We start from the raw sequence: 57,671 nt of genomic DNA, 5'->3' as shown, positions 1-57,671 counted from the left end.
AACATCTGACAGCGTCGTCATGTCTTCCTCAGATATATAAGGTGGATTCGAAACGATGACATCAGCTTTCTTCTGCCGCGTGATAAGCGGTTCAAGCAAATCGCCGCTGATGAAATCCACTTTCGCCCCAAGCCGGTCAGCGTTGTGTCTTGCCGTACTTAAAGCTTGTTCCGAAATATCCGTCGCCGTGACGGAAAAACGCGGGCTCTCAAGCGCAAGAGTCACCGCAATCGCCCCGCTTCCTGTACCGACATCGACGGCTTTAAGACGATCTGGTCCGGGAAAAACTCTTTCCGCTTCAGAAAGAACAGCTTCAACGACTTCCTCTGTTTCAGGACGCGGAATCAGAACGTGTTCATTTACCGAAAATTCCCTTCCGTAAAAAGATTCTTTTCCGGTGATATATTGAACAGGCACTCCTTGATGATGAAGCTCGACAGATTTTTTAAACCTCGAAAAATCAGACTCTGATATGACATCATGGAAGCTTGCCAACAGTTTGCTGCGGTCGATGTTCAGCTGATCTGCCAGCAAAATTTCTGCGGCATTCCGGTCTCTTCCCGCTTCCGTCAAATAAGAAGAAGCCCAACTGAGGGCTTCGAAAACTGTTTTCATGTTTAGCTCTCCGCCTGCTGAAGCTTGCTTGCCTGGTCTTCGACGATCAGCGCGTCGATGACTTCGTCAAGCTTGCCTTCAAGGATCTGGTCGAGCTTTTGGATCGTCAAGCCGATCCGGTGATCAGTGACGCGGTTTTGCGGAAAGTTATACGTGCGGATGCGCTCAGAGCGGTCTCCTGTTCCGACGGCGGATTTCCGGTTTTGATCATATTCAGCCTGAGCTTCCTGCTGAAATTTATCGTAAATTCGCGCGCGCAGAACTTTCATCGCTTTTTCTTTGTTTTTGATCTGAGATTTCTCGTCCTGGCAAGACACGACAACACCTGTCGGAAGGTGGGTCAGACGGACGGCTGACATCGTCGTATTGACGCTTTGCCCTCCCGGACCGCTCGACGCGAAGGTGTCGACGCGGATGTCTTTTTCATGAATATCCACTTCTACCTCTTCAGCCTCAGGAAGGCAGGCTACCGTTGCCGTGGATGTATGGATGCGCCCGCCGGATTCGGTCTCTGGAACGCGCTGTACACGGTGTGCGCCGTTCTCATACTTCAGCCTTGAGTATGCGCCGTTCCCATTGATCATAAAAATGATCTCTTTATATCCGCCTGTGCCTGTCATATTCGCTTCCATCACTTCTGTTTTCCAGCCTTGGAGCTCTGCGTAGCGGCTGTACATGCGGTAAAGGTTGCCGGCAAACAAAGCAGCCTCTTCTCCGCCCGCTGCGCCGCGGATTTCCATGATAACGTTTTTGTCATCGTTCGGATCTTTCGGGATCAGCAATACCTTCAGCTGGTCTGTGAGCGACTCGATTTCTTCCTGCAGTTCGGAAATTTCCTCTTTAACCATCTCACGCATGTCGGAGTCCAGCTTTTCTTCAAGCATCGCTTTGGCATCGCTCAGCTGTTCCGACGCGCTCCGATAACGTCTGTATACTTCAACTGTTTCCTGTAAATCAGATTGTTCTTTCGAATATTCTCTAAGCTTCTTCGGATCGTTGACAACTTCCGGATCGCTTAATAGTTCATTTAATTTTTCGTACCGGTCCTCTATCGATTTTAAACGGTCTAACACGCTATTCACCTCTGTTTGCTGTGCGTAACATTCTAATTATAGTACAGGGACTCCTCCCCGTCAAAACAACTTCGCCGTTATCAGCAGCTGCCGCGTCTTTTTGCTATACTTTTAAGAAAAAAGGAGCTTAACTCAATGCTGGAATCGATTCATCACATCGCCATCATATGCTCGGATTATGAAGCATCCAAAACATTCTATGTCGACAAGCTCGGACTTGAGATTCTGAGCGAAACGTACAGAAAGGACCGGGATTCATATAAACTGGATCTCTCATTAAACGGCCGCTATGTCATCGAGCTGTTTTCTTTTCCAGATCCGCCTGAGCGCCTTACCAGACCAGAAGCTGCCGGACTCCGCCATTTGGCTTTCACAGTGCCCGATCTTGATCAGACCGTCAAGGAGCTCAAGCAAAAAGGCATCACTGCTGAACCGATCCGCACCGATCCCGGAACAGGCAAGCGCTATACGTTCTTCTCCGACCCGGACAGCCTGCCTTTAGAGCTTTACGAGGCATAGCAACGCCTTCGCCATCTGTGGAAAAAACGCTTTCTTTGCCGAATCCCTTCTTCTTTTGTCTAACAGGAAGGAAGCTTTTCATTCAGGTCGAATACCCTTTTTAATGAACAGTTACAGGTTAAAAGGAGGTATCATATGAATACTGCTGATGCGGCAAATGAACTCGGGGTATCAACCAAAACGGTGCAGCGCTGGGTCAAGCAGCTGCAACTGCCCGCTTCCCGAAATGAGCTTGGCCACTACTTTTTCACGAAAGACGATATCGCCATTTTAAAAGAAGTAAAAGAACAGTTAAAAAACGGTACGCCTATGCAGGATGTCACGGTCACTCGCCCGAAAAAAACCTTCTTCATCAAGAAAAACGAAATGATTCAAACGGAAGAGCCTGCACCGCAATTGAATGAGCGGCTCGAAGAAAGGCTGCAGCGTTTTTTAGAGCATGAACAGCTTGAACGCGAGCTCCTCCAAAAGAAAATCGCCGAGCTGGAAAGAAAGCTTGAACAAAAAGCGGACGATGTCGTCTCCTATCAGCTTCTGCAGCAAAGGCGCGAACTGGAAGAAGAACGGCAGCAGATCAAACATCTTGAACAGAAAATCAGTGAATTGGAAAGCATGAACCGCCAGGAAAAAGATACAGCCGGCAGAAGAGAAGAAAAAAAACCGAAAAGCAAATTGAAATCGATCTTCTCTTTTTAAAGCGCAAAAAAGCTTGCAAGGCCATAAAACGGCTTCTTGCAAGCTTTTTCCTTATGCTGTAATGGCAATCAATATCGGCAGTGAAATAATCGACAGCACCGCACTGATCACAAACGCGGATGCCGTTTCTGCTTCCTGGCTTTCAAAGTTTGTAGCAATCATAGCCGCCACGGCAGAACCAGGGAATGCCACAAGCAGAACCGCTTTTGTCATGTCAGCGGAAGAAAGGCCGACGACCATCGCGATCACAAACATTAAAGCAGGCTGAGCAGCGACTTTTAATAAAGCGATGCTCAAAGCAGGCATGCTGAATTTGATTTTACGGATTCCGACAGTCACCCCGACTGCGAAAAGGGCGATACCTGAAGTCGTATTTCCGAGCATATCAAGCATTTTCTGCGGCAATTCAGGAATTTGCAGACCGAATAATACAAGAATGATACTTGCAAGCGGTGCAAAAGCGAGCGGTTCAGACAAACCGTGTAAAATTGATTTTCCTGTTACCTTCCAAATGTTGTCTGTCGTTTCCGTTTGTTTTTTAGAAGAACGGCCGACAGTTCCGACGATGATCGCAAGAGGATCAAGCATCGCATTCACGACAATTCCCGTAATCGCGATCGGAATCGCAACTTCCTGCATACCGAACAGGCTGCCCAATACCGGAATTCCCATAAAAGCAAATGTCGGCTGAGCTGAGTTCAATGAGAACATTGAAGCATCTGTTAAATCGTATTTAAACAAAAATCGTAAAAGAAGCAAAATAATAACGTAAAATCCAACGATACCGACTACCAATGAAATCATCAGCGGAATCTGGCTGTAAAACTTATCTTTTGGCGTTGACAAAATGCTTGATACAAAGTGGGCCGGAAGCGCGTATTTCGTAACGAGCGTGCTTACCCCTTTTGCAGATTTAGCATCATAGCTTCCAAAGTGACCCGCGAACCATCCCAGCGCAATAACAAAAAATATTGGCGCAAGGAGGATTAAAATATTTAAAAAGTCCAAGACTGGTTCCTCCTCTATGTTGTCCCTTTCAGGGGACGAATTAACGGCGGCTGATAAACGCGGGAAGCCCTGTTACCAGCCGCCGATCCCGTTTTTTCATCTATGATTGGTGCAGCCCGGTGACAAAACATCCGAACCCGGGCTGCCGTTTCTTTTTATCGTTTCCTCAGTATTGAATATTAGTCGCGTTTTGCAACAATTGTTTGATATTCCGGACGCCACATGGCTTCGCGAACCGCCTTTTCGACATCTTCAGGCTGAACTTGGGCCACGCCGTCTTTAATGGCAGCTTTCACAACATCGATTGCCACTTGAACAGATACGTCTTGCAGGTCGTCAATTTTCGGCAGAAGGCCTGCACCCGGTTTTTCATGGTCAACCATGTTCGCGACCGCGTTTGCAGATGCGGCAAACATGCCGTTTGTGATGACTTTCGCTTTCGAAACGATTGTTCCCAGGCCTAATCCAGGGAAGACGAAAGCATTATTGGATTGTCCGATTTCGTGTTTCACGCCATTGTACTCAACAGCTTCAAACGGGCTTCCCGTCGCCACAAGCGCTTTTCCGTCCGTCCATTTGAACAAGTCTTCAGGAACAGCTTCAGCCAGATGTGTCGGATTGGACATCGGCAGAATCACCGGACGCTCGGTATGAGCCGCCATCTCTTTGATAATTTCTTCAGTGAAGGCGCCGGCGACACCTGATGTACCAATCAGAATGGTAGGCTTCACTTGACGGATGACTTCCTCAAAGGAAATCTCTCCCTTTTCATTGCGTTTCCATTCTTTCACTTCTTCCGTATCGCGCAAATACGGTTCTTGGAAATCCAAAATTTGATCCATGCCTGTCATTAATAATCCTCTGTAGTCGACTGTCCAGAATGCGCGGCTGGCTTCTTCTTCTGAAAGCCCTTCAAGCACCATGGTGTCGCGGATTTGGTCAGCAATTCCGATACCCGCAGAACCAGGTCCGAAGATGACGACGCGGTGGTCTTTCAAAGACGTGCCGGTCTTTTTGACAGCTGCTAAAATGGCTGCCAGCGTGATGGCACCTGTTCCTTGGATATCATCATTAAATGTAGAAATTTTATGGTTATATTTACTCATAATGTTGCGGGCGTTTTTATTTCCGAAATCTTCCCAGTGAAGAAGCGCATTAGGGAAAAACTTCAATGCTGTTTCGACATAAGCGTCGATAAATTGTTCGTAACGCTCGCCTTCTACACGCGGATGACGGTTTCCGATATAAAGCGGATCGTTTAGCAGTTTTTCATTATTCGTTCCGACATCCAGTACGACCGGGATGACGCGGCTCGGATCGATTCCCGCTGCCGCCGTATATACTGCAAGCTTACCAATTGCAATGTTGATGCCTCCGACGCCCCAGTCGCCGATGCCCAAGATGCTTTCGGAATCGGTCGCAACGATCAAATCGATGTCATCGGCAGACGCCTGCAGGTTTTTAAATGCCGTTTCGATTCCGTCTATATCATCGATTGACAAGTAAACACCGTGCGGTCTGCGGTATTCGTGGCTGTATTCCTGAATCGCTTCACCGACAGTTGGCGTATAGACAACCGGAAGCATTTCACGCAGATGGTTTTGCAATAATTTATAGAAAAGCACTTCGTTTCTGTTTTGCAGATCGTTCAAATATACGTTTTGACGAAGTTTGTCAGGTTGACGGGAAAATTGTTCATAAGCCCGTTCCGCCTGCTGATCAAGACTGAGAACAGTCGGCGGCAGAAGCCCTTCAAGACCAAGGTTCTTTCTTTCTTCAAGCGAAAATGCAACACCTTTATTAAGCGTCGGAATGGAAAGAACGTCTTTTCCCCGCAAAGAAGTCTCCAAATATCCTTCCTTCGTTCTTCTCATGTTGTTCACACTAATTACCTTCTTTCTTAAAATATTAATGAAGTGAAATAAATACGGTAAACAATATAGAACATTTGCCTTTTTACACATGTAGATTGTCAAATATGTAACGCGCGTTTTTGACAAAAAACTGAACATTTCCTAAAACCTATTTACTTTTTACTGACTACAGTAAGTCATTTTATGCCTGCTTTTGTCAAAATTCAAGCGATGAAAATTAGTTAATTTTTTCGTATTCTTAATTAAGTTTTTTAATTACATTAATTCCTATAAAAAGAATTGAATAAAAAAAACACTTGTTTTTCCCAAGTGTTTTTGTGTCAAAATCTATGTGTTTTTCCGGTTTTATTTCGGCTTTCCGGGCACTTCATGATGGTGTCGGCAGCGCGCTTCATATGCTTCGGAGGCCCCCACCAAAATGACTGGATCATCATAAGAAGCAGGTTTTCCATTGATCAGCCTCTGCGTACGGCTGGCCGGAGAACCGCAGACAGAGCACACCGCTTGCAGCTTTGTCACCGTTTCCGCTAATGCCATAAGATCAGGCACAACACCGAAAGGCTCGCCCCGGAAGTCTAAATCAAGGCCTGCTGCGATCACACGGTAGCCCTGATCAGCCAGAGAAGTTAACGTGCCGACAATCGTTTCATCAAAAAACTGCACTTCGTCGACGCCGATGACATCCGTTTCTTTGCTTATGTATTGAAAAATTTCTTCCGGAGATGCGATGGCATGGCACACAATGGATGTCCCATTATGCGACACAACCGATTCGCTGCTGTAGCGATTATCAATGGCCGGTTTAAACACTTTGACTTCCTGCTTCGCAAACGTTGCCCTTTTGATCCGGCGGATGAGTTCCTCTGACTTGCCCGAAAACATGCTTCCGCATATGAGTTCAAGCCAGCCGCTTTGCTTCATGATGTACATCCAACTAACTCCTCTCCAGCGATTATTGCAAGTAAAAAAACAGGCAAGAAAAATCCTGCCTGTTTATCATATCTATTATTACTTAAGACCGTATTTTTTGTTAAAGCGATCAACACGACCATCAGCAGAAGCGAATTTTTGGCGGCCAGTGTAGAACGGATGGCATTCAGAACAAATCTCAACGCGTACCTCTTCTTTTACTGAACCTGTTTCAAATTCGTTTCCACAAGCGCATTTGACTGTTGCTTTTTTGAACTCAGGATGAATTCCTGCTTTCATGTCTGTCATCTCCTTCCGCCCTGAATCCAATTCGGAAACAGAGTTATTATTCCGGGACAAAACCTCCGGAACGCACATGATAGAATTATAACAGCGATTCGGACGTTTTGCAAACTAAAGTTTTAAATCAGCGTCTTGCAGCCGACATATTCGCTTGCTTCCATTCCTGGATCAGAATATCGAAAAACTCCTGATTCGTTTTCGTCTTTTTCATTTTTCTCATGAATTTTTCGACGAAATCAGGCGTGTCAGACATCGTTTTCCGGATAGACCACAGACGGTCAAGGTGCTCTTTCGGAACGAGAAGCTCTTCTTTACGCGTACCCGAACGGCGAATATCAATGGCAGGAAAGATTCTTCTTTCCGCAAGAGAACGGTCAAGATGAAGCTCCATGTTCCCTGTCCCTTTAAATTCTTCATAGATGACGTCATCCATCCGCGAGCCCGTGTCGACAAGGGCGGTCGCCAAGATCGTTAAACTGCCGCCCTCTTCAATGTTGCGGGCTGCTCCAAAGAAACGCTTTGGACGGTGGAAAGCGCCGGGATCGATTCCCCCTGACAACGTTCGGCCGCTCGGCGGAATGACTAGGTTATAAGCGCGGGCAAGCCTTGTAATGCTGTCCATTAAAATGATGACGTCCTTTTTATGTTCGACAAGCCTCATCGCACGTTCCAATACAAGCTCGGCCACCTTGATGTGGTTTTCAGGAACTTCGTCAAACGTGGAGCTGACGACGTCTCCTGCAACCGAACGTTCGATATCGGTCACTTCCTCAGGCCTTTCATCGATAAGAAGCACGATCAGCTCCGCCTCCGGATGGTTGGTTGTGATGCTGTTCGCGATCTCTTTCAAAAGCATGGTTTTACCTGCTTTAGGCGGAGCGACGATCAGACCGCGCTGTCCAAAGCCGACCGGCGCCATCATGTCCATGATCCGTGTTGACAGGTGATTCGGTTTCGTTTCAAGCACCATCTGGCGGTCTGGATAAAGCGGCGTTAACGCTGGAAAGTGCACGCGTTCTTTTGCCGATTCAGGATCGTCGCCGTTAACCGCTTCAACATGCAGAAGGCCGTAATACCGTTCGTTTTCTTTTGGAGGACGGACCTTTCCGGACACTTTGTCACCGTTTCTCAAATCAAAACGGCGGATTTGCGAAGCGGAAATATAGATATCCTCTGAACTAGGGGAATAATTGATCGGTCTGAGAAAGCCGAACCCTTCAGACTGGATGATTTCCAATACGCCTTCCATGAACAGCAGATCTTCCTGTTCGGCGTTTGCTTTCAGAATGGCAAAAATCAGTTCCTTTTTTGTCAGTTTGCTGTAATAAGAGACTTTATAATGCCTTGCAAGCTCATACAGCTCTTTTAATTTCATATTTTCCAAAGATGAAATGGATACATCTTTCACTAAGAACACCACTCTTTTCTAATCGAATAATTTACTTTGTCTCATCAATTTCACGAAAGACGCTTGATTATACTGCCGATTCGTTTACCGGCAACGCTTCTACCCATATATATCGACGTATTGAAAAGGATTATAAGTATGAGTCGAGAAAGAAGCGAGGACTTAACAAGAGAAGATAATCGCATATCTGATAGATGCGGCAGGATTTTGGCTCTCTAAGAACCAACATGTGCAGAAAATTTCGCAGCACTCTTTAGTTTTACCTCATTTGTCGTACATATTCAACTTCATTTACGATTTGACATGAAATTGATAGAGATGACCCTGTTTTGAAAATGCCTTGACATGAAGAAGAAAAGCCGTTAGCTATTGTATCAGAGTATGAACCTTGATTCAATTCGTGAAGTGAAATACAAGGGAAAAGCGGGTCGTCTATATCCCCGCTTTTTCTTTTTCTTATGGCCGGATGACTAGGTTAGGTTTTTTCTTGAGACTGTGTCTTCCGTCCACAAACCGCACCGTACCGGATTTCGCTCTCATGACTATACTGTGGGTCGTTCCGACAGATCCTTTGAATTGCACGCCTTTCAAGAGCTCTCCGTCTGTGACACCGGTTGCGGCGAAAATCGCGTCGTCTCCTTTGACGAGGTCTTCCATGCGGAGCACTTTGCCCGTATCAAGCCCCATCTTTTCACAGCGTCTCAGTTCTTCTTCGTTTTGAGGAAGAAGCTTTCCGTGAATTTCTCCTCCGAGAGCTTTGAGTGCGACAGCAGACAGGACGCCTTCCGGAGCGCCTCCTGAGCCGAATAAAATATCGACGCCTGTATGATCAAAAGCGGTGTTAATGGCACCAGCCACGTCCCCGTCATTGATCAGCTTGATTCGGGCGCCCGCTTCGCGAAGCTCATGGATGATTTCCTCGTGCCGCGGACGGTTCAAAATCGTGGCTACGACATCTTCTACATCTTTATTTTTTGCTTTTGCCACAGCTTTCAAGTTATCAATCACAGGCGCTTCAATATCGATGCAGCCGACAGCTTCAGGACCTACAGCGATTTTATCCATATACATGTCAGGCGCATTCAGCAGGTTTCCGTGATCAGCCACAGCAATGACTGCGAGCGCGTTCCATCCGCCGCTTGCGACGATGTTCGTCCCTTCGAGAGGATCTACTGCTACGTCTACGCGAGGGCCGTAGCCGTTGCCGAGCTTTTCTCCAATATAAAGCATCGGTGCTTCGTCCATTTCCCCTTCTCCGATTACGACCGTTCCCTTCATAGGAATGGTGTCAAACACATCCCTCATGGCGCTTGTCGCGGCGTCGTCGGCCTCGTCCTTTTTACCTCTACCCATCCAGCGCGCTGACTTAAGCGCAGCCGCTTCTGTCACACGCACCAGTTCCATCGATAAGCTTCTTTCCATTCCTATCTAATCTCCTCTCCCCCATATGAAATCGTTTTATGTTTGATCTATCACAGCATTTGTCCATCAGGAATTTTGCAGCTGTTCAATTTCCTGGTCTGTCAATTTTTCGCGCCAGACAGTGGCCCCGAGCTTTGCCAGCTTTTCTTCAAGCTGGCTGTAGCCTCTGTCAAGGTGCTCCAAACCGGTGATTTCCGTGACTCCTTCCGCCATTAGACCCGCAACAACGAGACACGCTCCCGCCCGCAGATCGCTCGCTTTCACCTTGGCGCCCTGCAGAGGAACGGGACCGGTAATAATCGCCGATCTGCCTTCGACCTTCATCGACGCGCCCATGCGCCTCAGCTCGTCGATATGTTTGAAGCGGGCGGAATAAATGGTGTCAGTGACGACACTCGTCCCGTTTGCCTTCGTTAAGAGCGATGTCATCGGCTGCTGCAGATCGGTCGGAAAACCGGGGTATACGAGCGTTTTCAAATCGACGGGTTTCAGCTCTTTCTGCCCGCCGACCATTAAAATCTGCTCGCTGCTTTCTTCGATTCGAACCCCCATTTCGCGGAGCTTGGCGATTAACGATTCCAAATGCGTCGGAATCACATTATCAATCAGCACTTCTTGTCCCATGGAAGCAGCTGCGATCATGAAAGTGCCGGCTTCGATCCGGTCCGGAATAATCGAGTGTCTGCACCCGTGAAGCGACTCAACGCCTTCGATGCGGATGACATCCGTACCGGCACCTTTTATTTTTGCTCCCATGCTCGTTAAAAGGGTGGCAACATCGATAATCTCAGGTTCTTTCGCAGCATTTTCAATTACGGTTTTGCCTTTGGCAAGCACGGCGGCAAGCATGATGTTGATCGTTGCTCCAACACTGACGACATCAAGATAAATGCGCGCGCCTTTTAATTCCTCCGCACGCAGATAGATCGCACCCTGTTCGTTCGTCACTTCGGCTCCGAGCGCCTCAAAACCTTTGATATGCTGATCAATCGGTCTCGGACCGAGGTGGCAGCCGCCTGGAAGGCCGATGACCGCTTTCTTAAAGCGTCCGAGCATCGCGCCCATTAAGTAATAAGAAGCCCGAAGCTGTTTCACTTTTCCATTCGGCAAAGGCATGCTGATCATCGGCGCAGGATCAACGACCATTTCTCCCTTTTCAAAGTGAACGTTTCCGCCGATCTCTCTCAGCAGATCGCGCAGCGTCAAAATGTCTGAAATATGGGGAAGGCCTTCAAGCGTAACCGTCGAATCAGCCAAAATCGTCGCGGGTATGAGAGCGACAGCGCTGTTTTTCGCTCCGCTTATATGTACTGTGCCATTGAGAGGATCGCCGCCGGCTATATTTAACTTTTCCATGATCGTCTCCTTCCTTAAAGAAGATAGCTAATGGAGCGCTTCATAATGAGATTTCCTTCAGACTCAAAATAAATGGTTCATTTCAAAATCTATCCAATTAAAAGAGAAAGAATACAACACATTTTAAATTTATCGGGAAGAAAAGCAGCGAAGCAGACTGCGGCAAGGTTCTCTTCTGCAAAACATTCATTTCTCTTTGTAAGACAAAATGGTGACAAACGGAGGGAGCCCCTCCACTTGCCACCCACATGAAGCAATTATTTATTCCAGTCAGCTAAAAACTGTTCAATCCCTTTATCAGTCAGCGGGTGCTTTGTAAGCTGATGAATGACTTTGAGAGGCATCGTGCCGATATGCGCTCCCCTTAGCGCGGCTTCAGTCACATGCTGAGCATGGCGGATGGACGCGGCGATGATTTGCGTGTCCAAACCGTGCACATCGAAAATTTGTTTAATTTCACTGATCAAATCGAGGCCGTTGTGGCCGATATCGTCAAGGCGTCCCAGGAACGGGGAAACATACGTAGCTCCTGCTCTTGCGGCAAGAAGCGCCTGGTTTGCGCTGAAGATCAGCGTGACGTTCGTTTTAATCCCGAGATCGGTTAATGCTTTAACAGCTTTCAGGCCGTCAGACGTCATCGGAATTTTCACCGTAATATTCGGCGCGATTTTTGCAAGCTCTTTTCCTTCTTCAATCATCTCTTCAGCCTTCAGAGAAATAACCTCGGCGCTGACTGACCCAGAAACCACTTCGGTAATTTCACGCAGACGGTCATGAAACGAAATGTTTTCTTTTGCTACTAAACTAGGATTTGTCGTAACTCCCGCAAGCACACCGAGAGCGTGCGCCTCTTTAATTTCGTCTAAATTTGCAGTATCAATAAAAAACAGCATATTGATAAAACCTCCTGTCATGAAAATGTCTGAACTGTGGAACATGTTTGCGCTTTCCGGATGATATGGATAAAACCGCCTGTCGCTATCAGGCGGCTTTTTTGACTGAACGGGAAGCAAAAGAGCCTCATGCCGTCAAAGGCATGTGTTAACAGCACTTCCCTAAAACATCAGAAAAACATCCTGTTTCCCCGGCTTTGCGGGAAAACAGATGCTTTTCCAATCGTCATTATGCTTTGTTTGAAGAACCAAATTCACGCATTTTGCCGATCACTGTTTCTTTGATAGCTTCGCGTGCAGGTCCGAGGTATTTGCGCGGATCATACTCTTCAGGCTTCGCAGCAAGCGTTTCGCGAACAGCTTTCGCAGAAGCGATTTGGTTTTCAGTGTTGACGTTGATTTTTGCCGTACCTAAAGAAATAGCTTTCTTGATGTCGGCAGTCGGGATGCCTGTACCGCCGTGAAGTACGAGCGGAAGACCAGTTGTGTTTCCGATTTCTTCCATTTCTTTGAATCCAAGGTTTGGTTCGCCTTTGTAAGGGCCGTGAACAGAACCTAATGCAGGTGCAAGGCAGTCGATTCCTGTGCGCTCAACAAGTTCTTGGCACTCTTTAGGGTCCGCGTAGATGACGCCTTCTGCAATGACGTCGTCTTCCTGTCCGCCTACAGTTCCAAGCTCAGCTTCAACTGATACGCCGTGGAAATGAGCAAGCTCAACAACTTTTGAAGTCGTCGCAACGTTCTCCTCGAAAGGATGGTGGGAAGCGTCGATCATAACGGAAGTGAATCCCGCATGAATCGCTTTTGCACAAGATTCAAAGCTTGAGCCGTGGTCTAAATGAATCGCAACAGGTACTGTTACGTTGTATTCTTCCATCAGCGCTTTAACCATTGCCACAACGGTTTTAAATCCGCCCATATAGCGTCCTGCACCTTCTGATACACCGAGGATAACAGGAGATTTCTCTTCTTCAGCGGCTTGTAAAATCGCTTGAGTGAACTCAAGGTTATTTAAGTTAAATTGTCCGACAGCATATCCGTTTTCTTTTGCTTTATTCAACATTTCCGTCATTGATACTAAAGGCATGTCGAAAGTCCTCCTTATGTAGCCTGATTTGCTTTTGCGAAAAAAGCCTCCACACCTACCTAGCATGACCAGAAAAATCCGCCATATGTAAAATGTTTTGGTTTTTTAAAAACGTTAGATAGCTTTTCTCTACTTATATAGAATAACAATTAATCAACAAATCGGCAACATTGTGACTGTGACAACATCAAAAACTTTTCCGCTATCCGTTGGACTTTATGGGCAGATAGGTTTTAACGGCATCGCGAATTTCGTCGATGTCAAAAAGCTTCGCAAAGTGCGTCAGGGCTCCGAGCTCCTTCGATTCCTGGATCATGTCGAGCTCTCCGTAGGCCGTCATAATGATGACGCGGATCCCCTCGTCAATGACCTTCATCCTTTTCAAAATTTCAATTCCGTCCATGCCGGGGATTTTCATATCGAGCAAAACGAGGTCGGGGCGCTGGTTTTTCACAATGTCAAGCGCTTGAATCCCGTTCGCAGCCTGGAAGGTTTTGTATCCTTCTTTATTGAAAACTTCATTCAGCAGAACCCGAATCCCGTACTGGTCGTCTACGATTAAAATCTTCTCATTCATGATTTACACCTCTATATTTATAATTTTCGCCAAAATTAAGCAGTAGTTTATCTATTCTGTTTTGTTTTTCTCTTTTCCTTTAATTAAAATATTTAAGTTTGCGACATATTTAGAGGATTTTTCCCATTATTCTCTTTTGTTATATAATGATAGTCAGTAAAAAAGGAGGAGTCAGCTTGCTTAAAATTTTCACCACTCAATTGACGGGAATCTTCAACCGGATTCAAGAGGGCGAGGCCCAATCGATAGAGGACGGCGCCCGCTTGTTGGCTCAGGCGGTCATCAGTGATCATTCGGTTTATGTATACGGAAAAAATGAATTGGAAGGCATTTTGAAAGAAGCGATGTACAGTTCTGAACCGTTCCCCTCAGTCAAAGTGCTGCCGAAGGACGAAGAAAACTGGCCCGATTTTGAAATGACGGACAAAGTGCTGATGTTCTGCGCCGGTTCAGCAGATGACGAAGAGCTGAAAATGGCGGAAAAACTATTTGAAAAAGGAATCGGACTTGTTGTCGTCTCCCCTTCGGGAAAAGACGGCGCCCCGATCGCATCATTCGCCGATGTCCATATCGATTCAAAGCTGAGAATGCCGCTTCTTCCCGATGAAGACGGAACAAGGTTCGGATTTCCGTCCCTGATGGTCAGCCTCTACATTTATCATGCCCTATCCTTTACATTAAAGGAAATTCTTCAGGAATACCAATAAAACAGGGTTGCCTAAAGGAAATTAATGACGGTGGGGCCGGCCTTAATGAATATAGTACCAGTTCGGGCCGCCATGATCACCAGAAAATTCCAAAAAAGCCTGCCGGCGTGGTTTGCCGGCAGGCTTTTTCTTTTTTACAGCTTTTCCGAAGTCTTCAGCGAAGCATGTACGAAGTCTCTGAACAGAGCCTGAGGTCTTGTCGGTCTTGACGTGAATTCAGGGTGGAACTGAGACGCGACAAACCATGGATGGTCTTTAAGCTCGATAATTTCCACAAGGCGGCCGTCAGGGCTTGTCCCGGAAAATACGAATCCGGCTTCTTCCATCTGCTGTCTGAATTCGTTGTTGAATTCATAGCGGTGGCGGTGGCGTTCATACACCACTTCATTTTCATATGCCTGATACGCTTTCGACCCTTCTTGAAGCTTGCACGGATAAAGTCCGAGGCGCAGTGTTCCGCCGAGGTCTTCAATGTCCTTTTGTTCAGGGAGAAGGTCGATAATCGGATACGGTGTGGAAGGATCGATTTCGGCTGAGTGCGCTCCTTCAAGACCGAGCACATTTCTCGCGTATTCAATCGATGCCACCTGCATTCCGAGGCAAATGCCGAAGAACGGAATCTTTTGTTCGCGGGCATATTTGACTGTCGTGATTTTCCCTTCAACACCGCGGTCTCCAAATCCGCCCGGCACAAGAATACCGTCCGCATTCTGAACAAGATCGGCAACGTTGTCTTCCGTCACTTCTTCCGCATTGATCCATTTAACCTGAATGTCTGCGTCAAACGCATAACCTGCATGGCGAAGCGATTCCACAACTGAAATGTAAGCATCCGGGAGCTCGACGTATTTACCAACCAAAGCGATTGTCACCGTCTTGGACAGACTTTTCACCTTTTTGACGAGTTCTTTCCATTCTTCCATATCGGCTTCTCTGCAATCTAACTTCAAGTGGCTGCAGACCAAGCTGTCCAGCCCTTGTTTTTGCAGGTCGAGAGGAATGGAGTAGAGCGTATCCGCATCGCCGGCCTCGATGACGGCTTTAGGATCGATGTCACAGAACAGCGCGATTTTATCTTTCATGTCCTGAGAAATCGGCATTTCTGTTCTCACGACGATGACATTTGGCTGGATGCCGAGGCTGCGCAGTTCTTTTACGCTGTGCTGAGTCGGCTTTGTTTTCATTTCTCCCGCCGCTTTAAGATATGGAACTAGCGTACAGTGGATGTACATCACATTGTCGCGGCCGACATCGCTCTTGATCTGGCGGATCGCTTCAAGAAACGGCAGCGATTCGATATCACCGACGGTTCCGCCGATTTCGGTGATCACGACATCAGCGCCCGTTTCTTTTCCGGCGCGGAATACGCGGTCTTTAATTTCATTTGTGATATGAGGTATAACCTGTACGGTACCGCCTAAATAATCGCCTCTGCGCTCTTTTTTCAGCACCGTGGAATAGATTTTTCCTGTTGTCACGTTGCTGTATTTATTTAAATTGATGTCGATGAAGCGCTCATAGTGGCCGAGGTCAAGATCCGTTTCCGCACCGTCGTCGGTTACGAACACTTCACCGTGCTGATACGGGCTCATCGTCCCCGGGTCTACGTTGATATACGGGTCAAATTTTTGAATGGTGACATTCAAACCTCTGTTCTTCAGCAGGCGGCCGAGCGAAGACGCCGTAATTCCTTTTCCAAGCGAGGATACAACTCCTCCGGTTACAAAGATATATTTTGTCATTTCTGTACCCCTCTCTTCGATTAACGCTTATTCCTTAAAATGCTCTTTTTATGAAAAATCATTTAGATCTTTTCTAAATGATTTAAATGATAAGGAGGCGGAAAAACAAGAAAGCTCCCTTTCAATTTCTTGAAAGGGAGCTGATAGTCCGTATCACTCGAATCTCTTCGTTTTGAAGAGCCCAAAATACATACTACATAGTTCGCCTGTGAAAGTCAAGATCGATTTAAACATGAATTCCGTTCAGGCGGCAAAATTACTCCTCGTCTTCCTCTTCTTCAAAATCTTCATCATCATCCAGGATCTCGTCTTCAAGATCATCCAGTTCATCATCGTCGGCTTCATCGATTTCTTCGAATTCATCGGCGTCAATGTCCAAATCGTCTTCGACATCGTCAAGAAGAATATCATCCTCGTCGATTTCTTCGAATTCGTCAAGAGCAAGATCTTCTTCAACCACTTTTTTCGCTTTTTTCTTTTTCGCTTTTACAGTCGGCTGTGTTTCTTCATCAAGCTGATCATACGGATACCAGCTGCGCAGGCCCCACGTTTGGTCTGACAGCGCCAAAAAGCGTCCGTCGATATTTAAATCTGTGTAGAACTGGGCGATGCGGTCTTCCAGCTCTTCTTTCCCCATTCCAAGCAAGGAAGCCACTTGATCTGTTAGCTCCTGGAATGTAATCGGTTTTTTGTGTTCCGAAAAAATTTCGTATGCGATTTCAACTAAAGCCATTTCCTTTAGCTGTTCCTCTGAGTATTGTTTCAAACTCATCGCCAGACACTCCCTTTCTATCTTCATGTATGTATCTACTATCTCTGTCATAGAAAATAAGCATGTAATCCCTGTCTTTACGACAAACCATACCTCTCATTATAAACAAAAGAAATCACTTTATGCCACCTTTATTCCCGTTAATTCAATAATTTTTACCTGTTGCATTGGAAATCGGCGGCAAGCGGGATTGAAACATAGAACAGCCGGGAGCGTCCGGCCCCTTGAAAACGAAAAAAACTGCCTCGGCGGCCTGTCCGCCGGCAGCAGCCCAAACCGTGCCAGACGGCTGTTTTCCACCCTTATTTCATCAGCATTCTCGAAATGACGAGCTTCTGAATTTCCTGTGTTCCTTCATAGATTTGAGTGATTTTTGCATCGCGCATAAAGCGCTCGACCGGATAATCCTTTGTGTAGCCGTATCCGCCGAAGATTTGCACGGCCTCTGTCGTCACTTTCATAGCCGTATCCCCTGCGTATAGCTTCGACATGGCGGAAGCTTTTCCATAAGGCAGCCCCTCTGATTCCAGCCATGCCGCCTGGTAGGTTAAAAGCCTTGAAGCTTCAATCTCCGTTGCCATATCAGCCAGTTTAAAAGCGATGCCCTGCTGCTCGGCGATCGGCCTGCCGAATTGCTTCCGCTCTTTCGCATACACCTTCGCCGCCTCAAATGCGCCCTGGGCAATCCCGACGGCTTGAGCGGCAATTCCGTTTCTGCCTCCATCAAGCGTCTGCATTGCGATTTTAAAGCCTTCACCTTCCCCGCCAAGGCGGTTTTTTAAAGGCACGCGGCAGTCCTGAAAGATAATTTCGGTTGTCGGCGATGAACGGATGCCCAGTTTCCTTTCTTTTTTCCCGACAGAAAAACCGGGAAAATCCTTTTCAACGATAAAAGCGGTTGTGCCTTTGTGCTTCTGTTCCGGCGCAAGGTTGGCAAACACGATGTAGATGTCTGCAATTCCGCCGTTTGTGATAAAGATCTTCGTTCCGTTTAAAATATAATCATCACCATTTCTGACCGCGGTCGTTTTCATACCGCCGGCATCAGAACCTGAACCGGGCTCCGTCAATCCGTAGGCGCCTATCTTTTCACCGCGGGCCATCGGCTTTAAGTATTCCTGCTTCTGTTCTTCCGTTCCGAATGCATAAATCGGCCAGCCTGCAAGCGAAGTATGGGCTGACAAGGTAACGCCCGTTGAGGCGCAGATTTTGGAAAGCTCTTCAACCGCGATGACATAGGCGAGATAGTCGCTGCCGATCCCCCCGTATTCCTCAGGCCACGGTATTCCCGTCAGCCCCAATTCCGCCATTTTGGCAAACAGTTCCATATCAAACCGCTCTTCCTCATCCCGCTCCTTTGCAGTCGGCTCCACCTCTTGACGGGCAAAGTCGCGCACCATCTTCTGTATCATTTGGTGCTCTTCACTCAGCTTAAAGATCATTCTTTTCCCCCCTTATAAATGCTTACCGATGACGATCCGCTGGATCTCGCTTGTGCCCTCATAAATTTCACACACTTTCGCATCTCTGAAATATCGTTCAGCGTTGAAATCCTTTGTATATCCAAAATCTCCGAGCAGCTGCACGGCCTCTCCGGCGACATACATCGCCGTTTCCGAAGCGAACAGTTTGGCCATTGAAGCAGCCTTTCCCGTTTGCACGCCTTGCTGTTTCAATGAAGCGGCCTGATAGACGAGAAGCCTGGCTGCCTCTGTCCTTGCCGCCATGTCGGCCAGCTTAAAGGCAAGCCCTTGCCCGTTCTTATACAGCTCTCCGTCCGGATACCGTTTTTTTAGAAATTGGACGGCTTCAGAAAGCGCTCCTTCGGCGATGCCCAGTGCCTGCGCCGCAATGCCGATCCGCCCGGTATCCAGATTGGAAAGGGCCATTTTGAATCCTTTTCCTTCCTCCCCCAGCAGCTGCCGGGCGGGAATAACAGCGTTATCAAAATTTAAAGTGACCGTCAGCGAACCGTGAAGCCCCATTTTCTCTTCATTTTTTCCGATGAAAAAGCCCGGCGCGCCCTTCTCCACGATAAAAGCCGAAATGCCTCCCGTTCCCGCTTTCGGATCGGTTGAAGCAAAAACAAGATAAATGTCGGCGGCTCCGCCGTTTGTGATAAAAACTTTCGTTCCGTTCAGCACATAGGTATCGCCGCGCTTTTCGGCCCTTGTTTTTAGACTGCCCGCATCGGAACCGGCACTCGGTTCAGTTAAACAAAAAGCTCCCAAGTACTGCCCTGCTGCCAGCTTTTTAACATAGTGCTCTTTTTGCCACTCATTTCCGTATAAAAGAATGGGAATGGTGACTATTGACGTGTGTACAGATAGAACCGCGCCAAGAACGGCGCTTTTCTTTGACAGCTCATGGATGGTCATCATATAGGTGATAAAGTCATGACCGGCTCCGCTGTACTTAGCCGGTATCGGAATCCCCATCCAGCCGCGCTCCGCCATTTTCTTCAAAAGAGAGGTTGGAAAACGCCCTTTCTCCATTTCAGGTACAAAAGGAGCGACCTCCTGTTTAACAAATTGCCTGACAATCTTCTGCATGCGGGTCTGCTCTTCTGTAAACTGAAAATTCAAGCTCACCCCTCCTTATGTCGGCTGCTTTTCGTACGTGTAAAACCCTCTGCCCGTTTTCTTTCCGAGACGTCCTGCGCTGACATATTGTTTAAGGAGCGGACATGGCCGGTATTTATCATCGCCAAAGCCTTCATGCAGCGTCTCCATAATATACAGACACGTATCCAGACCGATCAGATCAGCGAGAGCCAGCGGGCCCATCGGATGGTTCATGCCAAGCTTCATGATGCCGTCTATGCTTTCTTTCTCGGCGACGCCTTCATAAAGCGCAAAAACCGCCTCATTAATCATCGGCATTAAAATGCGGTTGGAGATAAATCCCGGAAAATCCCGCACCTCGATCGGAACCTTGTTCATCCGCTCCGCCGCAGCCACGACGGTTTCATATGTTTCACCGCTCGTCTCAAGCCCCCTGATGACCTCGACAAGCTGCATGACCGGAACCGGGTTCATAAAATGCATGCCGATGACATTCTGAGGTTTTTTCGTGACGGAAGCGAGTTCCGTAATCGACAATGACGATGTATTTGATGCCAATATAGCTGAGTCTTCGGTCACTTCATCAAGCCGTTTGAAAATCTCTTTTTTTACATCCATTTGCTCAACAGCCGCTTCAATGATGAGAAAAGCTTCCCGCGCTTCGTCGAGTGAAGCCGAAGGAGAAAGACGCTGGTAGATTTGCTGCACGTCTCCATGTGGAAGCTTGCCTTTTTCCGCCTGTCTGACTAGCTGGCCGGAAATGCGCTTCATTCCCTTTTCAATTTGGTCAGGTGATACGTCGTGCATGTAAACATTGTATCCGGCCTGGGCAGAGACCTGGGCGATCCCGGCCCCCATCTGGCCGGCTCCGATGACCATGATCGTGTCTTTTTTCATTTAAAATCCCCCTTTTTATACCTCGATCATCACGGCGTCTCCCTGACCGCCGCCGCTGCAAATGGCAGCAATACCTGTACCGCCGCCGCGCCGTTTTAATTCGTACATAAGCGTCAAAATGATTCTTGCCCCGCTCGCGCCGATCGGATGGCCAAGCGCAATGGCGCCGCCGTTGACATTGACCTTCTCCATGTCAAGGCCCGCGATCTTTCCGCTTGCCAAAGCTACCGCGGCGAAAGCTTCATTGATTTCAAACAGTTTGATATCAGAAAGTTCAGCTCCGGTTTTGTCAAGCAGTTCTCTGATGACAAGCCCTGGGGTTTTCGGGAAGTCTTTGGCTTCGACTGCAATGGATGTATGCGCTTTAATGACGGCGGACGCCTTCACATTGAGTTCCTTTGCCCTGTCTTCATTCATCACGATAAGCGAACATGCCCCGTCATTTACACCCGGCGCGTTTCCCGCAGTAATGGTCCCGTCATGGTCAAAAACCGGAGCAAGCTGTGACAGCCTTTCCAATGACGTGTCGCGCCGCGGAGCTTCATCTTGATCGACCGTTAATTCGCCGCCTCGCTTCTGCGGTATACGAACCGGGACGATCTCTTCTCCAAGCGCGCCTGAATCCGCAGCCTGTACGGCTCGCATGTGGCTCCTGAGCGCCCACCGATCCTGCTCTTCCCTGGCAATCTCCAACTCTTTCGCAGCGGCATTTCCGTAGGAGCCCATATGAACGCCCGTAAATGAGCATGTCAGCCCGTCTGTGATCATCAAATCTTTAACCGCTCCGTCTCCCATTCTCAGCCCCCATCTCGCTTTTTGAAGCAAATAAGGGGCGTTTGACATCGATTCCATACCTCCTGCTGCAATGACCTCCGCATCACCGGCCCTGATGATCTGATCCGCCATTGTGACGCTTCTTAAACCTGAAGCGCACACTTTATTAATCGTTTCCGTTCTGACGTCCCATGGCAGTCCCGCAAAACGCGCGGCCTGTCTCGACGGCAGCTGCCCCTGTCCGCCTTGAAGAACGGAACCCATAATGACTTCATCGACATCCTCAGGATGTACACCGGAACGTTTTAATGCTTCTTTTACGGCGATTCCGCCGAGCTCCGCTGCCGTCTTTGACTGAAGCGCGCCTCCGAGTTTTCCAAAAGGCGTGCGCGCGCCGCCTGCAATAACCGATCTCGCCACCTGACATCCTCTCCCCTTATTATGATTTGTGCATCCCGAAGATAAAAGAAGGCGGAGATCCGGCTCACACCTTCTTTATTCAAAACATGAAATCCGTCTATGAAGCATGTTCTTTTTGTTCTGAGCCGAATACGGCGCGTTCAAGCAGCTCCGCCACATCGTAGGTGCCGACCTGATCCTCCATTTCCTTGGCTTTTGTTCCGTCGCCGAGCATCGTCAAACAATACGGACAGCCCGAACTGATGACAGAAGGTGATGTGCTGAGCGCCTGCTCCGTTCTGGCAACGTTAATCCTTGTGCCCGCCTCTTCCTCCATCCACATGAGACCGCCCCCCGCTCCGCAGCACATTCCGTTTTCACGGCTGCGTTCCATTTCTGCTAAACGGATGCCCGGAATGGAGCGCAGAATAGCGCGCGGCGGATCGTAAACCTCATTGTAGCGGCCCAAATAGCATGAATCATGAAAGGTGACGGTTTCGTGAACCGGAAACTCAGGTTTCAGCCTTCCTTCTTCAATAAGGGCAGCGAGCATTTCTGTATGATGATACACCTCCGCTTTCAGACCAAAATCAGGATATTCATTTTTAAAAATATTGTATGCATGCGGATCAATGGTTACAATTTTTCGAACATCATTTTTTTCAAATTCCTCAATGTTTTTTGCGGCAAGCTCCTGGAATAAAAACTCGTTGCCAAGCCGCCTCGGCGTATCGCCTGAATTTTTTTCTTTATTGCCTAAAATTGCGAACGTGACCCCGGCTTGATTGAGAAGGCGCGCGAAAGCCATGGCGATCTTTTGGCTTCTCCGGTCATACGATCCCATCGACCCGACCCAAAACAGGTATTCAAAGGACTCGCCTTTTTTCTTCATTTCCTTCACTGTCGGCACCTCAACGTCGTCTCTCATGTCACGCCAGTTTTCGCGTTCTTTTCTGTTTAATCCCCAAGGGTTGCCCTGTCTTTCAATGCTCGTCATGGCGCGCTGGGCATCTGCATCCATTTTTCCTTCTGTGAGCACGAGATAGCGGCGGAGATCGATGATCTTGTCGACGTGCTCATTCATGACAGGGCACTGATCTTCACAATTCCGGCACGTTGTGCATGCCCAAATTTCCTCTTCTGTGATGATGTCGCCGATTAAGCTCGGGTTGTAAAGTTCTGAAGCAGCCGCTTCTCTTGATCCTTCTCCCCCTGCCGCCATGGCCAGCTGGTTGCCTTTCGTATGCTGAAAGAGCGGCGCGGGAACCCAAGGCGTTTTCGATGTTACTGCTGCTCCCTTTTCTGTCAAATGGTCTCTGAGCCGCAAAATCAGATCCATCGGAGAAAGCATCTTGCCTGTTCCGGTAGCCGGGCACATATTGGTACAGCGCCCGCATTCAACGCACGCGTAAAGGTCGATCAGCTGGGATTGCCTGAATTCCTCGATCCGTCCGACGCCGAATGTTTCTTTTGTTTCATCTTCAAAATCGATTTTTTGAAGCTTTCCCGGGTTTGTCAGCCGGCTGAAAAATACGTTTGCCGGTCCGGCAATTAAGTGGGCGTGCTTTGACTGCGGCACATAGACTAAAAATGTCAGTAAGATGAGAAGATGCGCCCACCATGCCGCATAGAACACTGCCGCTGAGGCGGTTTCTCCCATGAAGCCGAGGACAAAAGCGATGCCTGATGCCATTGGTTCGTGCCATGATAATGAATGTTCATGCCAGATCATGTTCATACCGTTTCCGAGTAAAACGGTAAACATCAAGCCGCCGATCAGCATGAGTACGATCCCCGACTTAAAATTGCGCTTCAGTCTGACGAGTTTTTCAATATAGCGCCTGTGAAAGGCCCAGACCACCGCAATTAAAATCATCAGCGTGACGATTTCCTGAAAAAACGTAAACGCCGGGTAGACGCTGCCAAGCGGAAGTCCTTGATCGGGAACGAGCCCTTTCAAAATAAAATCGATCGCTCCGAACTGAACGAGAATAAAGCCGTAAAAAAACATGACGTGGATAATGCCGCTTTTTTTATCTTTAAGCAGTTTCTTTTGGCCGAACACGTTCTCCCATATCTTTTGAAGGCGCTCCTTCGTCCGCTTATCAAAATCCTCTTTTTGTCCGAGCCTGATGTAACTGATTCTCGTTCGGATCAAGTAGACAAACAGATAAACGGCGTAAGCGGTTACACCTAAAAACGCAATGAAATTCAACCACAATAAGACATTCATCAGCTGCTCCCCCTTTCATTTCCCCAACCTTAAATCCCCTTGAACTACCTTTATCTTAAATAATGAATGAGTGTTCAGTCAATATGTTTTCATAAATGCAGGAAATTAGGGGGACACTATTCTTTACACGAAAAAAGGGAGTGTCTTCATTGGTGCCGCTTATGATTATGGTATGTTTTCTCATCCTGCTTCTTGCGCTCGATTTCCGTTTCGGCCGCAAAGCCTTTGAGAAGAAAGCCTACGAACCCGTTTTTTCAGAGAAGAAAAGCGATATTGAACTGATTCATAATGGAGAAGACTTGTGTGAGCGGCTGCTGGATGACATCCGCCAGGCCGAATCATCGGTGCATGTCATGTTTTATATTGTGAAGAACGATGATATCAGCCTTGCATTTTTGAAAGTGCTGAAGGATAAAGCGAAAGCCGGCGTAGGCGTACGCTTGCTGATTGACCGGATCGGCGCGATGAAGGTAAAGAAAAAAACGCTGTCAGGCTTGAAACAAAGCGGAGCGCACGTTTTTTTTGTCAACAAGCCGGGCTTCCCTTATTTCTTTTATCGGCTGAATGCAAGAAATCACCGGAAAATCGCCGTCATAGACGGAAAGATCGGCTATGTGGGCGGATTTAACATTGCGAAAGAATACCTTGGTAAAAAAGCGGAGTTCGGCCCGTGGAAGGATTACCATTTGCGAATGACGGGGGAAGGTGTTGCCGACTTGCAGCACATTTTTTTATCAGACTTCAAAAGAGAAGCGCCGCAGGAACAGCCGGACAGCGGCATGTTCCCGCCGCTCCATCAAGGAGCTGTCACCCATGCGATGCATGCGACAAAGGGGTTTTCTCTGGAAAAAAAATATATTTCATTTATTGATCAGGCAAAAGAAAGAATCATGATTTGCACGCCGTACTATATTCCGAGTCCGGCTTTGCAGCAGGCTGTTCTTTCAGCCAGGGAAAGGGGCGTGATCGTGTCGATTCTCGTGCCGATGAAAGCCGACCATCCGCTTGTCAAAGAGGCCGCCTACACGAACTTTCCCGCACTTTTGGAAGCGGGCTGCTATATTTACCGGTACTACAGAGGCTTTTATCATGCAAAAGCATTGATCGTCGACGACCGGCATGTGATGATCGGAACATCGAATTTTGACAACCGAAGCCTGTTTCTCAATGATGAAGTGAATGTCGTCATCCATGATAAAGACTGGGCAAAACAATTCTTTGACGTCGTCAAGGAAAGCATTGAACACGCCGAGCTTCTGACAAAGGAGCGGTATGCGAAGCGGCCGGTGATGCAGCGGCCCGTCGAATGGCTGGCGAAATCGATTTCATACTTTTTATGAATCGTACGTTTATCCTGCATAACATGCGGGTAACATTTCACCAAAGTGATGATTACATACGGAGGGATATATGATGAACCAAGCAGAGTCGATTAAGCTCCGCGCACAATCGATGACGTTAAAAAACTTGATTGAGCTGTACAGGCTTTGCCGCTCAGCCAGACATCAGCTTTATATATGCTCAAGAAAAACGATGTGCAAAATTAAAGATTTAATTGAGCTGGAAATGTTCAGAATGGCCAATCGCGAAAATGAGTGCCTGATTGTCATCGAAGGGAAGATGGCGCAGGAGTTAGTAAGAAAAGCACAATCGATACTTTCTGACGCTCAAGTTCAATAAGGAAAGGCGGCGGACCTTCCTTTGTGTGAGACGCCTCCTCACCAAATAAAGAAAAAATCCCCCGTTCAAAGGACGGGGGATTCGTTTTACATTTTTTCAGGAGCTGATACGCCGATCAGCTTGAGTGCATTATTTAATGTGATTTGTGTTGCCTTCATCAATGATAGACGCGCCCGGCTTTTTTCTTCATCTGCGGGATCGAGAACTTTCTCAGCATTGTAAAAGCTGTGGAGCACAGATGCCAATTCAAAAATATAGTTTGTAATGCGGTGCGGAATCCGCTTCTCTGCGGCATCGGCGACAGCCTCAGGGAACGAGCCGATCACTTTAAGCAGATCATACTCTTTTTCAGAAGCGATTTTCGTCAGATCAAGGTTCCCTTCAAATGAAATACCTTTTTCTTCACCTTGTCGCAGCATGCTGCAAATTCTCGCATGAGCGTACTGCGCGTAGTAAACCGGGTTTTCATTCGATGTGGAGACAGCCAGGTCAAGGTCAAAGTCCATGTGCGTATCGGCGCTGCGCATCGCAAAGAAGTAACGCACCGCGTCAAGGCCGACCTCATCAATGAGATCGCGCATTGTCACAGCTTTTCCGGTTCTTTTGCTCATTTTCATTTTTTCGCCGTTCTTGTAGAGGTGGACGAGCTGGATGATCTCGACCTCAAGCGTTTCTTTGTCATAACCGAGCGCTTCAATGGCCGCTTTCATGCGCGGGATATAGCCGTGATGGTCCGCTCCCCATACGTTGATCAGCTTTTGGAAGCCGCGGTCAAGCTTGTCTTTGTGATAAGCAATGTCAGGCAGAAGATACGTGTAGGACCCGTCTTTTTTGATCAGGACGCGGTCTTTGTCATCGCCGAACGCCGTCGAGCAGAACCATGTCGCCCCGTCTTCTTCATAGATGTGCCCTTTTTCGCGAAGGGCTTCGAGCGCCTGATCGATCTTCCCGTTTTGGTAAAGCGATGTCTCTGAGTACCAGACATCAAATGGGACACGGAAATTCTCGAGGTCTTCACGAAGTTTGCCCAATTCGTACTTTAAGCCGTATTCGCGGAAAAACGCGAGGCGTTCGCTCTCTTCTTCATGAACAAAACGGTCGCCGAATTCATCGGCGAGCTTTCGGCCGATTTCCTTAATATCTTCGCCGTGATATCCGTCTTCAGGCATCGGCTTGTCTTTTCCAAGCGCCTGAAAGTAACGTGCCTCGACGGATAATGCGAGGTTGTTGATTTGATTGCCGGCATCGTTGATATAATATTCGCGGCTCACTTCATACCCCGCTTTTTCAAGTACATTGCAGAGAGAATCTCCGACAGCGGCTCCGCGGGCATGTCCAAGATGCAGGTTGCCCGTCGGGTTTGCTGAGACGAATTCCACCTGAACGCGTTCTCCGCCCCCGATATTTGTTTCACCGTAGGCCTCTCCTGCTTCAAGCACAGCCGGAATGAGCTTCGTTAAATATTGATTGTTCATGTAGAAATTGATAAAGCCCGGTCCTGCGATATCAAGTTTGTCGATCGACGCTTTTCCTTTGTCAAAGGATGCGACGATTTCCTCGGCAATATTCCGCGGCGCTTTTTTGGCGATTCTCGCCAGCTGCATCGCCATGTTAGTGGAATAGTCGCCATGCGCCTTGTCTTTCGGGACTTCCAATACGACTTCGGGAATCTCGCTTTCTGCGGCGAGGCCGGCTTTCATGACAGCTTCTTTAATTTCCTGCTTCAGCACATCTTTCATTTGTTCGACTATGTTCATGACTCGTGTCCTCCTCTATACGAAATCGACATCATATGTAAATGCTTTTGTTCATCGCTTACAATCATATCGTACTCAACGCTGATCTTTCCGTTTGGCGGCTGCCGGGTGACTGATACGGATTTTGTATCCACGCCAAGCTCGAGCCTGCCGAAAGGCATTTTATAATGTGTGACGGTGCGGCTGCCCGGCCTGAAACGCTGTTTCATTTCAATGGCGCCGGAACGCATCACTAGAACTTCGTTTTCGCTTGCTTTGACGATCGTCTTCACCTTTCCCGCATCATGCTCTTCATGATAAGAAAGATATATTTTATCTTTTTTCATATAATAAAACCCAGTTGTCCGGAACTCGATCGTTTCTGTGTCCGATCCTTCCCGGATAACAGATTTCACATGGATATTAACGGGTGTCTCCTGATCCATTCCGACACTTCCTTTTTTGATCCGATTTGACTTGATTAGTATAATCATTCGGGAAAAAAAGTTCAACCGCTGCTCCTTTATACCATCTTAACAGAACGGACGGGAAGATAAACTATTTTCTAAGAAAAAAGCCGTCCCGAAAAAGGACAGCCTGTTTATTTCACCCAGCCGAGCAGCATTTCGCGAATCAGCTTGCTTGCCGTATTTGCGGTTTGTTCCGAATGGTCGTAGACCGGAGCGACCTCAACAAGGTCTCCTCCAACGACGTTGACGTCTGAGCGGGCGATTTCGTGAATCGAAGCGAGCAGCTCTTTTGATGTGATGCCTCCGGCGTCAACCGTACCGGTTCCCGGCGCATGTGCGGGATCTAAGACATCGATGTCAATCGTCACATAAACCGGACGCCCCGCGAGTTTCGGCAGGACGGCTTTAAGCGGCTCAAGCACTTCAAATTTGGAAATGTGCATGCCGTTTTCGTTTGCCCATTCAAACTCTTCTTTCATACCGGAGCGGATGCCGAATGAATAGACATTGCCGGGACCGATCAGTTCCGCTGCTTTGCGGATCGGCGTCGAATGCGAGAGCGGCTCTCCTTCATAGTCGACGCGGAGGTCTGTGTGCGCATCCATATGGATGATGGCAAGATCGGGATATTTTTTGTACATCGCTTTAATGACCGGCCATGAAACGAGGTGCTCTCCCCCCATTCCGAGCGGGAATTTTCCTTTTTCTAAAATGCTGTCAACATATTCTTCAATCATGTCTAGGCTCTTCTGCGGGTTCCCGAAAGGCAGCGGGATGTCGCCGGCGTCAAAGAAATGAACCTCGTCCAGCTCCCTGTCCAAATAAGGGCTGTATTCTTCAAGCCCGATGGACACCTCGCGGATTCTCGCGGGACCGAAGCGCGAACCGGGACGGTAGCTGACCGTCCAATCCATCGGCATGCCGTAAAGGATGGCGTCCGCCTCTTCCCAATCGGGGCGGCTTGCAATAAACACCTTGCCGGAATATGCTTCATCAAATCTCATCTTCAAAAACCTCCCTGAAAAAAAGCGCAGAATGCCATCCTGCGCCAAACTGTTTTATTTGATTAAATCGCTGACGAATTTCGGAAGGACGAATGCCGCTTTATGAATGTCTTTTGTATAATATTTCGTCTCAATATCGAAGAAGCGGCTGTCCTCCACTTCAAGAGGATCGTATTTTTTCGAGCCGATCGTAAACGTCCACAATCCGCTTGGATATGTCGGAATGTTGGCCAAATACAGCTTTGTGATCGGGAAGATCTCTTTTACATCGCGCTGAACGTTAGTGATCAGTTCAGGTGTAAACCAAGGGTTGTCCGTCTGAGCAACGAAAATGCCGTCTTCCTTTAGCGCATTTGCTATGCCGGCGTAAAAGCCTTTTGTAAACAAATTGACAGCCGGCCCTACAGGCTCGGTTGAATCGACCATGATGACATCATACTCATTTTCAGATTGTGCAATGTGCATGAAGCCGTCATCGACCTTTACTTCGACGCGCGGATCGTCAAGTTTGCCTGCAATGGAAGGCAAAAATTTCTTAGAATATTCGATCACCTTGCCGTCGATATCGACAAGCGTCGCTTTTTTCACGCTCGGATGCTTCAAAATTTCACGGATGACGCCGCCGTCTCCGCCGCCGACCACAAGGACATGCTCAGGGTTCGGATGCGTAAACAGGGGCACATGAGCCACCATTTCGTGGTAGACAAATTCATCTTTTTCAGATGTCATGACCATGCCGTCAAGAAACAGCATGTTGCCGAATTCTTCCGTCTCGGCCATTTCGAGCTTTTGAAAGTCCGTCTGCTCTGTATGTAAAGTCTTGTTGATTTTCATCGTAATGCCGAAGTTTTTCGTTTGCTTCTCTGTGTACCAAAGTCCGCTCAAAGCGTCATCTTCCTTTCGTGATAAGCTGTATTTCCATCTATTTTTCTCGCCTGCGGCGGCGATTATTCTGCACTGAAGCATCGGCTTTTGCCTAAGGAAAAAGTATAGAGGAATTGCAGCTGATTGTAAAGACGGATCGATTCATTTTCAGGAGTCATTCCATTCCCGGCGGCCGTTTTGGCTGAGCTTGCCACAGATAGGCGCAAGGCTTATTCTGCCACGGCGACCGCCAAAACTTAGGATTCCTCCGGTTGCTCTGTTAATCGGCTGCTCGAGGGTCTGCTGTTTTTTCCTTCCCGCTTGTTTAAATCCTCCTCTTTTTCCTCATAATGATAAGAACATTTATTTATCCGGGAGGAGATTTGAACATGGACATGATGACGGACAAGCGGGTCCGTTTAACCATCAAGACGATACGCGCATTTTTGTTCATGGGAGCATTGATGCTGATCTTCCTTTCAATCGTTGTCATGACGGTAGTCCTGGCGGCCAAATGGCAAGGCGCTCCTTCGATTCAGGTGCCGAGGTCTACCGTGCTGTATGACGGAAGCGGAAAGCAAATGGGGGAGACGCATTACGGGCAAAAGCGGTACTGGGTTTCGCTGAAGAACATCAATCCCGCCGTCATCGATGCCACGCTTGCCGTTGAAGACCGGAACTTCTTCCGGCACCACGGCTTCGACTATATGAGAATGGGCGGCGCCCTCATTGCCGATCTAAAGGCGATGTCCAAGGTCCAGGGAGCCAGCACCATTACACAGCAATATGCGAGAAACCTCTACCTCGGCCACGATAAAACATGGAAAAGAAAGTGGAATGAAGCTTTTTATACGATACGGCTCGAACAAAACTACACAAAGAAAGATATTTTGGAAGGCTATTTAAATACGATTTATTACGGGCATGGAGCCTACGGGATCGAAGCGGCTTCCCGGCTGTATTTTGGCAAACGGGCCAAGGATATCAATGCGGCGGAGGCCGCGATGCTTGCCGGCATTCCAAAAGGTCCTTCCGTTTATTCGCCTTTTGTTAATGAAAAAAAAGCGAAAGAACGCCAGGAAATGATCCTGACAATGATGGAGAAAGAAAACAAGCTGACGAAAAAGCAGGCGGCAGAACTGAAAAAACTGCCGCTCCGCTTTGAAAAGCAGGATAAGCAAACAACCGCTAAAACCGCTCCGTACTTTTATGACGAAGCTGTTAAAGAAATCGCGCGCTTGCTGCATTTGACACCGGAGCAAGCAGAAACCGGCGGCTACAACGTATTCACCACGCTCAACCCGCGTCTCCAAAAAATTGCCGAGGACACAATCGAACGCACGATCGATTCGTCATCAGACATTCAGGCAGGGTTTGCAGCGATCAACCCGTCCGACGGCAGCGTTCTTGCGCTTGTCGGAGGACGCGACTACGAAAAAAGCCCGTTTAACCGCGTAACCCAGGCTATGCGGCAGCCCGGCTCCACCATGAAGCCTTTCCTTTATTATTCGGCTGTTCAAAACGGTTTTACACCGGCCACCCGGATGAGGAGCGCGGAAACGACATTTGAGCTCGGGCAAGGCAGCGCTTATTCCCCGAGCAACTATCACGGCTATTACGCAGACGGCCCAATCACTCTTCTTCAAGCCCTGGCTTTGTCTGATAACATTTACGCGGTGAAAACGCACCTTTTCCTCGGCATGGACAAACTGATTGATGCCGCAAAACAATTCGGCATCACGAGCCCGCTGCAAAAAGTGCCGTCGCTTGCGCTCGGAACATCCCCAGTGAAGCCGATTGAAATGGTGAACGGATACGCCATGTTTGCCAATGGCGGAAAAAAAATCGAACCTTCCTTTATTACGAAAATTACCGATTCGAACGGGGAGGTTCTTTACGAAAAACCGAAGCGGAGCAAACAAATCCTTGACCCAAGAGCGGCTTTTATCACGGCCGACATGATGAGCGGAATGTTCGACAAATCACTCAACGGCTATACATCTGTTACCGGGCGGACGATCGCAGATCAGCTGACGCGCCCATACGCCGGAAAATCGGGAACGACCAGCACCGACAGCTGGATGGTCGGCTTTTATCCCGGCCTTGCTTCAGGCGTCTGGACGGGATATGACAAAGAGCGCACAATCGATGCCGTCGCAGAAAAAAACTATGCCAAACAAATTTGGGCCGAATTCATGGAAAAAGCGCTTAAAGACGCGCCCGCCGCAGCTTTAAAGCCGCCTGAAGGCGTGAAAGGGATGTATATTGACCCGGCTACAGGCTATGCGGCGGCGCCCAGCTGCCCGTCCAAATATTTCGCTTATTTTATCGAAGGTACTGAACCTGAGCAGGTTTGCTACGGAAAAGAAATCTATAAGGAGCAAAAAGCCGGGCGCGAAAAGTCCGCCGCTCCCCATAAGCGGAAAAAGTGGTGGGAAAAATGGTTTAAAAAAGAAGAATAAACTTTTTTGGGCGGGATAGACGAACCCCCCCGGACTTCACAGCGGTCCGGGGGGTTTTTTTCCTATTGCTGAAGCAATCCCTTTTTCAGCTCATCTGATGAACGGTCCCAAAGCCCTTGATCATGATTTTTCAGAAAATCGGCAAGAACGCGCTTGGAACTTTCATCCATGTGCTCGACAATAATCTTCCGCTTCATCGACTTATCCATTAAATTCACGTGCTCCGGAAGCGATTTATAGCCGCGGCGGATGCTTCTGTCGACCGTCATTTCGCAAGCCGTCACCCCCGCATAATAAGGGCCTTCTTCCCTGCGGTCGATCGTCACCCACACAAGCCAGTAAGGTTTTCCGTTCGGCACCTCTTCCTTGTTCGGCAAAAATTTGATTCCTTTTTCAACAGTGCTGCGGGCGTGCATGGCGCCGATATCAACAAACGCTTCTTTCTCTTCGACATCGACAAAGACAGGCGAGATGTTGTCAAGGCTTAAAGCCCCTGCTCCAAATCCACCGTGCCCGTCTGTCGGATCGCTTTTAATAATGTTGAATCCGATTGTTTTTTTCTTTTTTCCTTGTTCCATCAAAAATACCTCCTACATCAGCGGCCGGAAAACGCTGTTAAATATCTCTATGATCAATTCCCGCCCGTCATTCAAAAACGGCCAGAATACATATTGGCCAAGCGGCGTAATGACGATGATCAGAAAGACGATCGAGCCGTACGCCTCATATTTCGACAGCTTCGCCCGCACATCGGGGGCGACCACATCCTGTATAACCCGAAAACCGTCAAGGGGCGGGAACGGCATTAAATTAAACAGAAATAAAAGCAGGTTGAGATTCACCCAAATCGTAAAAAATTGAAGCAAGCCGCTGTAAAAACCGGAAGGCAGCGTCCCGGACAGCTTCACGGACAAAAGCAGCAATATAAAACCGATGAAAGCAAGGATCAGGTTGCTGATCGGTCCTGCGATTGACACGAGAAATCCGGCCAGCCTCGGATTTTTAAAATAAAAGCGGTTAACGGGCACCGGCTTTGCCCATCCGAATCCCAAAATAAAGATCAAAATCGTTCCAAACGGATCAAGATGCTTGAGCGGGTTGAGCGTCAGTCTGCCCTGCCGTTTGGCCGTCTCATCGCCGAATTTGTAAGCCACATACGCATGGGCGACCTCATGCACGGTGAATGCGGCAGCAAGTGTCAAAACAACATACGGAATCATTTCCAGCGGATAAATAAGAAAACGGTCTAAAATGTGGCTTTCCCTCTTTCTCATATACAAAGATTTACTATCTCCAGTATACTATAAGAGCAGCTGATGCTAAAGTAAGCAGCCATTTTTTAAAAGGAGGAGGAGAACATATGCCGTACGTAACGGTTCAAATGCTGGAAGGCCGCACAGATGACCAAAAAAGAAATCTGGTGAAAAAAGTGACCGAAGCCGTCTCCGAAACAACAGGCGCACCTGCAGAAAAAATTGCAGTCATCATTGAGGAAATGAAAAAGGAAAACTACGGTGTCGCCGGCAAACGAATGAGCGATATGTAATGAAAACGGCGTCTGCCGCTTACATGCGGGACGCCGTTTTTATTATTTATACCAAGCTTTATTTCTTGTGATCTGGCTATTGTGAGCCGAATCCCAGACATCGACCGTGTAGGCGTAGTCGTAGTTCATAATGCAGCGGATTCCGCTTCCTTGCGCATCGTGGTTCAAGCCGAAGTTATGGGAAAATTCGTGGGTCGCCGCTTTAGCCGTGTTGGCCGTTCCCTGGTCGAGGTTTACGCTGAAGGCGCTGCCGTTCGGCTTGCTGTTGTATACGTATGCGATGCCGCCGGCGTCAAAATTGCTGTTCGCCGTAAATCCGACGACAAATTTATAGCTGCGCCCGCTGAAATTGCTCTGAAGGTTTGATAGAATTTGAGAGCTGTTGCTGCCTGAAGAAGTCCAAGGCGCCACGGCTTCGACGACAAAATCAATATCGTGATCCCTGTTGAACATGACATCCGCCTGCTCAATAATTTGGACGATTCTCGTCTGCCAATCGCTGTATTTCGTGCGATACTGAGCGTCAGCCACGGCCAGGACGCTCACTTTCTGACTGCCTGTGCCTGCCTGGGTTGAAAATGTCCCTTTGCTCGTATTCTTTTTAAACGTTTTCGTTCCCGTCACATTTCCTTTCTCATCCAATATTTTCGTATTGACCGTTCTTTCAATTTGAACTTTTCCTTTTAAGTCTTTAAAGTCTTTCGCTTTAGGCAAAGAATCGATATGAGTTCCTTTTACTTCATGGCCGTGGTCATGATCGTGCCCGTCCACCTTGGCGGCGCCTGCTGTCACACCGGGGATGAGACTGACGGAAAGTAATAGAGATAAGAATAAAGAACGCTTTTTCACTGCTAATTCCCTCCTTTTTTTTGAACGAATGAAAGATTCTGCTAGTTATCTAAAAATTCCTTCAATTCATCCAAAAAGAGGAAATATTACACGTGTTCTGTTTACTGCTCCTTTCTATTTCCCCACAAAAATTCCAAAATGTTTACAAAAAAACAAAACAAAAAACCTACCGTTTTCCGGCAGGCTTATGAACAAAGGTCTCTGAGCTTTTTTATGTAAGCGACGGCTTCATCGAATTCTTCGTCCGTATACCGCTGCTTGCTTTTTACGGTAAACACTTTCTCTCTGATTTCTTCCTGCTCCAGTCCTTCAAAATACAGAATCGTCGACACCAGTTCCAAAAACCGCGATGACTGGCCGTTCACGTCGTCTATATAGGCTTTAATATCCCGCATATCCAGCTCACACTGGCTCAAAAACTGCTTTCCCGCTTCAGTGGGTGAATAGCGGTATTGATAATAGCCGCCTTTTTTTTCTTTGACTTCATGAAGAAATCCGAGATTGCAAAGTTCTTCGACTTGAAGCGTCAGCTCCTCTGAATACGGCCCGTAAAAATGAAAATCATACTTTTCATAAAAGGGAAGCTCCAATTTCTTTGCGATATAAATAATTTTCTGCAGCTTTTTCCGCCCGACAATCTCCCCCGAATCCGAGAAGACCTTCATCAGCTTTGCATGTTCTTTTAACAAATCTCCGCCATCTCCTTCATCCTTTTCTTTCTATATCAGTCCGAGCAATTCTTTCATTCTTTTCGCATGACGGCCGTCAGGCAATCCTTCGATTAAATCGAGCGGGAAATACAGCTTATGGTCCGTTCTCCGCTTGCCTGATATCGCATCGACAATATCGGATTGCCGCGACAGCTCCTTAATCTGGCCGTTGTGCGTCAGCAACTGAATCGGGAGGCGCTCCTCTTCTTCCCCCGGTCTGTAGAAATCATAAGGAAGGTCTGAGGACGAATCCACCACAAGATAATAATCTGGATCAATCCCTGATTCTTTAAACAAGGCGGTCAGTTCAAAGTAAGTCGCCATTTCCTCATTCGGATTGAATTCCGCATACTGGAACAGCCTGCGGTTGATAAAACGGCGGCATAAATCAGACAAAACCTCATCCTCTTCTTTTTCCCAGGCCTGAAAATAATAAAGAATGATTGCTTCATCAAGACTCAAATAATCTTCCAATGTGACATTGCCTTCAAAAATAGAATAAAAATGCACGGGCGCATGCGTGAAAACATAGCCTTCCTCATGAAGCTGCTTTGCACGGTGAAGAATCTTCGTCAAAATCACTTCCGCGCTTCTTGTCACAGGATGGAAATAGACCTGCCAGTACATCTGGTACCGGCTCATAATATAATCCTCAACGGCATGCATTCCGCTTTGCTTAATCACGATTTGGTCTTCGCGCGGCCGCATCACGCGGAGAATCCGCTCCATATCGAAATGGCCGTAGCTGACGCCGGTATAATAGGCGTCTCTCTGAAGGTAGTCCATGCGGTCAGCGTCAATCTGGCTTGAGATCAGGCTGACGACCTGCTTGTTTTGATAGGTTTTCGCGATGACCTCAGCGACATCCTTTGCAAACGTCGGGCTCACCTTGTTTAACACTTGGTTAACTTCTGTATCGCCTAAAATGATCGCTCTCGTAAAATCTTCATGATCAAGCCGGAAGACCTTTTCAAACGAATGGGAAAACGGGCCGTGCCCCAAATCGTGCAGCAATGCCGCGCAAAGGCACAGATCACGCTCGCTGTCATCCCATTCCTCCCTGCCTTTAAAAACGTCATCAACCATTCTTCTGACAATTTCATAGACGCCGAGAGAATGGTTGAAACGGCTGTGTTCGGCTCCGTGAAACGTCAAATAGGTCGTTCCAAGCTGTTTGATTCTGCGCAGTCTCTGAAATTCACGGGTTCCGATCAAGTCCCATATCAGCTTGTCCCGTACATGGACATAGCGGTGAACAGGATCTTTAAACACTTTTTCTTCTGATAATTTTCCGTTTGGATACGCCATTTTTGTCCCTCTTTTTTTCAAACGTGAGGCAAACTGATCGCTGCCCATCCGTCTCTTTTTCTTCGGAAAACTAAATGTATATTGTAAGTATTGCCCGATCTGCTTGTTTTCTTTTAGGTCTGTTTCTATTATATCGAGTCTGCTTTTTTGAAAACATCCTTGAATTTACCCGGCTATTTGTTCCAATCCGCAAAAAAGCCGGCAAACAAGCAAAAACGCCTGACCCGTTAGGGAGGCGGTTATTTTTTGAGTTTCTTTTTCACTTTTTCGATCAGCTCGTCTTCATCAGGAGCTGACAGCGGACGATTATTGACAAACGCGAACGATTTTTTTCGTCCCGGCCCGCAGTAAGACTGGCAGCCGATTTCCACTTTTGCATCCGGATCGATTTCTTTCAGACGGGGCAAAAGCGTCTTTAAATTAGTGGCCTGACAATCGTCGCATACTCGAAATTCATTAGCCATTTCATACGCTTCCTTTCGTTTTGTTCATCTGTCTTTATGAAAGGCATTCAACCGTGCCGAACTTTGATAAAAAATGACACCATCCTTCATTTTACAAGGATTCTTTCATTCCTGCAAGGATCGCGCTAAAAAAATCAGTTCCTATTCTTTTAGCAAACTTGTATAAATATTTTCCAAAATGGACAATCTAATACCAATACTGACAATGGGAGTTGAGAAGTGATGAAACAAAGACAAGACGCTTGGTCTGAGGAGAATGATTTACTGCTTGCTGAAACGGTATTGCGGCATGTCAGAGAAGGCAGCACACAGCTGAACGCCTTCGAGGAAGTCGGAGACAGACTGAACAGGACATCAGCCGCCTGCGGTTTTAGATGGAACGCGGTTGTCCGCCACCAATACGAAAAAGCATTGCAGCTGGCTAAAAAACAGAGGAAGCAAAGAATGCGCGCCCTTGGAAACGGCCAGCCGGCGAAAAAACGCTTATTATACAAGCCGCCTGTCGAAACAGAAGCTGAACCGCCTGCAGAAAGCGTCGTTGAGCAGCAGAAAGCAACCGCCGATTCAAGCGAACAGCAGCCGATCGCCAGCGAGCATCTGCCTTATGTTGATGAGAGCTTTAAAGAAGAGTTAGCTAGTTTATCGCACCTTCTATCGCCAAACCAGCCGCAGACCGGCCATACAGCCGATTCATCGAAAGACATGACGATCGATGATGTGATCCGCTTCCTGCAAAACTATACAGGAAACGAAGCACAGACTGCCGCTTTAAAAATGGAAAATGAACGCTTAAAACAGGAAAATGAAGAGCTGACGAAAAAAGTTGAAAAGCTTGAAGCTGAAGTCAAAAAGCTGGAAAAAGACCAGTCGACCATCCAGGAAGACTACGAAACGCTCGTAAAAATTATGAACCGTGCAAGAAAACTAGTTTTATTCGAAGAAGACGAACACGCTGCGCCCGCCTTTAAAATGGACCGGAACGGCAACTTAGAAAAAATGGCTGAATAGCGCTTTAAGAGGGTGGGGCAGAGAGACGCTCAGGCAGCGAGGACTGACATCGCATACAAAGATTTGCCGATACGCTGATACCCCTTTCTTGAAAAAAGGGGGTATTTTTTACCTCTGCGGCTTGCTTTTATATGACAAAAATTTCATAATAGGGATAGCAATTCATAAGGCGGGGTATTTGATGAAGTTTGTTTTATACGCGGTACAGTTCGGCACTGCGGCTCTTTTGTTTTTGTTTTCTGCATTGGCAAGCTGGTATCAAGGCAGCGAGCTTTTAAAAGTGCCGTGGGAGTGGAAATATACAGCCAAGTTTACAAAACTGCTCTATGGAGAGGACTCCATAAAATACGCACACGATATTTCCCAGCTTGATTTTTTCGTCTACGCGACCAAGCATACACCGGCAACCGTTATTTTAATGGCCGTCAGTTTGGCGTATATTATCGCTTTGGCGGCTTATCTTCTCATCAAAACATATGTAAAACGAAAAAGCGCTTTGAGCGCAGCATAAAAAAAACCGCTTCGAAAGCGGTGAAGTGTGACAAAATCCTGAAACGTTCAACCGTTTTAGGATTTTGCCGTCTTTGAAGCATTTTCACAGTCCGCTAGAGGCAGCTGCGGTTTTTCACCGCTTTAAGCATGCCTGCCAACGAATAGAACGGGAGCGCAGAGGCTCTTCTTCTATCCAAAAACTTTTTCATTCCGCTCAATCATACGGACGAGGTTTTTTTCATACGCTTCCTCTTCTGCGGGCGTGAGAGGGCCTTGATAAATCTCCCCGCCCAGCTCTTTCAGCTGTGTCAGAAGCAGGAGCATCAAGTCCTGCACCGAGATGTCTTCATTGAGAAGCTCAGAGAGCGAAGCCATCGTTTCCGGGCGAATATCGGGATAAACGGCTTTTGTTTTCCCGCGCATGTCTTTCAATGCGGTGTCGTAGAAGCGTTTGATCAGCTCAGCGCGGCCGCTTCCGCTTTGATCAGCGCACAAATAAATTTGAACAGCCACTCCGCCTCTCAGCCGCCTCTGGGAAATTCCCGCAAACTTCCTTCCCCCGATGCTCAAATCAAAGCTCCCCGGACAGTAAGAGCCTTTGATTTCATAGGCTTCGATTGCTACGTCATAGGATGACAGCATTCGCTTAACGAGCTCAAACATCGCTTCATAGCCCCGGTCGATATCAATTCCGTTTTTCTTATCCTGAAAAATCAGCGAAACGTTTAAAACCCCGCTGTCCAAAACGACGGCCAGTCCGCCGGAATTGCGGACGATGACTTGATAGCCCGCTTCTTCAAGCAATGAAATCCCGTCTTGTAAATAAGGGAGCCTTGTATCCTGAATTCCGAGCACGATCGTGTCATGGTGCACCCAGGAACGCGCCGTCGCCGGAGACAAACCCTTTCCGACAGAAGCGCACAGCGTATCATCTATCGCAAATGATTGTTTTGCATCAAAATATGGGCCGAGACTGGATTGGTCAATGATTCTCCATTTCGGCTGGATGAGTAGATCAATCGGTTGCTTTGCCATATATATTGTAAACCCTTTCGTTATACATTTCAGCCAACATCCATTATACCATTTACGAAAACATGATGTGGGATTTCTTATCTCCGGCGCTTCCCCTTCATTCATGTGACGCTTAAAGACGGTTCTCCGGATTCGAGCGGCAGCCCGACGTAATTTTCGGCAAGACTTTGAGCGGCCGCTGTTGAGGTTGTGACATGGTCAAGCTCAGCCAATTGAATTTGGTAGTCAAATGGCGTGTAGCCGTGATGGCGGTGCAGCAGTGATGTCATATACCAGGAAAAGCGCTCCGCTTTCCAGACGTGGCGGAGGCAAGCCTCAGAATAGCGCTCCAGCCGTTCGGTTTTGCCGGCTTCGTAATAGTCTTCGAGTGCCCACGCAAGCCTTTGGACATCCGCCATTGCAAGATTCAGGCCTTTCGCACCGGTCGGCGGTACAATATGCGCGGCATCCCCCGCTAAATAAAGTCTGCCGTATTGCATCGGATCGCAAATAAAGCTTCTCATCGAGACAATGTTCTTTTGAATCACCGGGCCTTCAGTCAGCTTCCATCCGTCATCGGCCGACAGCCTTAAATGAAGCTTCTCCCATATCCTTTCGTCCGGCCAGTTCCCGATTGAATCTGAAGGGCTGACTTGCAGGTAAAGCCGCTGGATTTCCGGAGTCCTCGTGCTGACGAGGGCAAACCCGTCTTCATGATGGGCATACACAAGTTCAGACGAGGACGGAGGAGCTTCAGCCAATATGCCGAGCCATCCGTATGGGTACACCTTTTCGTACTCTTTACGAATCTCCTTCGGAATGCTTTGTCTGCTTGGCCCGTGAAAGCCGTCGCACCCTGCAATGAAATCGCAGGTCAGTTCTTCTGTATCGCCGTTTTCAGTCTGATAAGTGATGACGGGCGCTTCTGTATCAATATTTGACAGGCGGACGCCAGACACATTGAAAACGATGCTCCCTCCCGATTGCAGACGGACGTCGATTAAATCTTTGATCACTTCATGCTGGGGATAGATGGCAATGTACTTTCCTCCCGTCAGCTTATGCATATCAATTCTGTGCCGCTTGCCGCCAAAGCGGATCTCAATCCCTTGATGAAACATGGCTGTTTTCATCATCCGTTCACCGGCGCCTGTTTCATTTAGCAAATCTACCGTCATCTGTTCAAGAACGCCTGCACGGATGGTCTCTTCAATCTCCTTTCGCGAGCGGGATTCGATCACGACCGCTTCGATTCCCCGGCGCTGGAGCAGGTTGGCGAGCATAAGCCCGGCAGGCCCCGCTCCGATAATTCCCACTTGTGTCCGCAAAATGGTTTCCTCCCTTTATCCATGTTTTGATGTGGCTTCTAACGTAAACTCGGCGCTTTCCGACTCAGAGACAAAATCAAATGAAGCATGCTTCTCTTGGACGAGCATGATGCCGAATGCAGCAAAAACACTCGGGACCGCGAACACCATGAAAGCCTGCTTCGGCTCCATCCCGGCAGCAAGAATCAATGCAAACAGCGAAGGCGCAATGATCGCTCCGAGTCTGCCGACCCCGAGCGCCCAGCCGATTCCGGTCGCTCTGATTTCTTTCGGATAATATTCTGAAATATAAGGATTGGCGATATTTTGCGCTCCGACAGTGCATGCTCCGCCTAAAGCAATCAGCAAGTACAGAAGAACGGGGTTCATCGTCATTCCAAACGCTGCAAAACAAAAGGCTCCGATGACATACATAGCCGCAAGCACTTTTTTATGGCCGGCCTTATCTGCCAAATACCCGCCGAATACCGCTCCTGCGGCTTGTCCGCTGCACAGCGCCAGATTAAATGACAAGCTTGACGACAGCCCGTAGCCTGACGCCTGCATCATTTTCGGAAGCCAGGTATTTAAGCCGTAGACCATGAGAAGGCAGCTGAAAACGGAAAGCCAGAATGCGAATGTGCTCGCTGCACGTTTTTGTTCGAACAGTTTTTTAACCGGAAAGCCTTTCTTTTCTTTCGCAATCACCGAAATTTGATAATTATCGTCTTCCCTGTACCGTCCCGCCGGATGCACCTGATTGAGAATCTCAGCCAGCGCTTTCGTCTTTTTCTTCAAAACATAAAATGACAGAGATTCGGGGAACCGGCTGAAAAAGAACGGGAGCACAAAGAGCGGCACGGCTCCGATCAGATACAGCACCCTCCAGCTTGTCCCGGGCACGGCGAACATGCCGACGAGGGACGCCAGCACACCGCCTGCGGAATAGCCGCAATACATGGCGGCTACAATCACCGCCCTGTTTTTTTTCGGCGAATATTCGGTCATCAGCGAAATCGCATTCGGCATCAATCCGCCCATTCCAAGAGCAGCGAGAAACCGCATGATCGTAAACAAAAGCGGAGAATCGATCAGCCCGGCTAATGCCGTAAACAGGCTGAACAGAAAAATACAGAAGCCTAACACCTTTTTGCGGCCGTATTGATCTGCGAGCGGTGAAAAAATAAGCGCGCCGAGCATCATACCGATCAATGTATAGCTGCCGATCGCTCCGGCTTGAATGGCGGTCAGGCTCCATTCCTCCATCAGCCACGGCAGGCTGACGCCGTACATCGCAATATCATAACCGTCAAAGGCGATGGCGAAAAAACACCATAGGAAAACAGTCAGATGTACTTTGTTGAATTTGCTGGCCGCCATGATTTCTGCTGGATGAACTGAACGATTTTTCATGTTCCCCTCCCCGATTCTAATCGTATTATGAAAACAGCTTAACGCACGGTGTCTTTTTCATTGAAAGCGTGCGTGCGAGCTTTTTGCCCCGCCGGTTCGAATGCCATGACGACATTGGAGCTCCCGGAAGACTGGCCGTATCCGTAAAACGTGCTTTTACATCCGTCTTCAAGCACGCCCAAAAGCATTGCAATGTGGCGGCCGCCAGCTTCAAGTCCGGCATTTTTAGCATATTGAGGCAGCATCTGCTGAGCAGATATAAGATCGTTGTCTGTTAAATAGGTTAAAAATTGAGCATCGAGGGCCTGTTCGGCCAAAGTCGGCATGCATTCGGGCCCTCTCACCAAATGGTGGCTGAGTGCCCCGCTGCTGATGAACACGATTTTCTTTCTGCTTTCCTTCAGTACTCTTCCGGCAATCCGGCCCCACAAATGCGTTTCTTCAAGGTTCGCGGCCAATGTAACTGATAAATCGATGACCGGAATATCCCCTTTTGGAACGAGATAGCGCAGCGGAACAACCGTCCCGTAGTCCCAGCAGTAGGCGGGATCATTGATAGGAATGACGGAAAGCCCCTCTTTTGCGCCGGCTTCGGCCAACTGCAGCGCCAATTCCGTATCCCCGGGGTAAGAATACGGAACATCGGAAATTAAATTCGGGCACTCCAAAGCTGTTAAAACGCCTTGATGATCGGGAGCCGCATCGATCAGATGATCGAAGCTTGACGTCCAGTGACAGGAAATCAAGACAACGGCATCAGGCTGAATTCTTTCGATGATCCCGGAGAGCCGCTTCATCCCTTTAACCAGCTCTTTTTGAAAGTCAGGGGTTTTATCTTCAAAGCACATCCTCGGTGTATGCGGAACAAGCGCCGCCAATTCGATTGACATGTAGATTCCTCCCATCGCCTTCTTTAAGGTCTTAATTTTGAAACCGGTGTTCCGCCTATGCCCCAGTGGCTTTTAGGAATTTCAGTGACAAGAACGCGGACGTTTTCCCTCGGAGCATCAAGGGTGGCGCTCAACGTTTCCGTCACTTTTTGAATGACTTCCTCGACCTTTTCAGGCGGCCGGCCTTCTAATAGTTGAATATGAACGATCGGCATATGATCACCTCAGGTTATGATTGGACTGAAAATGATACATCTCCCAGTCCTTCTACTTGTGCTGAAACGCGGTCGCCCGGCTGCAGCATGACAGCTCCCGTTACACCGCCCGTTAAAATGATACTTCCGGCCGCAAGCTTTTGTTTCTTCCTGGAGAGCATATTGGCGAGCATGGCCGCCGAATTTGCGGGATGTCCGACAACCGCTGCACCAGTGCCCTGCTCTTTGACCTCGCCGTTTATCACTAAAGAGACTTTTGCTTCATCAAGCTTGAATTGGTCCGGCATCTTCACTTTTTCACCTAACACCACCCTTGAAGATGACGCATTGTCCGCAATGACATCAGGCAGGGTAAATGAGAAGTTTTCATAGCGGCTGTCAATCACTTCAAGAACGGGAATCAATTCAGCAACGGCTTCAAGGACCTTCTCCTTTGTAACACCCGGTCCTTCAATATCCTTCCCAAGCACAAAAGCAATCTCCGCTTCAACCTTCGGGTGAATCAGCTCGTTCATCCGGATGCTTCCGCCGTTTGGCACGATCATATCTTCAAAAATATAACCGTAGATCGGCTCCTCGACGTTCATCTGCTTCATTTTCGCCCGGCTTGTCAGGCCCATTTTCGGACCGATAATGCCGTTGCCATCCCATAATTTCAGCTGAATCAGTTCTTCTTGAATCGCATACGCCTCTTCGACGGTCAGCTCCGGATAGTCCTTTGTGATTCTTTCAACCTCGCGCTTCTCTGTTTCGGCAAGATACAAGAGGCGCGCCGTATCTTTTAATGCTGTCGTATTCATCCGTTTTCCCCCTTTTACAGCTTGATGCAAATATTGGTTAATTCGCTGAAGAATTCGAGGCTGTGAATGCCTCCTTCCCGTCCGAGCCCGCTCTGTTTCATGCCGCCAAACGGCGTCCGAAGATCGCGGAGAAACCAGCTGTTGACCCATACCATGCCTGATTCGATTTGCCCGGCTACGCGGTGCGCCCGGCGGAGGTCGTTCGTCCATACGGTCGCGCTTAACCCGTAATGTGTGTCATTAGCCTGTGCAATAACTTCCTCCTCTTCGTCGAACGGAATCACCGTCACGACCGGACCGAAGATTTCTTCTTTAATGAGCCTGGAATTGCGGGAAAGTCCGGTGATAATCGTCGGTTCAAGAAAGCAGCTGGATTCCTGTCCTTCAGGGCGTTTTCCTCCGGTTAAAATAACGCCGCCTTCCCGTTTGGCCAATTCGATGTAGTTCATCACACGCTCGGTGTGTTCAGAAGAAATTAAGGCGCCGATATTCGTATCCGGATCAAAAGGATCGCCGACTTTGAGCTCTTTCGTTTTCTCAATGAACTTGTTCAGAAATTCGTCATACGCTTCCCGCTCGACATAGATGCGGGAGCCGCTCATGCATACTTCGCCCTGGTTGACGAAACTCGATTTCAATGAGGTGCTGACGGCTTCCTCCATGTCGGCATCGGCAAAAATAATGTTCGGGTTCTTTCCTCCCAATTCAAAAGAAAGTTTCTTTAATGTTTTCGAAGCAGCTTCCATAATGATTTTGCCGGTTGTCGTTTCTCCCGTGAAAGATATCGCATCAACATCGGGATGCTCAGAAAGCGCAGCGCCGGCGGAATCAGGCCCAAATCCGTGGACGATATTAACGACCCCGTCAGGCATCCCTGCATCATGGCAGATTTCCCCGAGGAGCGTGGCTGTCAGCGGCGTCAGTTCAGCCGGTTTGATGACGGCTGTATTTCCCGCTGCCAGACAAGGCGCCAATTTCCACGTCAGCAACAGCAGCGGCAAGTTCCACGGATTGATCAGCCCGACGACGCCGACCGGACGGCGGATCGCATAATTGATTGCAAGATCGTCAGTTTGATAAGCTTCCGTTCCGGCTCCTCTCATAAAATCCGCAAAAAAATGAAAGTTGAAAGCAGCCCGCGGAATATCTAAATTACTTGAGAGCGAAAGCGGCTTCCCCGTATCCAATGTCTCGAGCCTTGCCAGTTCGTCTTTACGCTCAAGTATGATGTCGCCGATCTTTCTGATGATCCGAATCCTTTCGTCAGCAGTCATGTTTTTCCAGCGTCCGTTTAAAGCACGCCGGGCTGCCGCGACTGCAAGATCGACCTCTTTTTTGCCTCCTTCCGCAACGCTCCCGATGATTTCCTGTGTAGCCGGATTGATGTTGTCAAACGTGCTTCCGTTCTCTGAAGGAAAGTACCTGCCGTTTATGTAGTGCTGACAGTCAAAAGGTTTTACGAGTTTTGCCGATGGGGTCTGAACATTCATATTCTACAAACATCCTCCTTTTCAAATCCTTTCCATTAAGTTAAATGATTTTAAACGACAAGAAAACAGCAATGTTCCTCTATGCGGAACAAATCAGACATTTTTTCCGAAAATTTGATATTTTCCGCTTTTTTATTTTTTAAATCATGTTATATTATGGAACAAAAGGAAACGAAAACAAGGGAGAGAGTTGAGGAACCTATGACTGTTGAGACAAAGGACCACCAGCTGCTCGGTTCAGTAAAAAATGCACTTCGGCTGCTTCAATCGTTTACATTAGAGACACCGGAAAAGAAACTAACCGAACTCGCCTTATCGCTCGGCCTCGGAAAAAGCACAGTATCGCGCCTTTTGACTACATTGGAAAGCGAAGGGTTTGTCATGAAGGACCCGGAATCCAGAAGATACAAGCTCGGCTTATCGGTTCTGAAGTTAAACACCATTGTCAACTCCACTCTTGAAATCAACCGCGAATCCCAGCCGGTCCTCAAACGGCTGACAGAAGAGACCGGCGAAACGTCGCATATTGCGATGCGATGCGATCTCAGCGTCGTTTATCTCAATCGGACGGAATGCCCCCGCCCTGTCGAACTTCTCTCATATATCGGACGGCAAAACCCGATGCATTGCACAAGCTCGGGCAAGGTGCTTCTCGCCTTTGATGAAGATGGCATATTGGATGAGTATGTGAAGGACGGCTTGAAAAGCTGTACGAAACAAACGATTACAGACGGGGACAAACTGAGAGAGGCGCTGAAAACCGTTAAAGAAAACGGATTTGACATCAGTTGCGGGGAATTTATTGATGGTGTCACATCCATCTCAGCTCCTGTCAGAAACCACGCGGGACGAGTGTTGTACGCCATCAGTGTCGTAGGCCCGGCAGAACGCATAAAGGCCCGGCAGGCGAAAATCGTATACCAAGTAAAAAAAGCGGCCCGGGATATTTCCGAAAGGATCGGATACTGGCAACGAATATAAAAATTGGGGGAATTGGCTTTGTATGATCTTCACACGCACTTTATACCGCACGATGTGCTGCTTTGGCTGGACGACAATGAAAAGAGAGTCCACGCGGTCCGCGAAAAAAAGGCTGGCTGCCAAGCGGAGTTTTTGACGGTCAATCACAAATGGGGCTTTGAATTAAAAGAGCTGTTCTATCAGGAGGCTTTATATTTGGAAGCCCAGCAGGAGGCCGGCGTCTCACACTCATTGGTATCGCCGGTTCCGCAGCTTTTCCTTTACGATCTCGCCGAAGAAATCACAGACGAATTGTCCTTTGTATACAACAAAGCGCTTGCCGGATGGGTTAAAAAACACGACGGCCGCCTTTCAGGCCTCGGCACCGTCCCGCTGAACAGCCCTTTACAGGCGAGTGAGCGCCTGAATGAAGCGATGAACAACGGCCTTAAAGGAGCGATTATCGGCCCCGGCGCTTCGCAAATGCTTCTCTCAGACGAAGCATTTACACCGTTTTGGGAAACGGCTGACAGAAGAAAAGCGATTATCTTTATCCATCCGCTTCTTTCTGAAGATCCGCGGCTTCGCCGCAGGATGCTGCCAAATTTGATCGGCGTTCCGTGGGAAACGACGATTTGTGCCGCAGACCTTTTGTTAAGCGGGTTTACAGACCGTTTTCACAATGTGAAAATTCTGTTGGCGCACGGCGGCGGCTTTTTGCCTTATCAGATCGGAAGACTGAACAAAGGGTATGACAAATGGGCCGGCGTTTCTTCATCACTTTCGGCTCCGCCGATCGAATATTTGCGGAAGTTTTGGTTTGACAGCGTGCTGTGGGAGAAAGAAAGTGCGGCATATTTGAAGAAGCTCATCGGAGAAGACCGCCTTGTTCCGGGTTCCGATTTTCCTTTTGACCTTTGTCAGTGGCCGCCTCTCGATCCCGGTCGGAAAGGGGCGGAATCTCTGCTGAATGCAGCGATTGAAGCATAAAAAAAGGCGAACCTCTTCAGGTTCACCTTTTTCAACAACAAATTACAGCGCTTGAACCGCCGTAATCAGCGCAAGATTATAAACGTCTTCAGCGTTGCATCCTCTGGAGAGGTCGTTTACAGGCATGTTCAGCCCTTGCAGAATCGGACCGACCGCTTCGAAGTTGCCGAGGCGCTGAGCGATTTTATAGCCGATGTTCCCCGCTTCAAGACTTGGGAAAACAAATACGTTTGCATCACCTTTAATGACGGAGTCCGGCGCTTTTTTCTCAGCGACAGACGGAACAAATGCCGCGTCAAATTGGAATTCGCCGTCCAGTGTAAGCTCAGGCGCTTTTTCTTTGGCGATTGCAACCGCATTGGCTACCTTTTCAGTTTCGTCTGATTTTGCTGAGCCTTTTGTTGAAAAGCTGAGCATGGCGACACGAGGGTCAATGTTGAACATTTTCGCTGTGTTCGCACTTTCGATTGCGATTTCCGCAAGGTCCTGACTGTCAGGCGCAATATTGATCGCACAGTCTGCGAATACATACTGTTCATCGCCGCGCGCCATGATAAACACACCGGAAGTTTTCTTCACGCCTTCTTTTGTTTTAATAATTTGCAGCGCAGGGCGAACCGTATCCGCTGTTGAATGAGCCGCACCGCTGACAAGACCGTCGGCAAGCCCTTTATAAACAAGCATCGTTCCAAAATAGTTCTCATCTAAAAGGATTTGGCGGGCCTGTTCTTCCGTCGCTTTTCCTTTGCGGCGTTCAACGAAAGCCTGAACAAGGTCTTCCATTCCTTCGTATGTATGAGGATCGTATATGTCAACGCCATCCAGCGTCAAATTCAACCCGTTCGCTTTTTCTTTGATTTCCTGCTCGTTTCCCACAAGGATCGGCTTTAATACGTTGTTTCCGGCCAAGTCGTTGACAGCTTTGAGAATGCGCTCGTCCATACCTTCCGGAAATACGATTTTAACTCCTTTTCCTGCTACTTTTTCCTGCACTGTTGTAAATAGATCTGCCACTATATACCCTCCTTGAAAGTGTCACAAATACTTCATTTCTCTATTAAGCATACTCTTTTGTGATATAAATTCAATCCTTCTGTATTTTATTATAATGCTTTCACTTTTTAAACGATTTTTTTAAATTAATTTAAGTGCGGCAGGCTTTAAACCTTCTATTAGTATATAACAGCCTTTCCCAGTTATACGACAGAGTGTCACCTTTTGTTCAAATCTCCTAGACGGATAAAACGCGGCAAACTATGATATGATGAAGACAAGTACATACAAATTGGGAGTGATTGCAAAATGAGCGAACAGCAAAAAACGAACGAAGCCGCACAAACGCTTGACGGCTGGTATGCCCTTCACGATTTCCGGACAATGGACTGGTCCGCATGGAAAATGCTTTCAAGCGATGAGCGCCAGATCATTATCAGCGAATTTACAGGTCTTCTTGAAAAATGGGGAGCTGCTCAAAAAGAAGGTAACGGAAGCCATACGCTTTACAGCATCGTCGGCCAAAAAGCGGACTTCATGCTGATGATTTTGCGTCCTACTATGGAGGAATTAAATCAAATTGAACTTGAGTTCAACAAATCCAAACTCGCTGAATACACGATACCTGCTTATTCATACGTATCCGTTGTCGAGCTGAGCAACTATATGGGAAGCGGCGACGGAGACCCTTACGAAAATCCGCAAGTGCGGGCGCGCCTGTACCCTGAGCTCCCGAACGCCAAATATGTCTGCTTCTATCCGATGGATAAAAGAAGATCAGGCGATGACAACTGGTACATGCTGTCTATGGAAGAGAGAAGAAGCTTGATGCGCAGCCACGGGATGATCGGACGCGGCTATGCGGGAAAAGTGAAACAGATTATTACCGGCTCAATCGGATTTGACGATTATGAGTGGGGTGTCACGCTCTTTTCAGATGATGTGCTCCAGTTCAAAAAGCTCGTCTATGAAATGCGCTTCGATGAAGTAAGCGCCCGCTACGGTGAATTCGGTTCATTCTTTGTCGGCAACCGCCTCGCAAATGAACAGCTGCCTGCATTTTTGCATGTGTAATGATAAAAAGCTCCAAAGACCGAAGTCTTTGGAGCTTTTTTCTATTTACTTGCAGTTACACGGCTGTGTAGGCGGAGTCGCCCTTTTTTGCACCTCGATTGAAGATTCGGCATAGAAAGTCGATCCGAGCCCCAGCACTCTGTTCTCCGCCCGGAATGTATACTTTCCTGCGGCAGGCAGCGTTTTGTTTGCCAGCACCAGCTTAAACTCCGCAATACCAAGCAGATCAATTGTAAGCGGCAGCCTTACCGTTTTTCCGTTGTTCAAAATTTGCCCCGTTGTCAGCGCTCTTCCGTTCACCGTATCTTTCGTTGTTGCGGAAAATCCCGACGGCAATGTAAATTCAACCGTTCCCAGCGCCAGGATTGAATTCGGACGATACGTTAACTCAATATCCGAGAACGACCACTCCTGTTTGCTAGCACCTGTTATCACCGAATACAAGGAAGCTTTCGCAGCCGGGCGGTAGACAGATTCAGTTTTGGTTGTTTGAGCGCCGGCCTGGAATGAAGGCAGAAAAATCGCAACCATCATCACGAGACTAACCGCCAAGATTGACAATTTAGAACGATACATTCTTTTCAACACAGCAATTCCCCCTGGTCATCATTTTTTTCATCATTCGTCATGACAAAAGCGTGCAAGAAAGGCAACATCAAGCAACGCCTTCTTCCCAAAGCGCCGGCACTTTGGTGATTTCTATTAAAAACTACCATTTTTCCAGCGCGTAGTAAATGTTTTCCATGTCATATTTTTAAAATAAATACAAAATAATAGAATTTAACCAGGCGTTGCTCCTCTTGATTTTCTCCGCTGTGCTTTAGTAAAGGACAAAAGACCCGTCTACATTCCTTCTCTTCATCCTCCTGATTTTTGTTGACAAACGATGTATCTGGCTGTACATTATTGACATTATTGAAACATTACCATCTGCGTTTAAAATTAAAATCACCTTGCTTTTTCTCCATTCATGTTTTGACTGAATGGATGAAGAAAGGAACGAAAAAATGCCTAAATTGGTTTCTTCAAATCTTGTAAAAGGTAAGATCATCAATATTAGTCCGCCGCAGACGCTGGCGCTCAGTTTCTTGATTATCATTGCTATCGGCGCCTGTTTATTGAAGCTGTCCGGTGCCTCCACTACTTACATTTCATGGGTGGATGCTTTATTTACGGCCACCTCTGCAACTACGGTTACGGGCCTTGTCGTTGTCGATACAGGGGCAGATTTTACGGTTTTCGGACAAACAGTTATTATGTGCCTGATTCAAATCGGCGGACTCGGCTTAATGACATTTGCCGTCCTCGTCGTCATGATGATCGGCAAAAAAATCGGCTTGCAGCAACGAATTCTCGTTCAAGAAGCATTTAACCAGACTTCTTTAGGCGGACTTGTCCGCTTGGTCAAGCATTTGTTTATTTTCACCATTGTCATAGAATTTGCGGCATTTCTGATCCTTTCGATCAGATGGGTTCCTGAATACGGTTTGCAAAAAGGCTTGTTTCATAGTTTGTTTAACACGATTTCAGCCTTTAACAATGCGGGGTTCTCCCTGTGGCCGGACAACTTGTCTCAATATGTCGGCGACCCGATTGTCAACATTGTCATCACAGGCCTTTTCATTACAGGTGGTATCGGTTTTACCGTTCTGCTGGATTTATGGACAAAGCGAAACTTCCGGACATTATCGCTCCATTCCAAGCTCATGATCGTTGGAACATTGATCATCAATACGACAGCCGCCTTGCTGATTTTTATTTTGGAATACTCGAATCCGGGTACGCTCTGCGGATTGCCTTTAGCCGACAAAATGTGGGGTGCTTACTTCCAAGGTGTGACACCGCGAACAGCCGGATTCAATACGCTTGATATCGCCCAGATGACAACGCCTTCCCTCCTGTTAACCATCGTTTTGATGTTTATCGGAGCCGGAAGCGCGTCAACAGGGAGCGGAATTAAACTGACAACGTTTATCGTGATGATCTTGGCGACGATCACCTTTTTAAGGGGAAAAAGCGAGACGGTTGTGTTCAAAAGGGCGATTAAAATGAAAACCATTTTAAGAGCTTTGGCCATCATTGTGATCAGTTTTTTATTCGTGCTTTTCGCATTATTTATATTGACGATCACAGAGAAAGCTCCATTTTTGGAAATCGTCTTTGAAGTATTTTCCGCTTTTGGAACGGTCGGCCTGTCGATGGGACTGACACCTGATTTAACGACCGCAGGCAAAGCGGTTATCATGATGATGATGTTTATCGGCCGCGTCGGGCCTCTGACTATGGCGTTTACGCTGGCCAAGCCGAAGAAGGCACCGATCCGCCATCCTGAAGATGAAGTGATCACAGGTTAATATTTAGAAAGACCGCTCTTTTTGCGAGCGGACTTTCACAGGAGGTGATGACGGCGGCGTTCAGGCAGGACGCCTGGGCGGTTAGCCGCCGATCCTTCTCCTATTCGTAAGCACCGACTTAGCAGGCCCGACAACGAATGCGAGGGTTTGTCGACACGCTGAAAGACCGCTCTTTTCATGAGCGGTCTTTCTGTTTTTCTCTTTCCAACATGATGTGTCGTCATATTCCATCCCGCCCGTTCATACTGTAAAAGGGATGGGAAATATTGATCTATCATCTTGAGTCAGCCCCCCTGCTTTTACAGCCGGATCGTCTTCATAGCAGCACTTTATCATTCCTCATGTATGGACGGTAGGCATGACTTTGACACAATGAAATGAGGAGGAACGAGATGAAATTTAAAAAAAATCAATTTCAGCCGCTTCAAGAGCTTGAGATGCCGGATTTCCGGCAGCAAATGGGGCCCAACCCTTATCCGCAGATGGGACAGATGGGGCAAATGTATCAGCAGCAGGGACAGCAGCCTTTCACCCAAATGGGAGGGCAGCAATCGCAGCAGCAGCCCGGCCCACAGCTGTTTCAGCCGCAGCCGGCAGGAGTCCAGGTCCCTCCGATGCCTTCAGCACAGCAGACTTCGCCGAGCATCCCAGGCATGCTGCCGCTTGAGCAATCCTACATTGAAAACATTTTGCGGCTCAATCGCGGAAAAGTGGCAACCGTATATATGACATTCGAAAACAATCCGGAGTGGAATGCGAAAGTCTTTCGGGGAGAAATTGAAGCAGCCGGCCGCGACCACATCATTTTAAGCGACAGAAAAACGGGCACACGCTATTTGCTGCTGATGGTGTATCTTGACTATATTACGTTTGATGAGCCGATCACTTATGATTATCCGTATTCAATGGCCTCATATACCCCAAGATAAAGGTTCGGTTTAATTAAAACCGAACCCCAGCTTGTCGACAAAGTCACAAAAAAGTGGCTTGATCGACAAGCTTTTTTTGTTAAAATGTGTGTGGAATCTAATTTTTGGAGGTTTTACCATGTTGACCAAACACTCTAAAGATCAGCGTGAACAGCTTGAAGTCGTTGCCTTAAGTGAGCTTGTACCTGAAGACCATTTGGTCAGGAAGATGGAAGAAGCCATTGATTTTTCATTTATTTATCAAAAAGTTGCCCCTCTTTATTCTTCAAAAGGGCGTCCAAGTATTGATCCTGTTGTACTGATTAAAATGGTGCTCATTCAATACGTGTTTGGTCATCGCTCCATGCGCGAAACCATTAAGCGAATCGAAACTGATGTAGCCTATCGCTGGTTTATTGGATATGGATTCTCTGAAAAAATCCCTCACTTTTCAACCTTCAGTAAAAACTATGAACGTCGCTTTCATGACACAGACCTATTTGAAACAATCTTCTATAGGATTTTACGTCAGGCCATGGATCTCGGCCTCGTCGATCCTTCGGTTGCCTTCATCGACAGCACACATGTCAAAGCGAATGCCAATAAGAAAAAGTTTGTGAAAAAGATCGTAAGAAAAGAAACAAGAGCTTATCAGGAACAGTTAGATCAAGAAATTAATGCCGATCGCGAAGCCAACGGCAAAAAGCCCTTAAAGCCCAGGCAATGCTCAGAAGAACGAGAAATAAAAGAAAGTACAACAGATCCTGAGAGCGGCTATTTTGTAAAGGGTGAACGGGAACGCCTTTTTGCTTATGGTTTTCATACAGCTTGTGACCGGAACGGATTTGTGCTGGGGACGGTTGTTGAGCCTGCCAATATTCATGACAGCCAAGTGTTCACGACCCTGTTTCAACAAGTGAAAGAGCGCGTCGCCAAGCCTCATACGGTCGCAGTTGATGCCGGATACAAAACACCGGTTATCGCAAAATTTCTTCATGAAGAAAACGTTCGCCCTGTTATGCCTTACACGCGTCCGCAAACCAAAAAAGGATTCATGAGAAAACACGAGTATGTTTACGATGAATTTTATGATGTCTATATCTGCCCGCAAGACCATATTCTCTCCTATCGCACAACCAATCGGCAAGGTTATCGAGAGTATGCTTCAGATCCAAATCGATGTAAACAATGTCCATTACTACATACGTGTACAGAAAGTAGAGATCATCGAAAGATGATTCACAGACATATCTGGCAGGATCATTTAGACGAAGCTGATCATCTTCGGCATACGGAAGAGAATAAACAAATCTATGCCAAACGTAAAGAGACGATCGAACGAGTTTTTGCCGATTTAAAACATAAGCATGGCTTGCGCTGGACAACCTTACGGGGAAAGAAAAAATTGTCCATGCAGGCGATGCTTGTTTTCGCTGCCATGAATCTGAAAAAGCTGGCGAATTGGACCTGGAAAGGTCCTAACCGCCAGCCTTCTGATCGAAATAATAGAATAAAATGGACAAAAACAGGTCGGATTTTTAAAATCCGACCTGTTTTGTCAACGGTCTGAGGTTCGGTTTAATTAAAACCGAACCCTTTTTTTATCAATATTAAGCAAAGTTTCTCACATCATTATTGCGTTTGAATTTGTAAATAACGATGAGGAAAAAGACAGCAGCGAAAGCAAACAGGATCATGATATTCAAATACAGACCTTGAAGCTGCTGTCCCTCCTGCAATTTTGCCAGCGTATCCAGCACCCATCGCTGCGGAAGAAAGTCCGCGATACGCTGTGCGAAAGACGGCATGATTTCAATCGGCCAAAAACATCCGGACAGCATGATCGTCGGCATGAAAATTAAATTTCGCAATACCCCGGATGACTTGGAGCTGTTTGCAAAGACGACTGTGATCAATGCCAGACCGACCGCGCTTAGCGCAAAGATCAACAGCACCGCTGCCATCTCCCAAAATGAGATGCCGGTCTCCATGCGGAACACATATTTCACCATTATCAATGTTAAAAAGATTTGGCATGTGATGACAGACATACTGACGGCCACGTTGGACATCACGTACTGCCTTGCCGTTATCGGTGTGGTCAAAAGCCTGAAATACGTTCTGTTCTCTTTTTCCTTCACTAACAGTTCGGTCAAGCTTCCCGCTGAAAAAAGCATCGCCATCAGAAGAAAACCGACCGTCCGCTCCGTCATGTTTCTATTTTTCGCCGTGTCTTCAACCGTATATGTTTTGACACCCGCTTCAGAACTCCGGTAATTTTTATACATTTCCTCAAAACGCTTTTCATTCCCCTGCGCCGATTTGCCGATTGCGGCGATATTATCAATGTAATGATAAACATATGATTTCACAAATCCGGTAATTTCAGCGCCTTTGACAGATGCAATCGCGATATGAGCCGGTTCTCCGTTCTGCACGCTTTGAGAAAAGCCTTGTTCAAACGTAATGGCGCAATCAAGCTCCCCTGACGCAACTTGACTTTTCCCTTCTGCTTCACTGACCGCGCTGATGTTGACATTCTCGATCCCCTTCAAAAAATCCTTAGTATCTTCGGCGATTCGTCCGCCGTCATGATTGATAATTCCGACGCGCAAATCTGTCTTGTCCATACTTCCCTCTGTTAAAAGCGATACGAATATGCCTAGCAAGGGCAGACATACAAACAGAAAGATATTGATCTTCTTTTTGAAGGTGACATTCAGTGTGTTTTTGACAAGCCATAGCATTTCTTTCATCTTACAGCCCCTCCCTTCTCTGCAATGAGACAACGGCAATCAGCAGAAATAACAGGGATAAGCCGATGTTCAGCAAGATGGCGGGCAGCCCTGCCGCTAGATCGTCCGCAAATATAATGTTCATAATGGCTTCGTTCGTCCAGGCGAGCGGAGACAGGTTTTTGATCAAAGCTAAAACACCTTCCGCACCGTCGACAGGAAAATAAGCGCCTCCGAAAAATGCAACCAGCGGAATCAACACGTTAATGATCGCCACTGCCGCCTCCCCTGTTCTCGTCAAATAACTGACGCCGAGGCCGAGGCATACGGCAAACAATACGATGCTGAACAGCACGGCTGCCACAAGGCCGAGATGATCTCCCCAGTTCGCTTTAAATACGTATTTGCTGAGTACGACGACGGCAAAAATACACAATCCGTTTGTCACAAGATTGCCAATCAGCTTGCCGGCAAAAATCTCACCTTTATGAACCGGTGCCGCGATCAGCCGGTCGGCTGTTTTTCCAAGCCGCTCTCCCCTTATTAAATAACTGGCGCTTAATGCACTGTAAAGCGCGATCAGAGTGGTCATGGCAACCGCGTAATAATCTATGGAGTTGGGCTTTCTATCTGAGCTGAGCGACGTCTCCTTGATATAATGGTCGCCCGGTGTGTCACCGAGCACGGCACCCGCTTGCTCAGGAGCGGCTTTGATGATCTCTGCTGCGGCATTGTACCGGTTTGCATACGCGGTCAGCATCCCTTGAATAATGCTGTTTTTCATACTGTTTTTATCCATTTGGTAAAGCTTGATGCCGCTGTTTTCGATTTCAAGATAAGCATCGTAGTTCCCTTGTTTGATTTCTTGTTTTTCATCCATATCGGACAATACTTTTTTAAAATGAACGCCGGATGTTTTCGCTTCTTTTGCGAATGTTTTAAAACCTTGTGAAAACGCTCCGTCAGACTTGTCTTTATACAAGACATGAACCTCGCCGACCGCTGCTGTTTGTTGATCGAAAGCGTTCGTCAGCGCGGTGCCTAAAATCATTATCAGTACAATCGGAAATGCCAGCATAAAAAGGAATGTCCGCTTGTCCCGAAAAGCCGATACAATTTCTTTTTTCGCAATGATGAGTGTATTCAAACCATGGCCCCCCTTTCTAATCGCGCAACTGTCTTCCGGTCAAGGTCAGGAACACGGTTTCCAAATTAGGCGCTTTTTCTTCCAATGAACGAATCTCGGCCCCGTTTTTCATCAGCTTTTCAATAATCTGGTTTAAATTATTGACGCCTGCATCCGAGTTGATTTTGAGCGTATTGTCTTCAAGAACAGCCGCTTCCACACCGCTGATCGTTTTTAGTTCGCCGATATCGATATTTTCCGCAGATTTAAGAACGACTTGAATATCTTTCGTGTTGGTAATGATCGATTTCAGCTGCTCCTTCGTTCCCTCGGCGATAATATTTCCGTGATCAACGATGGCGATCCGCGTACAAATCTCTTCAACTTCCTCCATATAATGGCTCGTGTAAATAATCGTACATCCCATCGCATTTAACTTTTTGACGGATTCCAAAATATAATTTCTCGAATGCGGATCAATTCCAACCGTCGGTTCGTCCATGATGATCAGCTTTGGCCTGTGGGCGATCGCGCAGGCGATATTGAGCCTTCTTTTCATCCCGCCGGAAAAGTTTTTCGGAAAGCTTTTATGCTTATCGCTTAAACCGACGAACTGCAATGCTTCTTCCACCCGATTGTGCAAATGGGCCCCGCGCAGACCATAGAGCCCGGCGAAAAACTTTACATTTTCATATGCCGTTAAATCCTCGTAAATGGCCAGATCCTGCGGAACAATGCCGATATTCATCTTGGCGAACTTGCGGTGTTTCGCAATGTTTTTTCCGAGAATCAAAATCTCGCCTTCATTGCTTCTCAGCAAACTCGAGATCATGTGAATGGTCGTACTCTTTCCCGCCCCGTTTGCGCCGAGCAATCCAAATATTTCGCCCTCTTCGATTGAGAGTGATATATTATCGACGGCAACAAAGTCGCCAAATTTTTTCGTTAAATGATGAATTTCCAATACATTCATGTTCTCAC

General features: G+C 47.6%; 56 protein-coding genes (1 of these 56 cut by a window edge). 15 read left to right on the top strand and 41 right to left on the bottom strand.

From position 1 onward, the window contains the following. Both prmC and prfA read right to left on the bottom strand, forming a co-directional pair. Positions 1-615, bottom strand: the 5' portion of a protein-coding gene (gene prmC / locus ACVC9U_RS21625) for a peptide chain release factor N(5)-glutamine methyltransferase (protein ID WP_441391504.1). 252 nt of this gene lie to the left of the window's left edge; 615 of the gene's 867 nt are visible here — the first part of the coding sequence; its start codon is at positions 613-615; its stop codon lies off the left edge, out of view. Positions 616-617: 2 nt separating this feature from the next. Beyond that, positions 618-1,688 carry a peptide chain release factor 1 gene (gene prfA, locus ACVC9U_RS21620; RefSeq protein ID WP_003186043.1) on the bottom strand — a complete coding sequence of 357 codons (1,071 nt, stop codon included), beginning with the start codon at positions 1,686-1,688 and terminating at the stop codon, positions 618-620. A gap of 135 nt (positions 1,689-1,823) precedes the next feature. Here prfA and gloA2 point away from each other — a divergent pair, with 135 nt between their 5' ends. Then, positions 1,824-2,207, top strand: a complete 384-nt coding sequence (gloA2, locus tag ACVC9U_RS21615) for an SMU1112c/YaeR family gloxylase I-like metalloprotein (protein ID WP_145651637.1) — start codon at positions 1,824-1,826, stop codon at positions 2,205-2,207. 135 nt (positions 2,208-2,342) lie between these two features. Further along, entirely contained in the window at positions 2,343-2,903 is a 561-nt protein-coding gene (racA, locus tag ACVC9U_RS21610; protein ID WP_145651635.1) for a chromosome-anchoring protein RacA, read from the top strand. Between the two features lie 51 nt (positions 2,904-2,954). On the opposite strand, the gene ACVC9U_RS21605 is transcribed toward racA, so the two are convergent. The 10 genes from ACVC9U_RS21605 to ACVC9U_RS21560 all read right to left on the bottom strand — a co-directional run bounded on the left by ACVC9U_RS21605 (position 2,955) and on the right by ACVC9U_RS21560 (position 13,743). Further along, complete coding sequence (locus ACVC9U_RS21605; protein ID WP_145651633.1) at positions 2,955-3,911, bottom strand: AEC family transporter; 957 nt, start codon at positions 3,909-3,911, stop codon at positions 2,955-2,957. 179 nt (positions 3,912-4,090) lie between these two features. Next, a complete protein-coding gene (gene malS / locus ACVC9U_RS21600) occupies positions 4,091-5,794 on the bottom strand; it encodes an oxaloacetate-decarboxylating malate dehydrogenase (protein ID WP_441391503.1) in 1,704 nt (567 codons plus the stop codon). Positions 5,795-6,130: 336 nt separating this feature from the next. Continuing rightward, positions 6,131-6,715, bottom strand: a complete 585-nt coding sequence (locus tag ACVC9U_RS21595) for a thymidine kinase (protein WP_009329781.1) — start codon at positions 6,713-6,715, stop codon at positions 6,131-6,133. Between the two features lie 78 nt (positions 6,716-6,793). After that, positions 6,794-6,994: a 50S ribosomal protein L31 gene (gene rpmE, locus ACVC9U_RS21590; protein ID WP_003186051.1), complete on the bottom strand. Its 201-nt coding sequence runs from the start codon at positions 6,992-6,994 to the stop codon at positions 6,794-6,796. A gap of 127 nt (positions 6,995-7,121) precedes the next feature. After that, a complete protein-coding gene (rho, locus tag ACVC9U_RS21585; protein ID WP_003186053.1) occupies positions 7,122-8,405 on the bottom strand; it encodes a transcription termination factor Rho in 1,284 nt (427 codons plus the stop codon). Positions 8,406-8,861: 456 nt separating this feature from the next. Further along, complete coding sequence (glpX, locus tag ACVC9U_RS21580) at positions 8,862-9,827, bottom strand: class II fructose-bisphosphatase (RefSeq protein WP_020453285.1); 966 nt, start codon at positions 9,825-9,827, stop codon at positions 8,862-8,864. A 66-nt stretch (positions 9,828-9,893) separates the two neighbouring features. Then, positions 9,894-11,183, bottom strand: a complete 1,290-nt coding sequence (locus ACVC9U_RS21575) for a UDP-N-acetylglucosamine 1-carboxyvinyltransferase (protein WP_020453286.1) — start codon at positions 11,181-11,183, stop codon at positions 9,894-9,896. Between the two features lie 257 nt (positions 11,184-11,440). After that, positions 11,441-12,076 (bottom strand): fructose-6-phosphate aldolase, encoded by a 636-nt coding sequence (fsa, locus tag ACVC9U_RS21570; RefSeq protein WP_020453287.1) that lies wholly within the window; start codon positions 12,074-12,076, stop codon positions 11,441-11,443. 229 nt (positions 12,077-12,305) lie between these two features. Continuing rightward, complete coding sequence (locus tag ACVC9U_RS21565) at positions 12,306-13,163, bottom strand: class II fructose-bisphosphate aldolase (protein ID WP_020453288.1); 858 nt, start codon at positions 13,161-13,163, stop codon at positions 12,306-12,308. 202 nt (positions 13,164-13,365) lie between these two features. Further along, the gene (locus tag ACVC9U_RS21560) at positions 13,366-13,743 is read right to left on the bottom strand and encodes a response regulator (RefSeq protein WP_441391658.1); all 378 of its coding nucleotides are present in this window, start codon (positions 13,741-13,743) and stop codon (positions 13,366-13,368) included. Positions 13,744-13,916: 173 nt separating this feature from the next. Here ACVC9U_RS21560 and ACVC9U_RS21555 point away from each other — a divergent pair, with 173 nt between their 5' ends. After that, on the top strand, positions 13,917-14,447 hold the full coding sequence (locus ACVC9U_RS21555; RefSeq protein ID WP_020453290.1) for a DUF2529 domain-containing protein: 531 nt from the start codon (positions 13,917-13,919) through the stop codon (positions 14,445-14,447). Between the two features lie 134 nt (positions 14,448-14,581). On the opposite strand, the gene ACVC9U_RS21550 is transcribed toward ACVC9U_RS21555, so the two are convergent. The 7 genes from ACVC9U_RS21550 to ACVC9U_RS21520 all read right to left on the bottom strand — a co-directional run bounded on the left by ACVC9U_RS21550 (position 14,582) and on the right by ACVC9U_RS21520 (position 23,828). Further along, entirely contained in the window at positions 14,582-16,189 is a 1,608-nt protein-coding gene (locus ACVC9U_RS21550; RefSeq protein ID WP_020453291.1) for a CTP synthase, read from the bottom strand. 256 nt (positions 16,190-16,445) lie between these two features. After that, positions 16,446-16,961 (bottom strand): DNA-directed RNA polymerase subunit delta, encoded by a 516-nt coding sequence (gene rpoE, locus ACVC9U_RS21545; RefSeq protein WP_020453292.1) that lies wholly within the window; start codon positions 16,959-16,961, stop codon positions 16,446-16,448. A 302-nt stretch (positions 16,962-17,263) separates the two neighbouring features. Then, positions 17,264-18,403, bottom strand: coding sequence for an acyl-CoA dehydrogenase (locus tag ACVC9U_RS21540; protein ID WP_075751570.1), 1,140 nt, complete (start codon positions 18,401-18,403; stop codon positions 17,264-17,266). A gap of 12 nt (positions 18,404-18,415) precedes the next feature. Beyond that, positions 18,416-19,546: an acyl-CoA dehydrogenase family protein gene (locus tag ACVC9U_RS21535; protein ID WP_441391502.1), complete on the bottom strand. Its 1,131-nt coding sequence runs from the start codon at positions 19,544-19,546 to the stop codon at positions 18,416-18,418. 12 nt (positions 19,547-19,558) lie between these two features. Further along, a complete protein-coding gene (locus ACVC9U_RS21530; RefSeq protein WP_075751572.1) occupies positions 19,559-20,422 on the bottom strand; it encodes a 3-hydroxybutyryl-CoA dehydrogenase in 864 nt (287 codons plus the stop codon). Between the two features lie 15 nt (positions 20,423-20,437). Then, positions 20,438-21,616: an acetyl-CoA C-acetyltransferase gene (locus ACVC9U_RS21525; RefSeq protein ID WP_441391501.1), complete on the bottom strand. Its 1,179-nt coding sequence runs from the start codon at positions 21,614-21,616 to the stop codon at positions 20,438-20,440. Positions 21,617-21,713: 97 nt separating this feature from the next. Next, a complete protein-coding gene (locus ACVC9U_RS21520) occupies positions 21,714-23,828 on the bottom strand; it encodes a (Fe-S)-binding protein (RefSeq protein ID WP_441391500.1) in 2,115 nt (704 codons plus the stop codon). A 149-nt stretch (positions 23,829-23,977) separates the two neighbouring features. Between ACVC9U_RS21520 and cls the strand changes: the two genes are divergently transcribed. Beyond that, positions 23,978-25,168 carry a cardiolipin synthase gene (gene cls, locus ACVC9U_RS21515; RefSeq protein ID WP_020453298.1) on the top strand — a complete coding sequence of 397 codons (1,191 nt, stop codon included), beginning with the start codon at positions 23,978-23,980 and terminating at the stop codon, positions 25,166-25,168. 73 nt (positions 25,169-25,241) lie between these two features. Continuing rightward, positions 25,242-25,508 carry a hypothetical protein gene (locus tag ACVC9U_RS21510; protein WP_023857054.1) on the top strand — a complete coding sequence of 89 codons (267 nt, stop codon included), beginning with the start codon at positions 25,242-25,244 and terminating at the stop codon, positions 25,506-25,508. Between the two features lie 86 nt (positions 25,509-25,594). Here the strand turns inward: ACVC9U_RS21510 and argS are convergent, their stop codons facing one another. The 4 genes from argS to speE form a co-directional block, all read right to left on the bottom strand. After that, positions 25,595-27,265: an arginine--tRNA ligase gene (argS, locus tag ACVC9U_RS21505; protein ID WP_441391499.1), complete on the bottom strand. Its 1,671-nt coding sequence runs from the start codon at positions 27,263-27,265 to the stop codon at positions 25,595-25,597. Next, the gene (locus ACVC9U_RS21500; RefSeq protein ID WP_020453301.1) at positions 27,262-27,690 is read right to left on the bottom strand and encodes a YwiB family protein; all 429 of its coding nucleotides are present in this window, start codon (positions 27,688-27,690) and stop codon (positions 27,262-27,264) included. The genes argS and ACVC9U_RS21500 overlap by 4 nt, the downstream gene beginning before the upstream one ends. Positions 27,691-27,845: 155 nt before the next feature. After that, positions 27,846-28,718, bottom strand: coding sequence for an agmatinase (gene speB, locus ACVC9U_RS21495; RefSeq protein ID WP_059230843.1), 873 nt, complete (start codon positions 28,716-28,718; stop codon positions 27,846-27,848). Positions 28,719-28,772: 54 nt separating this feature from the next. After that, positions 28,773-29,603: a spermidine synthase gene (gene speE / locus ACVC9U_RS21490; protein ID WP_075751577.1), complete on the bottom strand. Its 831-nt coding sequence runs from the start codon at positions 29,601-29,603 to the stop codon at positions 28,773-28,775. A gap of 368 nt (positions 29,604-29,971) precedes the next feature. Here speE and ACVC9U_RS21485 point away from each other — a divergent pair, with 368 nt between their 5' ends. Continuing rightward, on the top strand, positions 29,972-32,044 hold the full coding sequence (locus tag ACVC9U_RS21485; RefSeq protein ID WP_075751578.1) for a transglycosylase domain-containing protein: 2,073 nt from the start codon (positions 29,972-29,974) through the stop codon (positions 32,042-32,044). A 62-nt stretch (positions 32,045-32,106) separates the two neighbouring features. Here the strand turns inward: ACVC9U_RS21485 and ACVC9U_RS21480 are convergent, their stop codons facing one another. Both ACVC9U_RS21480 and ACVC9U_RS21475 read right to left on the bottom strand, forming a co-directional pair. Continuing rightward, entirely contained in the window at positions 32,107-32,622 is a 516-nt protein-coding gene (locus tag ACVC9U_RS21480) for a YwhD family protein (protein WP_020453305.1), read from the bottom strand. A 12-nt stretch (positions 32,623-32,634) separates the two neighbouring features. Beyond that, positions 32,635-33,318 carry a site-2 protease family protein gene (locus ACVC9U_RS21475; RefSeq protein WP_223254825.1) on the bottom strand — a complete coding sequence of 228 codons (684 nt, stop codon included), beginning with the start codon at positions 33,316-33,318 and terminating at the stop codon, positions 32,635-32,637. An 86-nt stretch (positions 33,319-33,404) separates the two neighbouring features. Here ACVC9U_RS21475 and ACVC9U_RS21470 point away from each other — a divergent pair, with 86 nt between their 5' ends. Next, positions 33,405-33,590 (top strand): 2-hydroxymuconate tautomerase, encoded by a 186-nt coding sequence (locus ACVC9U_RS21470; RefSeq protein WP_020453307.1) that lies wholly within the window; start codon positions 33,405-33,407, stop codon positions 33,588-33,590. 42 nt (positions 33,591-33,632) lie between these two features. Here the strand turns inward: ACVC9U_RS21470 and ACVC9U_RS21465 are convergent, their stop codons facing one another. From ACVC9U_RS21465 to ACVC9U_RS21450, 4 genes are all read right to left on the bottom strand, one after another. Continuing rightward, entirely contained in the window at positions 33,633-34,439 is an 807-nt protein-coding gene (locus ACVC9U_RS21465; RefSeq protein WP_020453308.1) for a zinc-dependent metalloprotease, read from the bottom strand. 185 nt (positions 34,440-34,624) lie between these two features. Next, complete coding sequence (locus ACVC9U_RS21460) at positions 34,625-35,128, bottom strand: YwgA family protein (RefSeq protein ID WP_020453309.1); 504 nt, start codon at positions 35,126-35,128, stop codon at positions 34,625-34,627. A 30-nt stretch (positions 35,129-35,158) separates the two neighbouring features. Then, on the bottom strand, positions 35,159-36,457 hold the full coding sequence (locus tag ACVC9U_RS21455) for an HD domain-containing protein (RefSeq protein WP_025810625.1): 1,299 nt from the start codon (positions 36,455-36,457) through the stop codon (positions 35,159-35,161). Positions 36,458-36,696: 239 nt separating this feature from the next. Beyond that, a complete protein-coding gene (locus ACVC9U_RS21450) occupies positions 36,697-36,921 on the bottom strand; it encodes a YuzB family protein (protein WP_003186096.1) in 225 nt (74 codons plus the stop codon). 219 nt (positions 36,922-37,140) lie between these two features. Here ACVC9U_RS21450 and ACVC9U_RS21445 point away from each other — a divergent pair, with 219 nt between their 5' ends. Beyond that, positions 37,141-37,929 (top strand): RsfA family transcriptional regulator, encoded by a 789-nt coding sequence (locus ACVC9U_RS21445; protein WP_130627153.1) that lies wholly within the window; start codon positions 37,141-37,143, stop codon positions 37,927-37,929. A 181-nt stretch (positions 37,930-38,110) separates the two neighbouring features. After that, positions 38,111-38,440, top strand: a complete 330-nt coding sequence (locus ACVC9U_RS21440) for a YjdJ family protein (RefSeq protein ID WP_441391498.1) — start codon at positions 38,111-38,113, stop codon at positions 38,438-38,440. A 170-nt stretch (positions 38,441-38,610) separates the two neighbouring features. On the opposite strand, the gene lipL is transcribed toward ACVC9U_RS21440, so the two are convergent. From lipL to ACVC9U_RS21405, 7 genes are all read right to left on the bottom strand, one after another. Continuing rightward, on the bottom strand, positions 38,611-39,456 hold the full coding sequence (gene lipL / locus ACVC9U_RS21435) for an octanoyl-[GcvH]:protein N-octanoyltransferase (RefSeq protein ID WP_441391497.1): 846 nt from the start codon (positions 39,454-39,456) through the stop codon (positions 38,611-38,613). A gap of 101 nt (positions 39,457-39,557) precedes the next feature. Next, entirely contained in the window at positions 39,558-40,763 is a 1,206-nt protein-coding gene (locus tag ACVC9U_RS21430; RefSeq protein WP_441391496.1) for a 4-hydroxybenzoate 3-monooxygenase, read from the bottom strand. A gap of 15 nt (positions 40,764-40,778) precedes the next feature. After that, complete coding sequence (locus ACVC9U_RS21425) at positions 40,779-42,155, bottom strand: MFS transporter (protein ID WP_075751581.1); 1,377 nt, start codon at positions 42,153-42,155, stop codon at positions 40,779-40,781. A gap of 38 nt (positions 42,156-42,193) precedes the next feature. Continuing rightward, on the bottom strand, positions 42,194-43,045 hold the full coding sequence (locus ACVC9U_RS21420) for a DODA-type extradiol aromatic ring-opening family dioxygenase (protein ID WP_020453316.1): 852 nt from the start codon (positions 43,043-43,045) through the stop codon (positions 42,194-42,196). A 23-nt stretch (positions 43,046-43,068) separates the two neighbouring features. Then, positions 43,069-43,260, bottom strand: coding sequence for a 4-oxalocrotonate tautomerase (locus ACVC9U_RS21415; RefSeq protein ID WP_020453317.1), 192 nt, complete (start codon positions 43,258-43,260; stop codon positions 43,069-43,071). A gap of 14 nt (positions 43,261-43,274) precedes the next feature. Beyond that, positions 43,275-44,060 (bottom strand): 2-keto-4-pentenoate hydratase, encoded by a 786-nt coding sequence (locus ACVC9U_RS21410; protein ID WP_075751582.1) that lies wholly within the window; start codon positions 44,058-44,060, stop codon positions 43,275-43,277. Positions 44,061-44,074: 14 nt separating this feature from the next. Next, positions 44,075-45,550, bottom strand: coding sequence for an aldehyde dehydrogenase (locus tag ACVC9U_RS21405; RefSeq protein ID WP_075751583.1), 1,476 nt, complete (start codon positions 45,548-45,550; stop codon positions 44,075-44,077). Positions 45,551-45,751: 201 nt separating this feature from the next. Between ACVC9U_RS21405 and ACVC9U_RS21400 the strand changes: the two genes are divergently transcribed. Both ACVC9U_RS21400 and ACVC9U_RS21395 read left to right on the top strand, forming a co-directional pair. Then, positions 45,752-46,531, top strand: coding sequence for an IclR family transcriptional regulator (locus ACVC9U_RS21400; RefSeq protein WP_075751584.1), 780 nt, complete (start codon positions 45,752-45,754; stop codon positions 46,529-46,531). Between the two features lie 18 nt (positions 46,532-46,549). Beyond that, entirely contained in the window at positions 46,550-47,500 is a 951-nt protein-coding gene (locus tag ACVC9U_RS21395) for an amidohydrolase family protein (RefSeq protein ID WP_441391495.1), read from the top strand. A gap of 42 nt (positions 47,501-47,542) precedes the next feature. On the opposite strand, the gene pta is transcribed toward ACVC9U_RS21395, so the two are convergent. After that, positions 47,543-48,514 (bottom strand): phosphate acetyltransferase, encoded by a 972-nt coding sequence (pta, locus tag ACVC9U_RS21390; protein ID WP_059230853.1) that lies wholly within the window; start codon positions 48,512-48,514, stop codon positions 47,543-47,545. 288 nt (positions 48,515-48,802) lie between these two features. On the opposite strand from pta, the gene hemQ reads away from it, so the two are divergent. Beyond that, a complete protein-coding gene (gene hemQ, locus ACVC9U_RS21385) occupies positions 48,803-49,567 on the top strand; it encodes a hydrogen peroxide-dependent heme synthase (RefSeq protein WP_059230855.1) in 765 nt (254 codons plus the stop codon). Positions 49,568-49,612: 45 nt separating this feature from the next. On the opposite strand, the gene bslA is transcribed toward hemQ, so the two are convergent. Further along, positions 49,613-50,152, bottom strand: coding sequence for a biofilm surface layer hydrophobin BslA (gene bslA / locus ACVC9U_RS21380; RefSeq protein WP_178388297.1), 540 nt, complete (start codon positions 50,150-50,152; stop codon positions 49,613-49,615). A gap of 422 nt (positions 50,153-50,574) precedes the next feature. Here bslA and ACVC9U_RS21375 point away from each other — a divergent pair, with 422 nt between their 5' ends. The 3 genes from ACVC9U_RS21375 (at position 50,575) to ACVC9U_RS21365 (ending at position 54,399) form a co-directional block, all read left to right on the top strand. After that, the gene (locus ACVC9U_RS21375) at positions 50,575-51,921 is read left to right on the top strand and encodes a TrkH family potassium uptake protein (RefSeq protein ID WP_441391494.1); all 1,347 of its coding nucleotides are present in this window, start codon (positions 50,575-50,577) and stop codon (positions 51,919-51,921) included. A gap of 392 nt (positions 51,922-52,313) precedes the next feature. After that, the gene (gerQ, locus tag ACVC9U_RS21370) at positions 52,314-52,850 is read left to right on the top strand and encodes a spore coat protein GerQ (protein WP_075751587.1); all 537 of its coding nucleotides are present in this window, start codon (positions 52,314-52,316) and stop codon (positions 52,848-52,850) included. A 118-nt stretch (positions 52,851-52,968) separates the two neighbouring features. Beyond that, positions 52,969-54,399 (top strand): IS1182 family transposase, encoded by a 1,431-nt coding sequence (locus ACVC9U_RS21365; RefSeq protein WP_016886315.1) that lies wholly within the window; start codon positions 52,969-52,971, stop codon positions 54,397-54,399. Between the two features lie 40 nt (positions 54,400-54,439). Here the strand turns inward: ACVC9U_RS21365 and ACVC9U_RS21360 are convergent, their stop codons facing one another. The 3 genes from ACVC9U_RS21360 to ACVC9U_RS21350 are packed head-to-tail and all read right to left on the bottom strand — an operon-like array spanning position 54,440 to position 57,663. Beyond that, positions 54,440-55,585, bottom strand: a complete 1,146-nt coding sequence (locus tag ACVC9U_RS21360; RefSeq protein WP_441391493.1) for an ABC transporter permease — start codon at positions 55,583-55,585, stop codon at positions 54,440-54,442. A 1-nt stretch (position 55,586) separates the two neighbouring features. Next, positions 55,587-56,711 (bottom strand): ABC transporter permease, encoded by a 1,125-nt coding sequence (locus ACVC9U_RS21355; protein ID WP_441391492.1) that lies wholly within the window; start codon positions 56,709-56,711, stop codon positions 55,587-55,589. Positions 56,712-56,727: 16 nt separating this feature from the next. After that, positions 56,728-57,663, bottom strand: a complete 936-nt coding sequence (locus ACVC9U_RS21350) for an ABC transporter ATP-binding protein (protein ID WP_441391491.1) — start codon at positions 57,661-57,663, stop codon at positions 56,728-56,730. Positions 57,664-57,671 lie beyond the last annotated feature (8 nt).

The sequence above is a fragment of the Bacillus sp. GM2 genome (assembly GCF_056155945.1).
Note: the sequence above shows the minus strand (reverse complement) of the source record. Positions and strands in the feature narration are given on the sequence as shown.

What these genes read in the sequence shown, in the direction of transcription:
- ACVC9U_RS21350 (WP_441391491.1), bottom strand. Translation starts at nt 57,663, where the DNA reads ATGAATGTATTGGAAATTCATCATTTAACGAAAAAATTTGGCGACTTT.
- ACVC9U_RS21410 (WP_075751582.1), bottom strand. Translation starts at nt 44,060, where the DNA reads ATGAATACGACAGCATTAAAAGATACGGCGCGCCTCTTGTATCTTGCC.
- ACVC9U_RS21440 (WP_441391498.1), top strand. Translation starts at nt 38,111, where the DNA reads ATGAAGTTTGTTTTATACGCGGTACAGTTCGGCACTGCGGCTCTTTTG.
- gloA2 (WP_145651637.1), top strand. Translation starts at nt 1,824, where the DNA reads ATGCTGGAATCGATTCATCACATCGCCATCATATGCTCGGATTATGAA.
- ACVC9U_RS21485 (WP_075751578.1), top strand. Translation starts at nt 29,972, where the DNA reads ATGGACATGATGACGGACAAGCGGGTCCGTTTAACCATCAAGACGATA.
- ACVC9U_RS21475 (WP_223254825.1), bottom strand. Translation starts at nt 33,318, where the DNA reads ATGAGAAAGAGGGAAAGCCACATTTTAGACCGTTTTCTTATTTATCCG.
- fsa (WP_020453287.1), bottom strand. Translation starts at nt 12,076, where the DNA reads ATGCTGTTTTTTATTGATACTGCAAATTTAGACGAAATTAAAGAGGCG.
- hemQ (WP_059230855.1), top strand. Translation starts at nt 48,803, where the DNA reads ATGAGCGAACAGCAAAAAACGAACGAAGCCGCACAAACGCTTGACGGC.
- rpoE (WP_020453292.1), bottom strand. Translation starts at nt 16,961, where the DNA reads ATGAGTTTGAAACAATACTCAGAGGAACAGCTAAAGGAAATGGCTTTA.
- gerQ (WP_075751587.1), top strand. Translation starts at nt 52,314, where the DNA reads ATGAAATTTAAAAAAAATCAATTTCAGCCGCTTCAAGAGCTTGAGATG.
- ACVC9U_RS21575 (WP_020453286.1), bottom strand. Translation starts at nt 11,183, where the DNA reads ATGGAAAAGTTAAATATAGCCGGCGGCGATCCTCTCAATGGCACAGTA.
- ACVC9U_RS21530 (WP_075751572.1), bottom strand. Translation starts at nt 20,422, where the DNA reads ATGAAAAAAGACACGATCATGGTCATCGGAGCCGGCCAGATGGGGGCC.
- ACVC9U_RS21360 (WP_441391493.1), bottom strand. Translation starts at nt 55,585, where the DNA reads ATGAAAGAAATGCTATGGCTTGTCAAAAACACACTGAATGTCACCTTC.
- ACVC9U_RS21565 (WP_020453288.1), bottom strand. Translation starts at nt 13,163, where the DNA reads ATGCCTTTAGTATCAATGACGGAAATGTTGAATAAAGCAAAAGAAAAC.
- ACVC9U_RS21520 (WP_441391500.1), bottom strand. Translation starts at nt 23,828, where the DNA reads ATGAATGTCTTATTGTGGTTGAATTTCATTGCGTTTTTAGGTGTAACC.
- ACVC9U_RS21375 (WP_441391494.1), top strand. Translation starts at nt 50,575, where the DNA reads ATGCCTAAATTGGTTTCTTCAAATCTTGTAAAAGGTAAGATCATCAAT.
- ACVC9U_RS21480 (WP_020453305.1), bottom strand. Translation starts at nt 32,622, where the DNA reads ATGGAACAAGGAAAAAAGAAAAAAACAATCGGATTCAACATTATTAAA.
- ACVC9U_RS21550 (WP_020453291.1), bottom strand. Translation starts at nt 16,189, where the DNA reads ATGACAAAATATATCTTTGTAACCGGAGGAGTTGTATCCTCGCTTGGA.
- ACVC9U_RS21510 (WP_023857054.1), top strand. Translation starts at nt 25,242, where the DNA reads ATGAACCAAGCAGAGTCGATTAAGCTCCGCGCACAATCGATGACGTTA.
- glpX (WP_020453285.1), bottom strand. Translation starts at nt 9,827, where the DNA reads ATGGAAAGAAGCTTATCGATGGAACTGGTGCGTGTGACAGAAGCGGCT.
- ACVC9U_RS21595 (WP_009329781.1), bottom strand. Translation starts at nt 6,715, where the DNA reads ATGTACATCATGAAGCAAAGCGGCTGGCTTGAACTCATATGCGGAAGC.
- argS (WP_441391499.1), bottom strand. Translation starts at nt 27,265, where the DNA reads ATGAACATAGTCGAACAAATGAAAGATGTGCTGAAGCAGGAAATTAAA.
- ACVC9U_RS21415 (WP_020453317.1), bottom strand. Translation starts at nt 43,260, where the DNA reads ATGCCGATCGTTCATATTCAACTATTAGAAGGCCGGCCGCCTGAAAAG.
- ACVC9U_RS21400 (WP_075751584.1), top strand. Translation starts at nt 45,752, where the DNA reads ATGACTGTTGAGACAAAGGACCACCAGCTGCTCGGTTCAGTAAAAAAT.
- speB (WP_059230843.1), bottom strand. Translation starts at nt 28,718, where the DNA reads ATGAGATTTGATGAAGCATATTCCGGCAAGGTGTTTATTGCAAGCCGC.
- ACVC9U_RS21365 (WP_016886315.1), top strand. Translation starts at nt 52,969, where the DNA reads ATGTTGACCAAACACTCTAAAGATCAGCGTGAACAGCTTGAAGTCGTT.
- racA (WP_145651635.1), top strand. Translation starts at nt 2,343, where the DNA reads ATGAATACTGCTGATGCGGCAAATGAACTCGGGGTATCAACCAAAACG.
- lipL (WP_441391497.1), bottom strand. Translation starts at nt 39,456, where the DNA reads ATGGCAAAGCAACCGATTGATCTACTCATCCAGCCGAAATGGAGAATC.
- rpmE (WP_003186051.1), bottom strand. Translation starts at nt 6,994, where the DNA reads ATGAAAGCAGGAATTCATCCTGAGTTCAAAAAAGCAACAGTCAAATGC.
- ACVC9U_RS21425 (WP_075751581.1), bottom strand. Translation starts at nt 42,155, where the DNA reads ATGAAAAATCGTTCAGTTCATCCAGCAGAAATCATGGCGGCCAGCAAA.
- ACVC9U_RS21405 (WP_075751583.1), bottom strand. Translation starts at nt 45,550, where the DNA reads ATGAATGTTCAGACCCCATCGGCAAAACTCGTAAAACCTTTTGACTGT.
- ACVC9U_RS21500 (WP_020453301.1), bottom strand. Translation starts at nt 27,690, where the DNA reads ATGGATCAGGAGACACCCGTTAATATCCATGTGAAATCTGTTATCCGG.
- ACVC9U_RS21420 (WP_020453316.1), bottom strand. Translation starts at nt 43,045, where the DNA reads ATGTCAATCGAATTGGCGGCGCTTGTTCCGCATACACCGAGGATGTGC.
- ACVC9U_RS21455 (WP_025810625.1), bottom strand. Translation starts at nt 36,457, where the DNA reads ATGGCGTATCCAAACGGAAAATTATCAGAAGAAAAAGTGTTTAAAGAT.
- ACVC9U_RS21540 (WP_075751570.1), bottom strand. Translation starts at nt 18,403, where the DNA reads ATGATCTTTAAGCTGAGTGAAGAGCACCAAATGATACAGAAGATGGTG.
- ACVC9U_RS21450 (WP_003186096.1), bottom strand. Translation starts at nt 36,921, where the DNA reads ATGGCTAATGAATTTCGAGTATGCGACGATTGTCAGGCCACTAATTTA.
- ACVC9U_RS21470 (WP_020453307.1), top strand. Translation starts at nt 33,405, where the DNA reads ATGCCGTACGTAACGGTTCAAATGCTGGAAGGCCGCACAGATGACCAA.